The following is a 55,445-nucleotide window of genomic DNA, read 5'->3' as shown; positions in this document are numbered from 1 at the left end:
CGGTGGTGCCGGGAGCAAGCGTGCCGCTGCAGATGGCGAAGCCGACGCTGACGGCGGGCGACGCCCAGATCAAGGTCGAGCCGGCGGCCGCGCCGGGCGACGGCGGCTCGCCCATCACGTCGTACGATGCGCGGCGATCGACCGACGGGCAGAACTGGACGATCACGACGGGGATCGCCTCCGGCCAGGCGCTCGCGGGTTTGGCGAACGGCACGCCCTACCAGGTGCAGACGGCCGCTGTGAATGCGATCGGGCGCGGTCCGTGGTCGCCGAGCGAGACGGCGACACCTGCAGTGGCCTCGAACCTCGTGCCGATCGGCGCCGTCATGAACGCGACCGGCGACGGCATCGCCTCGGAGGGCAGCGCCGCCGGCCTGCGCAACATGTGGGGCGTCTTCGAACGCCGCCTCGGCCTGCGCATGCAGCCCTCGCCGGTCTCACTCATCGCGCGCTCGGGCACGACGATCGCTCGCACGATCGGCACGAACACGCCCTGGATCTATCCGCTGGCGCTCGATGCGCAGGCTGCGCAGAAGGCGGACGTTCCGTTCTTCCTCACCTGCGGCGCCAATGACGACGTGCTCTCGACCGATCCGGTGGCGAGCCCTGCCAGCCTGAACGACTGGAAGACGGCCGTCAGCTACTACGTCCAGTCAAACCCGCAGGCGCTGCGTCTGCCGATCATGATGACATGGCCGTCCGGTAAAGGCGCCGAGGCGACTTATCGGGCGACGGTCTGGAACCTTCAGCGGGACTACATCAACGCGCTGAAGGCGAGCGACCCGCGTGTTGTCCTGATCGACTGCTCGTCGATCGTCCCGGCCGAAGTGGCGAACGACGCAAACTTGGTCCACCCGCACGAGATCGGGGCGGACAAGGGCGCGCAGCTGATCATGGCGGCGATCGAACCGCATCTCGCGCCGGCGACGAAGGCGCAGGTCCTCGACATGATCTTCGCCGGCACGTACCCGAAGATGGGTGCGCAGCGAGATCCCGATCGCGACCTCGCTGTGTCCGGGTCTGGCGTCGTCACTGCGCCCGTCCAGGGCACGGTGCCGTCGAGCAAGGCCATCTCGACCACGACGGGTTCGAACGGCATTGTCGCCTCGTTGGTGGACACCACGAACGGCCGCAAGAAACAGGTCATCCGCGCTGGTGGCAGCGGCTCGGCCGCCGGCATCATCAAGTATGAGGACAAGACGGCGCTGCCGCTGGCCCTGACGCCCGGACAGTATGCGCTCGCCGGCATGGGCGCGAAGCTGCCGCCGGGGTATCTGGGTTACGGCTTCGAGCTGGGCTCGGTAGCGCAGTCCGGCAGCTATCAGGCGGCTGCCAACGCCGGCACCACCGCTCCGATCTCCTACACCCTCGACACGATCCTGATCGCGCGGCCGTCGGCGCCGGCAACGTCGGTCGGCACCGCCAAGAAGACGATCAGCTTCCGCTATGGCGCCGGCGCTCTGCCCGAAGCCGACATCGAGATCGAGCAGCCGTTCGGTTGGGCGATTAACGATCGGACCCGCCACCGCCCGGCGCATCTCGGCGCCGTCGCAACGCCGCTGGCGCTGTTCGGCGTGCTGTCGGGCGGCGCCGGCACGATCCGCGTCAACCCCGGATCGTTCGTGCCGGCGGGCCTGACAGAAACCGACTTCGCCGAGCGCCGGATCTACAAGGGCGGCGATGCCACGATCGGATCGGGAACGCTGGTGGCGACCCTGACGGGCTCGACCTGGACGTGGGCTACGAGCGGGATCGTCGCCGGCGATGCGCTGTGGGCCGAGGTCGACGCGAACAACGGCGTCGGTGCGAAATTCACGGCGCGCAGCTCGGCCGTCTACACGGCGGCATAAGAACCATGTGAGGCGTAAGAGGGCACAAACCTCTTACGCCTCTTACGAGTTCTCTTACTGTTCTCGTCGGCTTAGGCTAAGTGCTTGAAAAATATGGTGCCGCTTAGGTGACTCGAACACCTGACCCCGTCATTACGAATGACGTGCTCTACCAACTGAGCTAAAGCGGCCCGTCCCGGTTCGTCTCGATCCGGGCGATGGCGTGCTGATACCCACAAAGTGCGACGGTTTCAAGCCTCGAATGCAAGGAAGTTACGACGAGGCTGGCTTGAGGCAGGTGGTGCGGCGTCGACCCGCATCGGCCGTGGATCAACCAGCGCAGAGGCGGGCGCGGGCGGCGGCGTATTCGGTGGCGAAGCGCTCGACGAGCGCGGCGACGGGCAGGACCGCGTCGACCGCGCCGATGCCCTGGCCCGAGCCCCAGATGTCGCGCCAGGCCTTGGCGGCCGAATCGCCGCCGAAGTTCATCGTCTTTGGGTCGCCGGTCGGCAGGGCGTCGGGGTCGAGCCCGGCAGCCTCGATCGAGGCACGCAGGTAATTGCCGTGAACGCCGGTGAAGAGGCTGGTGTAGACGATGTCGGCGGCATGGCCGGCGACGATGCCCGCCTTGTAGGCCTCGCTGGCGCGGGCCTCTTCGGTGGCGATGAAAGCCGAGCCGATATAGGCGCCATCGGCACCCATCGCCTGTGCGCTCAGGATCGCGTCGCCGCTGGCGATGGCGCCCGACAGGAAGAGCGGCCCGTCGAACCAGCGCCGGATCTCGCCGACGAGCGCGAAGGGCGAGAGCGTGCCGGCATGGCCTCCGGCGCCCGCGGCGACCGCGACCAGCCCATCCGCGCCCTTCTCGATCGCCTTGTGGGCGAAACGGTCGTTGATCACGTCGTGCAGCACGATCCCGCCATAGGAGTGCACGGCGTCGTTGACCTCCGCCACGGCGCCGAGCGAGGTGATGACCAGCGGCACCTGGTGCTTCACGCAAAGCGCCAGATCCGCCTCCAGCCGCGTGTTCGACTTGTGAACGATCTGGTTCACCGCGAAGGGCGCGGCCGGGCGTTCGGGATGGCTGCGATCGTGCGCCGCCAGCGCCTCGCCGATCTCGCTCAGCCAGTCCTCGAGCTGCTCGGCCGGCCGCGCGTTGAGGGCGGGAAACGAGCCGACGATGCCGGCCTTCGCCTGTGCGATCACCAGCGGGGGATGCGAGATGATGAAGAGCGGCGCCGCGATCGCGGGGATGCGCAGCCGGTTGCGCAGGACTTCGGGCAGGGCCATCGGGTCATCCTCGATGATTGACGTAAACGTAAGTCCAGCACAGGCGTAGCCGAGCCCGGCCGGCTTGCCAAGTCGGGCCGACGGGCGGGGCGACGTGCGGGTGATCGCGACGGCTAGCGTGCGCCGCCGCTCGGTCGCGCTATCACCCGATTTGGCGGGCATGAGGGTGGCGTTCGCTGCTTCGAGGAGACCGCCCATGTCCGTCCGTTCCCGCTCGCTGGCCGTTGCCGCCGCGCTCCTGACCGGGGTCGCCGCATTCGCGTTGCAGGCCCGCGCCTCGTCGGATGAGGCCTGGGGCGAGTTTCGCGCCGGCGTCGAGACGGCGTGCCGTGCGGCCGGCGAGGGGGTGCTGGATACCACCGGGATCACCGTCGATCCCTTCGGCTCCGAGCGGTTCGGCATCGCCGTGCTGCAGGGAAGCGAGAAGGGCGGCGCGGCGCGACGCAGCGTCGTCTGCATCTACGACAAGGCGGCCCGCACCGCCGAAATCGGCGGGCTCCTCGATCTGGGTGGTGCGGAGGCGCTACCGCCGGTTCCGCCGATCGCGTCGGAGCCCGGCGATCTCGCCGCCCCTTTCGGCGGTCGCTGCGCCGAGGAATGCGAGGCGAGCCTTTCGACCCTGTCTGATGGCGACCGCGAGGGCGTGATCGATCTGCCGGCGCGCATCCGGCGTACGCTGGCCGGGCTCGGCGACGTGTCCACCGATGGCGGCACGAAGGCGGCGCTCGGCGTCGCGCGCCTCCTGGCCGACGATCCCGGCGCCGAGGGCGCGCCGCTTGCCGCCCCGATCGCAGCGCAGCCGGGCGAGACCGAATGCACCCTGCGCTGGTTCGGCTTCCTGGAGGAGGGGGCGAAGACGGTCGGCTCGCACCGTTGCCGGATTGCGAAGGCGGCGGACGGAACGGTGAGCCTCGAGAAGCTGACGGGCGAGCGCCTGCTCGTGCATCTCGTGCCGCTGACCGACCACCTCTCGCTGGCGGTCGGCCGCTCCTTCCTCGACGGCCAGCCCGAGCGCGACTACGACCTCCAGCAGCCGCTGAATGCCGGCAACGCCAACTTCGGCAATCTGGTGGGCTTGGCGACGCTGTCCGGCGGGCAGATCCACCTGATCGGCGGCGCCGAACTCGGCATGAGCCCGGCCGACCGCGACTTCTTCTCGGTGCTGACCCTCGCCGGTTCCTGAGAAGAGCAAAATTCGCTCGCGGCGGGCTGCGATCGATCGCGCCTCCGCTCAGATGCGCGCGGCATTGCGATGCAGCTTCCCGCGCCCCCGCGTCGCGCGGTCGCGTCTCTTGCATCGCGGCGCGGATCGGCCGATCTAGAACGAGATGACCGAGCTTTTTCCAGCCGCGCCTGCCGCCCCGACCCTGTTTCCCGTGGTTCCCGAAACGCTCGTTCGCGTCATCGACACGGAGACCGCGGGCCACAGGCTGGAGGACGACGCCGTCATCGAGATCGGATCGGTCGATCTCGATCTGGCGACGGGCCGCATCTTCAATCCGATGCAGACGCTGGCAAGCCCGGCCGGCATCGAGATCAACCCGCATGCGCGCCGGGTCCACAAGATCACCGACGAGATGCTGGAGGGCGCCCCGCCCTTCGCCGAGGCCGTCCAGCCCTTCGCCACGGCCCATGTCTTCGCCGCCCAGCGCGCCAGCTTCGACCGCTCGCGCCTGCGCCTGCCCGGCACGTGGCTCTGCACCTACAAGCTGGCGCTCAGGGCCTTTCCCGAAGTGAAGGCGCACGGGCTGCAGTCCCTGGTGAAATACGTGCCGCTCGACCTCAGCGAGGTCGAGCCGGATCTGGCGGGCCTCCATCCGCACCGGGCGCTGTTCGATGCGCTCTGCACCGCGGTTCTCCTGCGCCGGACGGCGGCGGAGCTGATGCCGCGCTGCGCCGACATCGCCGACTTCATGGCACGGGCGACGCGTGTCTCGAACGAACCGGCGCTGCTGGCGCGCCTGCGCTTCGGGCGGCACAAGGGCGTCGTGATGCGCGACGTGCCGACGGACTATCTCGAGTGGCTGATCCGCGAGCCCGAGATGGACGCTGATGCCGTCTACACCGCGCGCCATCACCTCAACCTTCGCGCCCAGCGCCAGATCGACGCCATCGCACGGCCGATGCCCGTCATCGCCTGACGGCTGGCGGCGCGGCGGCGCCGGCCTATCTCCAAAGGTCTCCGCCATCCCTGGCGGACCACCGGGATGGCAGACCTCTTGCAGCGCTTCGCCGAACTCCTCGACCGTCTCGTGCTGACGCCCTCGCGCAACGGCAAGCTGAAGCTAATGGCGGACTATTTCCGCGCCGTGCCCGATCCTGAGCGCGGCTACGCGCTGGCGGCGATCACCGGCGAACTCGACATCCGCTCGGTGAAGCCCGCGATGCTCCGGGCGCTGATGGTTGAGCGCATGGACGAGGTGCTGTTCGGCTATTCCTACGACTATGTCGGCGATCTCGCCGAGACGATCGCGCTCGTCTGGCCCTCGCCCCACGACGGCGAGATGCACGGGCGCAACGACATTCCGACGCTCGCCGAGGTCGTCGCCACGCTCGATGCCGCGACGCGGGCCGAGGGGCCGAAGCTCATCGAGGAATGGCTGGACCGGCTGGATTCCTCCGGCCGCTACGCGCTTCTCAAGCTCGTGACGGGATCGCTGCGCATCGGCGTCTCCTCGCGGCTCGCCAAGCAGGCACTCGCCGATTTCGGCGAGACCGACATCACCGGCATCGAGGAGCTCTGGCACGGGCTGACGCCGCCCTACGAGCCGCTCTTCGCCTGGCTGGAGGGGCGGGCGGAGAAGCCGGTCTCGGCGGCGGCCTCGCCCTTCCGGCCGGTGATGCTCTCGCAGCCGCTGGAGGAGCCGGACTACGGGCGCATCACGCCGGAGGACTATGCCGCCGAGTGGAAATGGGACGGCATCCGCGTCCAGGCGACGGTGGAGCGCGGCGTGCGGCGGCTCTACTCGCGCACCGGCGACGATATTTCCGGCGCCTTTCCCGATCTCCTCGACTTCATGACCTTCGAGGGCTCGCTCGACGGCGAACTGCTCGTGGCGCGGCCCGCCACGGCCAAGGGCACGCCGAAGGTCGAGCCGCATGCGGGCCCGCCGCGCGACGACATCGTGGTCGGCACGTTCTCCGACCTGCAGCAGCGGCTGAACCGCAAGAGCGTGTCGGCGGCGGTGATGAAGAAGCATCCGGTTTTTATGCGCACCTACGATCTCCTGCAGGACGGCCCGGAGGACCTGCGCACGCTACCCTTCGCGGAGCGCCGGTTGCGGCTGGACCGCTTCGTCGCTTCGCTGGAGCCGACGCGCTTCGACATCTCGCCCTTCGTCGGGTTCGCCGGCTTCGACGAGCTCGCCGCCTTCCGGCGCGAGCCGCCCCACCCGGTGATCGAGGGGGTGATGCTCAAGCGCTGGGACTCGGCCTATGTGCCGGGGCGCCCGAAAGGGCCGTGGTTCAAGTGGAAGCAGGATCCGCATCTGATCGACGCCGTGCTGATGTATGCCCAGCGCGGCCACGGAAAGCGGTCGAGCTTCTATTCCGACTACACGTTCGGCGTCTGGACCGGGCCGGAGGACCATCCCGAGCTGGTGCCGGTGGGCAAGGCCTATTTCGGCTTCACCGACGAGGAGCTGAAGCAGCTCGACAAGTACATTCGCGACAATACGATCGACCGGTTCGGCCCGGTCCGCTCGGTGCGGGCCGAGCCCGACCACGGGCTGGTGATCGAGGTCGCCTTCGAAGGGCTGGCCCGCTCGACGCGCCACAAATCCGGCGTCGCCATGCGCTTTCCCCGCGTCTCGCGCCTGCGCTGGGACAAGCCCGCCGCCGAGGCCGACCGGCTGGAGACCTTGCAGGCCATGCTGGCCTGACACCGGCTCCCGAGGGCTGGCCCGAGGCTGGCGCGGCATCCGTCGCGCCCTTGTGCCGGCCTCGATGCCCGCCTACCTCATCGTCCAGTGGAAGTTGAACGAGGTCGCGCATGTCCGGTCGGGTCACGAGTTTTCTGGGCGGTTCGCCCCTGTCCGTGATCGTCCGGCTGGCGGTGATCTCCCTCCTCGTCGGCGTGCTCCTCTCGTGGCTCGACATCCGTCCCTACGAGATCGTCGACTGGATCACCGGCCTGTTCGAGTGGGGCTGGTACAGCGTCTTCGGCTCGCTCAACCGGGCGGTGGACTACTTCCTGCTCGGCGCGGTGATCGTGGTGCCGATCTTCCTTCTGTCGCGGCTGATGAAGTCCTCGCGCGGCTGACCATGACGGTTGTGTGACGGCCGCCCGAGGCGCAAGACTGATGGGTCTGATGCGCTTCGGGAAGGCCCTTCATGCCGCTACAGGTCTTCGCCGCCGTGATCTTCGCGGCGCTTCTTCATGCCGTCTGGAACGCGCTTCTCAAGACCGAGACCGACAAGCACGCCGGCGCGGTGGCCGTCGCGATCGGCGGCGTGCCGCTGGCGCTCGCCTGTCTGCTCTATGCCGGTCTGCCGGCGCGGGCGTCCTGGCCGCTCGTGGCGAGTTCCGCCGTCATCCACGTCTTCTATTACCTCTGCCTCCTCAACGCCTATCGCGCCGCGGACTTCACGCAGGTCTATCCGATCGCGCGCGGTGCCGCGCCGGTGCTGACGGCGGTGTTCGGCACCGTGATCCTCGGCGAGGTGCTGTCGCCGGTGCAGTCGGCGGCGGTGCTGACGATCGCCTGCGGCGTCATGAGCCTCGTCTTCGCCGGGCGCGGAGCCAAGGCGATGACGCGGGCGGGACTCGGCTGGGCCTTTGCCACGAGCGCCGTGATCGCGACCTACTCCCTCAACGACGGAGCCGGTGCGCGGCTGGCGGGCAACAGCTTCGCCTTCTACGGCGCCTCGGCGACGCTCAACTGCGTGCTGCTCTGCCTCGTGATGCGCTTTCTGAAGCCCGGTTCGATCGGGCGGTCCCTGACGCTCGGACGCCGGGCGCTCCTCGTCGGCGGTCCCGTTTCCTTCGTTGCCTATGCGCTCGTCACCTGGGCGTTCAGCCAGGCGCCGATCGCCGCCGTCTCGGCGCTGCGCGAGGTCTCCATCGTCTTCGCCGTGCTCATCGGGACGCTCGTCCTGAAGGAGCGAATGAACTGGCGCCGGATCGTCTCGACCCTCGTGACGCTCGGCGGCGTCGTGCTCCTGCGCGCCGCGCGCTGAGCCCCATCAGACGAACTCCGCCGCCGTGCGATGCAAAATCGAGTGGCGCCTGGCTAGCGCCTCGATGTCGCGCGAGTAGCCGCCGCCGATGACGCCCGCCACCGGAATGCCGCGTTCGCGAAAGAAGCCGATGACGCGCCGGTCGCGCTCGGCAAGCCCCGCGTCGCTCATCGACAGGCGGCCGAGGCGGTCGTCTGCATGCGGGTCGACGCCGGCATTGTAGAAGACGATGTCGGGCTTGGCCTCGCGCAGCGCCCGCTCCAGAAGCGGGGGCAGGATCGCGAGATAGGCGGCGTCGACGGTGCGGTCGGGCAGGGGCACGTCGAGATCGGACCGCGCCTTCTGGGTGGGATAGTTGTTCTCGCCGTGGATCGACAATGTGAAGACGAGTGGATCATCGGCGAAGATATTGGCCGTGCCGTCGCCCTGGTGCACGTCGCAGTCGAAGACCAGCACCCGCCCGACATCGCCATCCGCCAGAAGCACGCTGGCCGCCACCGCCACGTCGTTGAACACCGAGAACCCGGCGCCTCCGTCGCGCGCGGCATGGTGGCTGCCGCCGGCCGTGTTACAGGCGAGGCCCCCATCGAGCGCCAGCCGGGCCGCGAGCAGCGTGCCGCCGGTGGCGCAGCGCGAACGCAGGGCGACGCGCTCGTCCACCTTGAAGCCGATCGCCTTCTCGGTCGCGGCATCGACCCGCTGCGTCATGACCGCTTCGACATACCGAGGGTCGTGCGCCAGTTCGAGCCAAGAGGCGAGGGCGGGCGCCGGCACGTGCCAGCCGTCCGGCACCAGCCCATCCGCAACGAGCATCTCGGCAAGGCGGGTGAACTTCGACATCGGAAAGCGATGCGCGGCGTCGAACTGCGCGTCGAAGGCGGGGTGATGGATGAGGGGAAGCACCATGTCCCGCTCGATCTAGGGCGGCCCGCGCCGGCTGGGAACGGCGCTTGATCGCGCCCATCGGCGGTGCCAGAACGAAGAGGGAACGGCGCGGGGCGATTCGACATGGCGGACGGAACGGCGGAACGGATCGCACGACCCTTCGACGTCACGCATCGCGAGATCTGGCGCATCGCGCTGCCGATGACGCTGGCCTTCCTGACGACGCCGCTTCTCGGCATCACCGACACCGCCGTGGTCGGGCGGATGGGCGAGGCGGCGGCGCTTGGCGGGCTGGTGGTCGGCGCCATCGTCTTCGACGTCGCCTTCTCGACCTTCAACTTCCTGCGCGCGGGCACCACGGGGCTCACCGCGCAGGCGCTCGGCGAGGGTAACGAGCGGGAGATCGTCGCGGTCTTCTGGCGCGCGATGGCGCTGGCGGTGGCGATCGGGCTGGCGCTCATCCTGGCGACGCCGCTCGTCACCGGCCTCGGCCTGGCCGCCATCGGCCCCGAGCCGGCCGTGGCCGATGCCGCGCGCCTCTATATCGGGGTCCGGCTCCTCGCCTCGCCCTTCGCGCTCGTCAACTATGTCGTCCTCGGTCACCTCCTCGGTCTTGGCCGATCCGGGCGCGGCCTCGCCCTTCAGGTGTGGATCAACGCCGGCAACATCGCCTTCGCCATCCTCTTCGGCCTCGAATGGGGATGGGGCGTTCGGGGCGTCGCGCTCGGCGCCGTCGCGGGAGAGGCGATCGGCGCGGCGATAGGGCTGGCGCTCGTGGCGCGTGACTTCCGCCGCCGGCCAAGCCCGACGCGGGCCGAAATCCTGCGCCGCGAGGGGTTCCGACGGATGCTGGCGCTGAACGGCGACATCATGATCCGCTCGTTCTGCCTCGTCGGCACCTACGCCCTGTTCACACGCTTCGGCGCCGGGCTCGGGTCGACGACGCTGGCGGTGAACGGCATCCTCCTCAACCTGATGATGGCGGGATCCTACTTCCTCGACGGTCTCGCCACCGCCTCGGAGCAGCTCGTCGGGCGTGCCGTCGGCGCCTTCTGGCGGCCGGCCTTCGATCGCGCGGTCAAGCTCTCGATCGGCTGGGGCGTCGCCTTCGCCGCCGCCGTGGCCGCGGCGCTGCTGGCGGGCGGTCCGGCCTTCGTCGCATTCCTCACCACCGACGAGGCGATCCGGCAGGCCGCCGCGCCCTTCGTCGCGTGGTCTGCGGTCGCCACGCTCGCGGGCGCGCTCGCCTTCGTCATGGACGGCGTCTTCATCGGCGCCACGTGGTCGCGCACCATGCGCGACATGATGCTCGCCTCGGTCGCCGTGTTCGTCGCAGCCGCCTTCGCGCTCGTGCCGCTCTACGGCAACCACGGCCTCTGGGCGGCGCTGACCCTCTTCCTCGGCGCGCGCGGCATCTTTCTCCTGGCCATGACCCCGAAACGCCGCGACCGTGAGTTTTCGGCTCCGCGGGTCTGAGGGCGAAACGTGTCTACGTGGAAGCCCGTTGGTGGCGGTAACCGCTTCGTCACGGTCTGCGCCCTCGGCCATTGGCGAAATGAGATCAGCCGCGCTGAGGAAGCTCGGTGTGTCCCGATCTCGCTCGCGAGAGCGTTACGAGCGTCGGATGGCGATCAGCGATTTCGTCAGGCCGAAGAAGGTCTCGCGGTGGATCTCGGCATCCGGAAACAGCTGCCTCATCTCGGTTTCGGTCAGAAGCGACCAATCCGGACGGTCGTCCTTGCGCGGCCAGAAGCGATTGAAGACCTTGATGATCCGCCATTGCAGGTGCGTGGGAAGGAATCCGAGCAACGGGATCCAGGAATGGACCTCGACGGGAAAGAACCGAAACGGGGTCTGGACGAAGTAGCTCTTCGAGGACCGGCGGATTTCGTCGGCGAAGCGTTGCTGATACGCGAAGGCCTGGGTGCGAAACCGCGCGCCGTCGCGTTTGAACAGCGCGACGGCATCGGCCTTCGGGCCGGTGACATGCTCGATGACCGACGAACAGAAGATGATGTCGAACTCGCCGTCGGAGAGGGGCAGCGTTTCCGTGCCATCGAGCGGCACGGTCCGATACCCGAAATGGCGCTCGGCAAAATCGAGGGCGGACGTGTCGTAATCGCCGATCCAGACATTGCGGATGGCCGCGTAGTGCTTGGCGAAATGCCGGCCCTTGCCACCCCCGAGATCGAGGACGCGCGTGTCTTCGGTGGTTGCGAAGATCGAGAAGAATAGCTCGGCACGTCGCCGGCGCGACCGGAATGCGATGGCGCCTTTCAGCCGCGCCAGCGCGCCGACCTCGCGCGTTCGAAAGCGGGCTTCATCGACCAGAGCTTCCACCGACATGCCAGCCTCCCAACCGCGTTCGATCGAAAGGTTAACTATCCTTAAGATTGATGCAATCGAAAGTTATGCACCACACGTCGAAGGTTTGAGTTGACGCCTCTACGCTCTTCGGCCCGCCGCCTTCCGCATGACAGGTCTGACCGCTTCGAAACGCCGACGTGCGGGCCCCAAACGACGAGGCGCCGCAATTCGCTTGATCCTGGCGGACACGTATTGCCGCATTAGCGTGTGTTGCCCACCCGGCGCCTCACCGCCGAGGCAGCGACGCGCCCGCCTCGGCCTTCCGGTTCGCCGGCACCGTCCCATCGCTCGCGGTGCCCGGTTTGCCGTCAGGCGCGAACGAGTTCCCACCCGAGCGGGGGCTCTCGCTCGAGGATCTCGTCCACCTTCGTGTCGCGGATCTGGCGGATCGTGTCAGCGCCGGTCTTGTCGAGATAGCGCATCATGCCGGTGAGAATGCGGATCGGCAGTTCGGGGCCGGCATAGACGAGCGCGGTGTAGAGTTGCACGAGGTCGGCGCCCGCTTCCATCTTGCCGAGGGCGGTGCGGGCGCTCTCGACGCCGCCGACGCCAATGATCGGAAAGTCCGGCCCAAGCGCACGCCGGAAGGCGGCGAGTGCGTAGGAGGAACGCGTGAAGAGCGGCCGGCCGGAGAGGCCGCCCTGCTCGTCGGAATGGCGACGGCCCTCGACGCCGTGGCGCGACAGGGTCGTGTTCGAGACGATGAGCCCGTCGACCGCGCGCCGCTTGGCGGTCTCGGAGATGGCGGCGATGTCGTCGAGCGTCAGGTCCGGCGCGACTTTGAGGAAGAGCGGCTTGCGATCCGTGGCCGCGATCGCCGCCGCGCCGTCGCGGGCCGCCACCGCGTGCTTCAGGAGATCGTCGAGATCCGAACCCTTCTGGAGGTTGCGCAGGCCCGGCGTGTTCGGCGAGGAGATGTTGATCGTCAGGTAGCTCGACAGCGCTTCGAAGCGATGAATGCCGGTGACGTAGTCGTCGACGCGGTCGCTCGCGTCCTTGTTGGCGCCGATGTTCACGCCGACGATGCCGGCCTTGCGCGCTCGCTTCTCCAGCCGTTCGGCGACCTCGGCATGGCCCTCGTTGTTGAAGCCGAGACGGTTCACCACCGCGAAGGATTCCGGCAGGCGGAAGACGCGCGGCCGCGCATTGCCCTCCTGCGGCAGCGGCGTCACCGTGCCGACCTCGACGAAGCCGAAGCCGAGGCGCAGCGCGGCGTCGGGCACCTCGCCGTTCTTGTCGTAGCCGGCGGCGAGACCGAGCGGGTTGGGAAAGGAGAGGCCGGCGACGTTCACCCGCAGCCGGGCGTCGACCGGAATGTCGCGGCGCCCGACGAGGCCGCGCTTCAGCGCCTCCACCGACAGGCGATGGGCCTTTTCGGCGTCGATCTGGAAGAGGAGCGGACGGGCGAAACGGTAGAGACGGCTCACTGGACGCTCGCGGGGAAGAGGTGGACGCCGTCCGCTCCGATCGGAACGTCTTCGGCATAAAGCACCGCGTCGAGCGGCAGCGGGCCGTAGAGATGGGGGAAGAGATCGCCGCCGCGCGAGGGCTCCCAGCGCAGGGCATCGCCTAGGATCGCTGGATCCACCGCCACCATGAGCAGCGCCGTCTCGCCGGCGAAATGGCGCCGCGCGGTCTCGCGCACCTGCGCGCCCGTTGAGAAATGGATGTAGCCGTCGGCGAGATCCACCGGCGCGCCCTCGAAGCGGCCGGCCTGCTCGGCCTCCAGCCACGCGGAACGGGGGGTCAGCTTGTAGATGGGTGCGTGCGAACTCATGTCCTTCCGCGTGCCAGAGCGGTTCTCAAAAATCAATCGCTGCGTGGGTTTCGAGACGATCCGCCGCCATCGCGTCCTGCCGCCAGCGCCTCGCTCAGGAACGCGTGCATCTCGGCGAGCGACGCATCGGCTGCGCGTGAGGCGAAGGCCTGGAAGACATGGGCGCCGTCCGGCCAGACCGAGAGGCGCGCCGAATTGCCGGCTGCCTGCCAGCGCGCCGCCATGAACAGGGTGTCGTCGAGGAGGAGGTCGCGGGTGCCGACGGTGAGCAGCGCCGGCGGCAGGCCGGCGAGATCGGCGTGGAGCGGCGAGACGTCGGCCGAGGCGGGATCGAGATCGGCCGGCACGAAGCGGTGCACGAACTCCGCGACGTCGGCGGTGTTGAGGATCAGGCGCTCCGGGCCGAAGCGGCGCACGCTGGGCGTCAACGCGAGGTCGAAGCAGCCGGCGACGAGATTGGCGGCTTGGAACGGCCGCAGCCCGTGCCGGTCGCGAAGCCGCAACAGCGTCAGCGCTGCCAGATGCGCCCCCGCCGACTCTCCGCCGATGGCCAGCCAGCCGGTCGGCAGGTCGGCGATCCCGCCGCTCGTCAAGGCCAGCGCCGCGTCCTCGCAGTCGTCGGGGCCGGCGGGGAAGGGGTGCTCCGGCGCCAGTCGGTAGTCGACCGACACGACGGCCAGCCCCGTGTCCTCGGCGAGACGGCGCAGGCGCCCGTCGTTTTCGACGGCCTCGCCGAACACCCATCCGCCGCCATGGAAATGCAGGTAAGTGCCGGCGGCGTCGCCTAGGCTCGGGCGCAGGATGCGCACCGGGATGGCGTTTCCGCCGCGTCCGGCGAGGACCACGGTCTGCGCTGCGGGATCAGACACGGGCGCCGGAAACACGCCGCGCCCTTCGCGCCGCGCCGCGCGAACGACCTCGACCGGAAAGTCCCACGGGCTCGGCCGCGCCGCCTGGAAGGCCGCGATCTCGCGGTTCTGCGCTTCGAGTTCGCTGTCGTGCCGCCGAAACGTCTCGTCATCGGGCATCGTCGGATCCATCTTCGTCGCGATAAGCCGATCGCGGTCGCTGCCGCGCCGGCTCCCTGTCTAGACGAGGCCGCGGCGCCCGCGAAGCGGAACCCGTGGTTCTCATGCAAAGGAAATCCGGATGCGCCAGACGCCGACCCATCAGTTCATCGAGACGCTGGCCGTGGACACGCGCGGTCGCGAGATGCGCGACATCACTGGCGAGATCGCGCGGACGTTGAAACGGCAGGGTGCGGCCGACGGCTTGACGACGATCTTCATCCGCCACACCTCGGCATCCCTGACGATCCAGGAAAACGCCGACCCCGACGTGCAGGCCGACCTCCTCGACGCCCTCGACCGGCTGGCCCCGGCGGACGCGCCTTACATCCACGTGATCGAGGGTCCCGACGACATGCCCGCGCATGTGAAGACGGCGCTGACCGACACCAGCCTTTCCGTGCCCGTTCAGTCTGGACGGATGATGCTCGGTATGTGGCAGGGGATCTACGTCGTCGAGCATCGCTCGCGCCGTCACCGGCGTGAAATCGTCGTGCATTACCTGGGGACGGCGATCGAGTGACGCACCGCGGCCGCGCCTTCAGGTTGCGAAGGCGGCGTCGGGCCGGCATGCTCGATTTCACGGCGTCGTCACGCCGCCGTCAACCCTGGAGAACGAGACCATGCTCAAGGAATTCCGGGAATTCGCCCTCAAGGGCAACATGGTCGATCTGGCGATCGGCATCATCATCGGCGCGGCCTTCTCGGGCCTCGTCAACTCGGTCGTGGCGGATCTCATCATGCCGATCGTCGGGCTGATCACCGGCGGCGTCGACTTCACCAACAAGTTCATCGGGCTCGGCGGCAACGTCACCGCCGCCAGCCTCGCACAGGCGCGCGAGCAGGGGCCGGTGCTGGCCTACGGCAACTTTCTCACGCTGCTGATCAACTTCCTCATCGTCGCGCTCGTGCTGTTCCTGGTGGTGAAGGGCATGAACCGTCTGAAGCGCAAGGAAGAGGCCAAGCCGGCCGAAGCCAAGGAAGTCCCGCGCGAGGAGAAGCTGCTCGAGGAGATCCGCGATCTCCTGGCCAAGGGCAGCAGTGCGCGTCCCGGTCAGGTCCCCGGCGCAGGGCTCTAGCCCCCGCCCTTTCTCGCCCGAAAATGCCGTGGCGGGGTTGACGCCACGGTTTGAAAGATCGAGTCCGGCGGGATCGCCCGCATGATCGTCAGCGGTGCGAACGATCATGTGGATTCGCCGGGCATGAGCCATCTCCATCGTCTTCGCCAGAGCGCCCTCGCAGCGCCCGAAAGCGGCATCGTTGCCGTCATCAACCACGCGCGCGGTCGCGAGGGACTGATCCCGCTCTGGGCCGGCGAAGGCGATCTGCCGACCCCCTCCTTCATCGCGGATGCGGCGGCGGCGGGCCTCAAGGCGGGCGAAACCTTCTACACCTGGCAGCGCGGCATCCCCGAGCTGCGCGAGGCCTTGGCAGGATACACCATCAAGCTTTACGGCCGCGAGACGGCGGCCGAGCGGATCTTCGTCACCGGCTCGGGCATGCACGCGATCCAGACCGTGGTCTCGGCGCTGGTGGGTGAGGGCGACGAGATCCTCTTCGTCGCGCCGCTCTGGCCGAACTTCGCGGCGGCCGCGGGGCTGACGGGCGCCCGGCCTGTGGAGGTCGCGCTCGACTTCGGCGACGACGGCTGGAGCCTCGATCTCGGCAAGCTGCGCGCCGCCATCGGCCCGCGCACCAAGGCGATCTTCGTCAACACGCCGAACAACCCGACCGGCTGGACCGCCAGCCCGGAGATGATCGCCGAGATCCTGTCTCTGGCACGCGAGCACGGCATCTTCGTCATCGCCGACGAGATCTACTCCCGCTTCTACTACGGCGGCACGCGCGCGCCCTCGTTCCACGACGCGATGCAGGACGGCGATCCGCTGATCTTCGTCAATTCCTTCTCGAAGAACTGGGCGATGACGGGTTGGCGGATCGGCTGGATCGAGGCACCCGCCACCTTCGGCAACCTCTTCGAGAACCTGATCCAGTATTCCAATTCCGGCGTCGCCGCCTTCATGCAGCGCGGCGCGGTGGCGGCGATCGAGGAGGGCGAGCCCTTCGTTGAGATGCAGATCGAGCGGGCGCACAAGGCGCGCGACATTTTCTGCAACACGCTTCTGGCCACCAACCGCGTACAGATCTCGCGGCCCGAAGGGGCGTTCTACGCCTTCTTCGCCATCGACGGGATCGAGGACGGCTATGCCGCTGCCTTCCGCATCGCCGACGAGGCGGGCGTCGGCCTCGCCCCCGGCAATGCCTTCGGGCCGGACACCGGGCGCTACCTGCGAGCCTGCTTCCATCGCCGGCTCGACGAGGTCGAGGAAGCCGCGCGTCGCATCGCGGACTGGATCGGGCGTCAGGGTTGAGGCCGGGTCTGTCCGCACTCGCGCGGCTCGGCCTGACGCTGGCGCTGGGCACCCTCGGCGGCGGGCTGGCCGCCTGGGCCGAGTTGCCGGTGGCCTGGCTTCTCGGTGCCACGATGGCGGTTGCCGTGGCCAGCCTGTCGGGCGTTCCCGTCCACATTCCCAACCGGGTGCGGGACGCCACCTTCTTCGTCCTCGGCATTCAGGCGGGGTCGGGGGTGACGCCCGAGGTCGTGAACCAGCTGGCGCTTTGGCCGCTCTCCTTTGCGATCCAGATGATCGGCGTGGCGGGCGTCGTGGTGCTGACCAACCTCTTCCTGCGGCGCGTCTTCGGCTGGGACCGCGAGACCGCGCTCTTCGCCTCGCTCCCGGGCGCCATGTCCTTCGTGCTGGCCGCCGCGAGCGAGACGCGCGCCGACATGACCCGCATCATCGTCGTCCAGTCGACGCGCCTCCTGCTGCTCATCGGCGCGCTGACGCCGCTGCTCGGCTGGCTGGAAGGCGGGGAGGCCGTCTCCACCGGGCTTCGCGGCGGCGTTATCGGATCGCCCTGGCAGTATGCGGCGCTGGTCGGCCTCTGCCTCGTCTTCGCGTTCGTCGGCGTGCGCTCGCGCGTGCCGGGCGGATTGATCCTCGGCGCGCTGCTCGGCAGCGCCCTGATGCACGGAACCGCGATCGCGCCGGTCGCCGTGCCGCAAGGCATCGCGATCCCCGCGCTCGTCGTCCTCGGCTGCACCATCGGCGGCCGGCTGCGGCGCGAGGATCGGCGGGCGATGTTCGAGCTGTTGCCGGCCTCGCTCGGCGCCTTTGCGATCGGCATTGTCGTGTCCGGACTGGCCGGTCTCGCGGCACTGGCGCTGCTCGGCATCGGCTTCGGCAAGATCGCGCTGGCCTACGCGCCGGGCGCTCTGGAGGCGCTGACGGTGCTCGCCTTCCAGTTCGACCTCGACCCGGCTTATGTCGCGGCCCATCACGTCGTGCGCTTCGTCTGCCTCGCCCTGCTCGTGCCCGTTCTGGCGCGGCGGCTGCCGCGCACGGTCAGCGGCCCCAGCATCGTGGCGCGCGAGGCGGCCCCGGCGGAAGCGGCCCGCGATACGGCCTCTGGCGACGACGAAGCCGATCGACCCTGAACGCGAAACGGCCGGGTCATGCACCCGGCCGTTCGGTCGTCGATATCAGGCGATTGGAAGAGCCTCAGCCGCCTGCCTTCGCCATGACGAGCGCGGGCGCGTGGTCCCGCCTGCCGGCACGGACCGGGCGCTGCGAGGCGAAGGGAATGCCGACCGCCTCCCAGGTCTCGACGAGCGCCGCCTTCAGCGTGTCGATCAGCGCGTCGTCGTGCAGCGGCGTCGGCGTCACGCGAAGGCGCTCGGTGCCGCGCGGCACGGTCGGGTAGTTGATCGGCTGGATGTAGATGCCGTGGACTTCGAGAAGCCGGTCGCTGGCCTTCTTGCAGAGATCGGCGTCGCCCACGAGGATCGGCACGATATGCGTGTCCGACGGCATGACCGGCAGGTCGGCGGAGGCGAACTCGCGCTTGGTGCGCGCCGCCTGCCGCTGCTGCCCCGCGCGCTCGATGCCAGAGCGCTTGAGATGGCGGATCGAGGCGGTGGCGGCCGCCGCGAGCGCCGGGGGCAGGGCGGTGGTGAAGATGAAGCCCGGCGCATAGGAGCGCACGGCGTCCACCAGCGCGCGGGAGCCCGCGATATAGCCGCCGAGAACGCCGAAGGCCTTGGCCAGCGTGCCCTCGATCACGTCGAGCCGGTCGGCGACGCCGTCGCGCTCGCTGATGCCGCCGCCGCGTGCGCCGTACATGCCGACCGCATGGACTTCGTCGATGTAGGTCATCGCGTTGTAGCGCTCGGCAAGGTCGCAGATCTCCGCGATGGGCGCCACGTCGCCGTCCATCGAATAGACGCTCTCGAAGACCACGAGCTTGGGGCGCGCCGGATCGGCGGCCTTCAGCAGCTCTTCGAGATGCGCGAGGTCGTTGTGGCGGAAGACCTGCTTGCGGCAGCCGGCCTTGCGCACGCCCTCGATCATCGAGGCGTGGTTCAGCTCGTCCGAGAGGATCAGGCAGTCCGGCAGCAGCTTGGCGATGGTCGAGATCGACGCCTCGTTGGAGACGAAGCCCGAAGTGAAGACGAGCGCGGCTTCCTTGCCGTGGAGATCGGCGAGTTCGGCCTCCAGCTCGACGAGCGGATGGCTGGTGCCGGAAATGTTGCGGGTGCCGCCGGCGCCCGAGCCCATGCCCGTCGCCGTCGCGGTCATCGCGCCGATCACGTCGGGATGCTGGCCCATGCCGAGATAGTCGTTCGAGCACCAGACGGTGATCTCGCGCGCCTGGCCCTCGTGCCGCCAGAGGGCGGTGGGGAAGCGCCCGGCAATCCGCTCGAGATCGGCGAAGACGCGGTAGCGGCGCTCTGCATGCAGGGCTTCGATCGCGGATTCGAAGTGGGAGCGATAGTCGATCATCCGGAACTCCTTCGTGAGAAGGGTTCTAAGGTTCGCCCACCGCAAAGTCCACGGACAGAATGTCCACCCTCAAAGCCAACAGCGCAAGGGCGGCATGCCCTTCGTGCATGGCGCCGGAGCGGGCTAGTCCTCGTCGGACGAGGCCGGTTCCTCGGCGCCGATGGCTCGGGCGCCATCGTCCGCGACCGGCTGAGAGCGGGCACGTGCCTGCGCCTTCCGGCGGCGAAGGTTTTCCTTCAGCGTCTCTTCGAGACGCTTCTGGCGCTGCAGCTTCATCGGGTCGATCGGGGCGTGGTCGCTCATCCCGACCAGTCTACCGGATGGCCGCCGGGCGCTTCAAGCATCCTTCAAGCCTTCCATCGTTTCGCGCAGCCCCGCTTCCACGCTCTGCGGCGGCGTCCAGCCGGTCGCCGTGCGAAAGCGGCGGTCGTCCATCACGAAGGAACCGTAGAGGCGATCGAAGGTCGCCTGCTGGCCGCTGGCGCGCGCCGCCAGCCGCAAGAGCCCGGTCGGCGGCGCGACCAGCCGGGCCGGCCGCCCCTCGACCCGCCGGGCGAAGGCGACGATGTCTCCGACGCTCCACGGCGCGCCGTCGCTGACGAGGAAGGTGCCCTCAGCCTCCGGGGAGGTCGCGGCCACCGTGAGCGCGTCGACGCCATTGCGCAGCGACAGGAAGGAGCGCCGCGCCGCGTGGCCGGCGAATGGCAGCGGCAGCGGGCTGCGGGCGAGCTTCAGCAGCGCCGCGACGCCGCCGCGCCCGCCCGGCCCGTAGACCGGCGGCAGCCGCAGGATGGTCGCACGTGTCGCGGTTCCCGCCAGCGCCTGCGCGAGCCCCGTCTCGCCGGCCAGCTTGGAGGCCGCATAGGCGTTTTGGGGGCGCAGCGGCGCGTTCTCGTCGATGGGCGTCTCGGCGGCCGCATGCACGAGATTGGTGGAGGCGAAGACGAAGCGGCGCACGCCCTCCGCGCTGGCGCGCCGGGCCAGCGCCTTCGTGCCGTTGGCGTTCGCCGCCATCAGCGCCGCGTCGTCGCGCGAGGCCGGATCGCTGCGGGCAGGGTTGAGCGCGCCGAGATGCACCACCGCCTCGATTCCCGCCGGCCATCCCGTCCAGGCATCGATCCCGGCGAGATCGGCCGGAGCGCCGTCGGGGCCGCCGCGTTTCAGGGCCATCGGCTCGTGTCCGAGCGCGGCCAGATGGGTCAGGAGCGCCCGGCCGATGAAGCCGGTCGCGCCGGAAACGAGGATGCGCATGGCGGGAAAGGTCCTTCGGTCGCTCGCCGCGCTTGCCCCGGCGGCGTTCTTGCTGCAATCGCATGGGCCATGAAGCGCGTGTTCGATATCGTGGCAAGCCTTGGCGGTCTTCTCGTCTTCGGCCTGCCCATTCTCATCCTCATCTGGCTCATCCGGCGTGACAGCGAAGGCCCCGGCCTCTTCGTGCAGCAGCGCATGGGCCGCGAGCATCGGATCTTCACCTGCTACAAGCTGCGGACCATGCGCGCCGACACGGTGCTCGCGGCCTCGCACGAGACGCCGCGCTCGGCCGTTACGCCGCTGGGCATGACCCTGCGCAAGTGGAAGCTCGACGAGCTGCCGCAGCTCTGGAACGTGCTGCGCGGCGAGATGAGCTTCGTCGGCCCGCGCCCCTGCCTGCCGATGCAGCACGAGCTGATTGCCGAGCGCGAGGCGAAGGGCATCTTCGCGCAGACGCCGGGCATCACCGGTCTGGCACAGGTCCAGCATATCGACATGTCCGATCCCCGCCGGCTCGTCGCGGTCGAGGCGCAATACCTCGCCAACCATTCCTTCGTCGGCGATCTTCTCCTCATCCTGCGCACCGTGACAGGCGGCGGCGTCGGCGATCGCGTCGCGCACTGAGGCGATGACGAACCCGGCGACGCTCACCTTCGCCAGCTGGAACATCCACGGCTTCAAGGGCGAGGGGCGTCGGCCCGATCCCGAACGCACCCTCCGGATCTTGCGCGCGATCGACGCCGACGTGGTCGCTCTCCAGGAGGTGGACGGGCGCGCCCATCTGGGCCGCCTGCCGCAGGCGTTCGAACGGCTGGCCGAAGGGCTGCCGGGCCATCGTGTCGAGGCGAGGCTCTTCGGCGCTGCGGGCCGCGAATACGGGCATCTCCTCTGGTCGCGCTGGCCGATCCTCGCCGCCACCATCCACGCCCTGCCGGGACCGGGCTTCGAACCGCGCGCCGCCATCGAAGGCGTGGTCGAAACGCCGCTCGGGCGGGTGCGGGTTCTCGCCGCGCATTTCGGGTTGAGGCCGCAGGCCCGCCGCGCGCAGGCCGCGTTCCTCGCCGGTCTCGCGGTGCCCGGCGAGGCGACGGTCGCGCTCGGCGATTTCAACGAATGGCGCGGCGAGGGCGGCGTCCACCGCCGTCTCTCGGCCGTCTTGCCGCTTACCGTGCGACGACCCTCGTGGCCGGCGCGACGCCCACTCGTGGCGCTCGATCGGCTCTACGCGAGCAGCGATCTGCGCCTCGTCGATGCCGAGGTCGTGGCCGAGGGCGCGCCAGCATCGGACCACAGGCCGCTGAAGGTGACGCTGCGAATGCGGTGACGGGTCGGGCGTCGATCGCCAGCAAATCTTGACCAAACTCGTCATGATTGTTTACGGATGCCGCGACGAATGTCGGTGGGGACCGTATGCGCATGGAACGAGCGAGGGCGAGCGAGACACGGCAGTTGGCGACGCCTGCATGAGCCGGCTCGTGGCCCATCTCGCCGTTCCGCTGGACGATCCCGCAGCCTTCCTGCGGGATCTCAAAGTCCATCTGCCCGACGATATGCCGGCCGATGCCGCCGTCGATGCCGAGACGGTGTTCGACCTCTATGGCACGCGCACCCGGCTGCGCTTCGAGGCGCAGATGCTCCGCATCGCCGTCGAGGGCGAGGAGGCCGGGGCCCATGGCATCGCCCGGGGTGCTGCCGCCTATTACGTCCAAGCCGTGCTCGGCGCGCGCTGCCCGCTTCTGCGCTGGACGGGCGATGGAGCGGATGTGCGGGACCTCGCGCATTTCCGCGAGATGCGCGTCGTCTCGGCCCATCGTTTGACGCCCCGCATGCAGCGCGTGCGGCTGGCCGGGCTCGATCTGGCCCGCTTCGCCACGGGCGGGCTGCATGTGCGTCTCGCCATTCCGCCGGAGGGCCGCATTCCCGTCTGGCCGCATGCCGGTCCGGCGGCGATGCCGGTCTGGCCGACCGGCGAGGACACGCTGGCGACGCGGGTCTACACGATCCGCCGCATCGACCCCGTGGCCGGCCATCTCGACATCGACGTGGCGCTGCACGATCCGCCGGGCGTCGGCTGCCGCTGGGCCTGCGAGGCGCGGCCGGGCGATCTCGTGGGCATGCTCGGGCCCGGCGGCGGCGACGTCTCGCCGGCCGACTGGACGCTGCTTCTGGGCGACGAAACTGCGCTGCCGGCGATCGCGCGCATCCTTGCGGAAATGCCCGCAACGGCCCGTGGGCATGCCCTCATCGAGGTGGCCGATGCCGGCGAAGAGCAGGATTTGTCGCATCCGCGCGGAATGATCGTCGAATGGCTGCACCGCGGCGAGCGTCCGGCGGGTACGACCACGCTTCTGGCCGAGGCGGCCGAGCGCGTCGCCTGGCCGGAAGAGGGCGAGGTCTTCGTCTGGGCGGCCGCCGAGTTCGAGGCGTTCAAGGCGATCCGGCGTCATTGCCGGAAGGCGGTGGGCCTGAAGAAGAGCCAGCATCTCGTGGTCGCCTACTGGCGCCGGGGTCGCCTCGCCGGCGATGCAGCGGACGACGATTGATCGCCGTCGAGCGATGAGGCGACTGGCCGGGTTCGCCGGAGCCCGCCGCATTCCTATCTGAAGGCCGACCGGTTGCGCCCGGAAGGACCCCCGCAATGAAGAACCCCTATTACGACGGCCCGGCGACGGATCATTTCGACGGTCTGCGCTTCTCAAATTATGGACAGGCGCCCGACAAGTCGTTTCGCTCGATTCTTCGCTGGCGCCTCGCCGGCAACCGCTCACTCTGGCCGGCGTCCCGCGCGGCGCTTCCGACGGATCGCCCGCCCGGGCGCTCGCAGGCGCCGCGTCTCGCCTTCGTCGGCCATGCCTCGATGCTGCTGCAGATGGCGGGGCTGAACCTTCTGTTCGATCCCGTCTGGTCCGAGCGCGTCAGCCCGTTTCGCCGCGTCGGTCCGCGCCGGATCGACGCGCCCGGCATTCGCTTCGAGGACCTGCCGCCGATCGACGCGGTGCTTCTCACCCACAATCACTACGATCACATGGATCTGGGGACACTTGCGCGGCTTCACGAACGCGACGGGCCGCGCATCGTCACGCCGCTCGGCAACGACACGCTCCTGCGCCGCGCCATTCCCGGCGTCGCGGTGGAGACCGGCGACTGGGGCGACACGGTCATCCTCGGGGCCGGTGTCGAAGCGAGCTTCACGCCCGCCAACCACTGGTCGGCCCGGGCGTTGCGCGACCGGCGGATGGCGCTCTGGAGCGGGTTCTTCGTCAGCGGCGCGGGAACCACGATCTACCACAGCGGCGACACCAGCTATGGCGATGGACGGATCTTCCGCGCCCTGCGCGAGCGCCATGGCACTCCCGACATCGCCATCCTGCCGATGGGCGCCTACGAGCCGCGCTGGTTCATGGGAGATCAGCACGTCTCGCCCGCCGACGCCGTGCGCATTCTCGAGGATATTGGTGCGGCGCGGGCTTTCGGTTTTCACTGGGGTACGTTCAACCTCTCCGACGAGGGGCTCGACCAGCCTGTCGCCGACCTCGCCGAGGCCCTGCGCGCGGCCGGTCTGGCGTCCGATCACTTTCATCCGATGCGACCCGGCGAGCATTTCGACCTTTCGACGTAAAGCCAGCGGCTCGCATGCGTGGTGATGCAGAAAAGCGCATGAAATCGCATCGATCGCTTGACGGCCTGCGCATATGGTCGCACCACTAGTCATCTGGACGGCAGAAGACGGGCGAACCCGCAGCCGCCAGCGCGATCAATCGCAGCCAGGGCTCCCAGCGGACGAAGATCCATGCGGGAGGCCATCCGAGGGAGGAACGCATGATGCGCGCAAGCGTAGGGAGCCTGCTGGGTGCGGGCCTGATCGCCCTGACGGCCGCGATGCCGGCCGCAGCACAGGACGCCAAGGGCGTCGCCGCCGTGATCAAGGGGCTCGACAACCCCTTCTTCCAATACATGCAGCGCGGCATCGACGAGACCGCGAAGGCGCTCGTTGTGCCCGTCACCGTGCAGGCGGCACAGAACATGGGCGATCAGAGCGGACAGGCCGACCGGCTCTCCGCGATGGCCCTGCAGGATTACGGCTGCTACCTGCTGAACCCGATCTCGACCACCAATCTCGTGCGGGCGCTCGTGCCGGTGGCGCAGAAGAACAAGCCGATCGTCAACATCGACAGCCAGATCGACGGCGAGCAGGCGAAGGCGGCGGGCTTCGCCGTGTCCACCTATATCGGCACCGACAATGTCGCCGCCGGGCGCCTCGCGGGCGAAGAGATGCTGAAGCTCGTGCCGGCCCGGTCGAAGGTCGCGCTCATCGCCGGCATCGTCGGCGATCTCGGCTCCAACGCCCGCATCCAGGGCTTCAAGGAAGCGACCGACGGCAAGCTCGAAGTGGCGACGCTGGTCAGCGCCGACTGGGACCGCGAAAAGGCCTTCACCGCCGCGACCGACATTCTCCAGGCCCATCCCGATGTCGCCGGCTTCTTCGCCGCCAACGACATCATGGCGCTCGGCGTGCAGCGTGCGGTGGCGGGGGCCGGCAAGACCGAGGTGAAGGTCATCGGGCTCGACGGCATCGTCGACGCGATGAAGTCGGTGGCGGAGGGCGGTATGGCCGCCACCGTCGCGCAGTACCCCTACGTCGTCGGCGCGATGGGCGTCGAGGCCTGCGCCGCCGCCATTGCCGGCAAGACGCTGCCGGCCAAGGTCGACGCGCCGGTGCTCGTGGTCAACAAGGCCAATGCCAAGGCCTCGCTCGACAACTTCCCGCGGCCGGGCGGCGACTATCCCGATCCGTTCCGCGATCTCCTCGCGAAATGAGCGGAACCGTGCCCGCCTCGCTGGCCGGGAAGGAGCGTCGCCCCTCGGGGGCGGCGCGTCTCCTCGATCCCGCCTTCTGGGCCGACTGGGCCTCGGCCGTCGGGCTGATCGCGCTCGTCATCGTCTTCGGCCTCGCCTCGCCGGTCTTCCTGACGCTCGCCAACTTCCAGGCCGTGCTGCTGGCCGCCGCCATCCTCATCGTCATCTCGGTCGGCCAGACCTTCGTGGTCGCCACCGCCGGCATCGACCTGTCGCTCGCTGCGACGATCATGCTGGGCTCAATCGTGCTCGGGCTGCTCGATGCCGCCGGGATGCCGATCTTCTTCTCGTGCCTCGCCGCGCTCGTCGTCACCAGCTTCGTCGGCTTCTGCAACGGAATGCTGATCACCCGCGGCAAGATCCCCGATTTCGTGGTGACGCTGGGCTCGCTCTCGGCGATCACCGGCCTCGGCCTGATCCTTTCGGGCGGCGTGCCGACGACGGTCGGTTCGATCTTTCTTCTGCGCCTCGCCTCGGGCTCGGTCGGGCCGTTCGGCTATCCCGTCCTCGTCGCCTTCGCGGTGGCGGGTCTGGCCCATGTCGCGCTCTATCACACGCGCTTCGGCGTCCATCTTCTCGCCACCGGCGGCCAGCAGGAAGCCGCCCGTTCGCTCGGCATCCGCACCGATGCGGTCCGCGTCGCCGCCTACACGATCTCGGGCGTCTGCGCCGGCATCGCGGCGATCCTGCTCGTCGCCCGCATCGGCTCGGCCGAGCCGACGATCAACACCAACCTGCTTTTGAACTCGGTCGCCGCCGTGGTGCTCGGCGGCGTTTCGCTCTTCGGCGGGCGCGGCAGCATTCTCGGCCCGGTGCTCGGCGCGCTGATGCTCACCTGCCTCGTCAACGGGCTGACGCTGCTCGGCGTCTCTCCCTTCTATCAACCGCTGGCGGTCGGCATAATCGTCGTGCTCGCGGCCCTCGTGATGCGGTATCAGCGATGACGGCGGTTCCCCATGCGATCCCCGGCGACGCCGTCCTCTCCTGCCAAGGGCTCGGCAAGACCTTCGGCGCCGTACGCGCACTCCACGACGTGTCGTTCTTCGCCCGGCCCGGCGAGGTCACGGCACTGATCGGCGACAACGGAGCGGGCAAGTCGACGCTGGTCCGCTGCCTCGTCGGCGTCCACCAGCCCGACGAGGGCGCGATCCGCTTCAATGGGCGCGACAAGCCCTATGCCGACCCCGACGGCGCCCGCAAGGCCGGCATCGAGACGGTGCACCAGAACCTCGCGCTGGTGGACGAACTCACGGTGGCGCAGAACCTCTTCCTCAACCGCGAGATCGTCCGGCGGGTGGGTCCGTTCCGCTTTCTCGACCGGCGCGCCATGCGGCGCGAGGCGGCGCGCATGCTCTCGCATCTGTCGATCAACGTGCCCTCGGTGGACCAGCGCGTGCGCCGGCTGTCGGGCGGCCAGCGGCAGGCGATCTCGATCTGCCGCGCGGTCGGGGCGGGGGCCAAGCTCGTCGTCATGGACGAGCCGACCGCGGCCCTCGGCGTGCAGGAGACGGGCAATGTCGAGACGCTCATCCGCCGGCTGAAGGCCGAGCATGTCAGCGTCGTTCTCGTCAGCCACAATTTCGATCAGGTGCGCCGCCTCGCCGATCAGGTCTGGGTGATGCGGGCCGGTCGCATGGCGGCCAGCGTGCGCGCCGCCGAGGTCAGCGGCAACGATCTCGTGGCGCTCGTCACCGGCACGCGCTGACGCCCATCCTTTCGCATTTCGAGGAGTTCGAACCTTGCCCATCCTGCGCGTCGGCCTCATCGGCCTCGGCGAAGTCGCCCAGTCCATCCACCTGCCGGTGCTGCGCGACCAGCGCGATCTCTGGCGCGTCGCCGGGCTCTTCGACGTCTCCAGGAGCCTTCTCGATCTGGCGGCCGGCGAGAACCCGGGCGCCGTCGCCTTCGCGTCGGCCGAGGCGCTCATCGCCTCGCCGGACATCGACGTCGTCTTCGTGCTCTCGTCGGACGATACCCACCAGCGCTTCGTTAAACTGGCGGTGGAGGCCAAGAAGCACATCCTTTTGGAAAAGCCTGCCTGCCTCACCGTGCGCGAGGTCGACGAGCTTCTGGCGCTGACGCAGGGCTACGAGAAGACGATCTTCGTCGGCTACATGCGCCGCTACGCCACCGCCTACACCGAGGGCCTGAAGGCGCTGCCGGCCTTCGAGGAGATCACCCATGCGCGGATCTACGACCTGATCTCCGAAGGGCGGCATTTCCTGCAGAAGAGCCAGGCCGTCCTGTACCCCACCGACATCGACCCCGACTTGCTGAAGCGTGGGGCCGCCGACCGCGAGGCGCTGATCCGCGAAGTGGTGGGGCAGGATGCGCCGGCCGATCTCGTGCGCGCCTATCGCGGGCTCACGGCCCTGTCGTCGCACCACATCTCGGCGATGCGCGGACTGCTCGGTGATCCCAAAGGGGTCGTCTCCGCCCATCGCACCAATGGCGGCGCCAACACCACGGTCATGTTCGACTACGGCCATTTCGTCTGCAATTACGACGCCGTGGTCGACGATCTCGGCCTCTTCGACGCGATGATCGAGGTGCGCTCCAACACGAAGCGCGTGCGCATCATCTACGACACGCCCTACATTCGCTCGCTGCCGACGCGACTGGAAGTGACGGAGGCGGGACCGGACGGGCCGGTAACGCGCACGCTGGCGCCGATCTACTCGGATGCCTTCTCCAACGAGCTGCGGGTCTTCCATCGCCACATCCAGGACGGCACCACGCCCGCGACGGACCTTGCGGACTCGCGCCGCGACCTCGCCCTCATGGCCGAGGCGATCGCGAAGATGCGCGAAGCCAGGCCCTTCTGAACGAAGGGCGGCTTGTCGCGGGACGCTTTGCATCTTAAGCGGGTGGCCAGCGGCTGGCGACGGGGCGAGCCACGGGACGACAGCGACATGGACGACGGCGAGACGAGACGCGAGACGAGCGAGCGGACCGCCGCGCTTCCGGCCATGCGCCAGAACCGCCTCATCCACCTTCTCAACGAGCGCGGGCAGGTGACGGTCGCCGAACTCGTCGCGCTGTTCGACGTCTCGCGCGACACGATCCGCCGGGATCTCGACGTTCTCGAAGAGCGCGAGCTGCTGGTGCGCACCCATGGCGGCGCCGTGCGCAACGACCGGATGGTGCGCGTCGACACGACGCTCGGCCAGCGCATGGACGAGCATTCCGATGCCAAGCTGCGCATCGCGCGGGCCGGGGCGCGGCTGGTGCGCGACGGCGAGACGCTGATCCTCAACGGCGGCTCGACCACATGCTACTTTGCCGGCGAGCTCGGCGGGCACCGCGATCTGACGCTGGTGACCAACAACATGCGCATTCCCCCCGTCGTGTCGGATGCCAGCGTGCGGGCGCTGCAGATTCTCGGCGGGGCCTACTGGTCGGTGTCGCAGGTGACGATCGGCGCGATCGGCTTCCCGAGCGTCGCCGGCATCCGCGCCGATACGGCGGTGATCGGTGCGGCCGCGCTCTCGGCCGCCGGGCCTTCGGTCGGCCGGCTGGAGGAGGCGGTGGGAACGGCGGCGATGATCGACATCGCCGACCGCACGGTGCTCCTCATCGACAGCTCGAAGTTCGACGCGGAAGCCTTTGCCCGCATTGCGCCGCTCGACCGGATCCAGCATCTGGTGACCGACGCCGAGCCCGACGGCGTGCTGCGCGAGGCGCTCGACGCGGCCGACGTGCAGATCACGGTGTGCTGACCATCCGCAGCGATGGTTTCAACCCGCCTGGAGGGCCGCCGCCTCGGCTTCACCGAGCGCGGCCGGGCGCACGTCGCCGGCGGGCGCTATGTCCACGGGCGTTCCGGTCTCGCCGGCCGTCAGTACCGATTCCATGATCTCCAGCACGTGCAATGCGAGATCGCCCGAGGCGCGGGGTTTGCGCCCCGTGCGCAGCGCCTCGGCGAGATCGGCGACGCCGAGCATCCGGTAGTTGGCGCGGTCGGGCGCGGCGAAGGGCCAGTTGATTGCGCCGTGGAGGCTGCCCGCCGTCGAGCGCTCGTCCCAGCCCGTGCCGCGGGCATTGAGCGCCACTGTGCCGCCGAACGTGTCGGGGTCGGGCAGGCGCAGAGAGCCCTCCGTGCCATGCAGTTCGATCGGATGGTTGCCGTGAGCGAAGACGTCCCAGCTCATCAACAGCGTCACCGCCGCGCCCGACTGGAATTCCAGCAGCGCCATCACGGTCGTCGGCGTTCCCACCGCGAAACTCGTGCCCTGGAACGGGCCCTCGGCGGTGATCGTGCGCTCCTTCTGCCCCTTGCGGGAGACCGCCGAGACCCGCGCCACCGGCCCGAGCAGGCTGACGAGCATCGTGATGTAATACGGCCCCATGTCGAGCACCGGCCCGCCGCCCGGCTGGTAGTAGAATTGCGGATTGGGGTGCCAGTGCTCCATGCCGCGCCCCATCATGAAGGCGGTGCCGGTGACGGGGGTGCCGATCGCGCCCTCGTCCATTAGTCGGCGGGCGAGCCGACCGGCCGCGCCGAGGAACGTGTCGGGCGCCGAGCCGACGAGGAGGCCGCGCGCCCCCGCTTCCGCGACGATGCGCCGGCCCTCCGCGGCGGTGACGCCGAGCGGCTTCTCGGTGAAGACATGCTTGCCGCTGGCGAGCGCGCGCATCGAGACGTCGAAATGCGCGGTCGGGATCGTCAGGTTGAGGACGAGATCGATGTCGGGCGAGGCGATCAGTTCGTCCACGCCCATCGCAGGCACGCTGTATTCGCGCGAGCGCAGCGCCGCCATCTCGGGCGAGAGATCGGCGCAGGCCGCAAGGCGAACGCCGGGAAACAGCGCGGCATTGCGCATGTAGGTCATCGCGATGTTGCCGCAGCCGACGACGCCGATCCGCAAGGGTTTCATCCCATCCTCCATTCGCCGTCTTCTCGAATTCCCGGGACGGCTCCCGTCGTTGATGCGCCAGCATGCGGCATTTCTCAAGCCGTGTTTGCGAGTATCGTGCGCTTTTGTGCGTGATTCTGCTTGACTGCCAGCGAGATCAGCGCAGACTGCAGGACAATCAAAAGCGATCCGCGGACAACGAGCCGCCGGGCACTGGGAGAGAACGATGTCCAAGTTTGAAACCGACATGCCTGTCGGCGCGCCGACGCGTCACGACGCCGCAACGCCCGCCTGCGAGGCGGCGCCTGCGGCTGCGTCCGCCGTCAACGCCCCGACCGACCGCCGCCGCTTCCTGCAGGGTGCGGGCCTGATGGCCGGCGCGGCGGTCTTCGGCGGCCTGTCCGGCGGCGCGATGATGGCGGGTTTCCCGAGTGTGGCGCGGGCGCAATCGCGCACCGAGATCACCTTCGCCAGCGCCCGGTTCTTCGGCAAGCAGACGATCGCGGAGATCGTCGACATGTACAATCAGTCCCAGTCGAAGGTTCAGGTCAAATACATTGAGCTGCCGCCGCCGTCCTCATCGACCGAGGTGCATCAGGCGCTGGTGCAGCAGCTGGCCCGCCGCTCCGGCACGCCCGACGTGTTCACGCAGGACGTCGTCTGGATCGCCGAGTTCGCCGGCGCCGGCTGGGCCCTGCCGCTCGACGAATACTTCCCGGCGGCGGAGCGCTCGAACTTCTTCCCCGGCCTGATCGAGGCCTGCACCTACGAGGGCAAGCTGACCGCGCTGCCCTGGTTCGTCGACAGCGGCATGCTCTACTACCGCAAGGATCTGCTCGAGGCGGCCGGCGCCAAGGTGCCGGAGACCTGGGACGAGATGGCCGGGATCGCTGCCGAGATGCAGAAGTCCGGCAAGGTCGATTTCGGCTATCTCTGGCAGGGCAAGCAGGCCGAGGTCCTGGTCTGCGACGTGGTCGAAGCCATCGCTTCGAACGGCGGGTCGATTCTCGGGGCCGACGGCAAGTCTGCGGCGATCAACAGCGACAAGGCGGTGCAGGCCGTCCAGTTCCTCCACGACACGATCAACAAGACGAAGATCTCGCCCTCCGACGTCCTTTCGTGGGACGAGGAGCCCTCGCGTCTGCCCTTCACCGGCGGCCGCGCGGCGTTCCTGCGCAACTGGTCCTACGTCTACCCGATCGCGCAGGATCCGAGCGGCTCATCGGTGGTGGACAAGGTCGGTGTCGCACCACTCCCGCACTTTGCCGGTGGCAAGAGCGCGGCCTGCCTCGGCGGCTACCAGTACGGCATCAACGCCAACACCAAGAACCGCGAGGCGGCGGTCGACTTCCTGACCTGGATGGCCTCGCCCGACACGCAGCTTCACACGGCACTGCAGCTCGGCCTCGCGCCGACCCGCCCGGCCGTGTTCGACAGCGCCAAGCTCGGCGCGGAGCAGCCGTTCATGCAGACGCTGAAGCCCGTCTTCACCGGCGCGACGCCGCGCCCGGTCACCGCGAAATACGCGCAGGTGACACTCGCCGTGCAGTCCGGCGTCTCCCGCGCGCTCGTTTCGGGCGACATCCAGAAGGAGCTCGACGCCGCCGCCCAGCGCATCACCACCATCGTCGCCTGATGGCTGCCGCCTTCGCCGACGCGGCCCTGATGTCCGGTCCCCGAAAGGGGGCCGGACTGTTCGCCCGGCGGCAGATGTCGCCCTGGCTGCTGCTGCTGCCCGCCTTCGTCTCGCTTGGCGCCGTCTCGGTCTATCCCATTCTCAACGGGCTCTGGCTGTCGCTGACCAACACCTCGCTGGTGACGCAGGAGAACGACTTCGTCGGACTCGCGAACTATGTGCTGCTCTGGAACGACACGCTGTTCTGGAACGCCTGGTGGCACACGCTGACCTTCACGCTCGTCTCGACGCTGGCCGAGACGGTGCTGGGCCTTGCCATGGCGCTGCTCCTCTACGAGCCGTTTCGCGGCCGCGCCATCGTGCGCGCGGCGATGCTCGTGCCCTGGGCGATGCCGACGGTGGTGACCTCGAAGATGTTCGGCTGGCTCTTCGACGGGCAGCACGGTCTCGTCAACTACCTGCTGCTGCAGGCCGGCTTCATCGACGCCAACGTCAACTGGTACGGCTCCGTCGACAACGCGCTCGGCACCATCATCTTCGCCGACGTCTGGAAGACGACGCCCTTCATGGCGCTCCTGCTGCTCGCCGGCCTCCACACCATTCCCAAATCGCTGATCGAGGCGGCGCGCATGGACGGCGCCAAGAGCTGGGCGAGCTTCTGGAACGTGCGTCTGCCGCTGCTCTGGCCGACGCTCCTCATCGCCGGCCTGTTCCGCGCGCTCGATGCCTTCCGCGTCTTCGACCTCGTCTACGTGCTGACCGGCGGCGGCCCCGCCGATTCCACCGAGACGCTCTCGACGCTTTCCTACAAGATCCTCTTCTCGACCCTGCAGTTCGGCTACGGCTCGACCATCTCGACGGCGATGTTCGTCACCGAGGCGATCATCGCCGTCGGCTTCGGTATCTTCGTGGTGCGCCAAATGCGGAGGGCGGGATGAACGAGACCCGGCCGTTCCTGCACAGCTTCGTCCTCTATCTCGGCGGGGCGCTCATCCTTCTCTGGTCGGGCGGGCCCTTCGTCTGGCAACTCTCAACCTCGTTCCAGCTCGACCGCGAGCTGACGGCGGGGACGCCGACCTTCTTCCCCGATCCGTTCACGTGGGAGCACTACCGCAACATCTTCGTCGAGAAGCAGTTTCAGGACTACGTGATCAATTCGGTGATCGTCGCCGGCCTCACCACGATCGTCTGCCTCTTCATTGGGGCGCTCGCGGCCTTCGCCCTGTCGCGGCTCGACGTGAAGGGCCGGTTCGGGGTTCTCGGACTGATCCTGTCGATCTCGATGTTCCCGCAGATCGCGCTCGTCGGCCCGCTCTATCTCGTGGCCGCCAACCTTGGCCTCCTCGACACGTTCGCCGGCCTCGTCATCACCTACGTGGCGCTCGGCCTGCCGCTCGTGACCTGGGTGCTCTTCGGTTATTTCGAGACCCTGCCGCGCGAGATCGACGAGGCCGCGCGCATGGACGGCGTCTCGACGCTGGGCCTCCTGTTCCGCATTATCCTGCCGATGTCGCTGCCGAGCCTCGTCACCACCGGGCTTCTGGCCTTCATCGCGGCGTGGAACGAGTTCATGTTCGCGCTCGCCTTCACCTCCACCATCGAGCACCAGACGATCCCGGTCGGCATCGCCAACTTCACCAACCTCTACTACGTGCCCTGGGGCGACATCGCGGCCGCGTCCGTTGTCGTCACCGTACCGCTCATCGCTCTCGTCCTTGTGTTCCAGCGCCACATCATCGAGGGGCTGACGCAGGGCGGCGTCAAGGAATGACCGACATGACCACGACGGACCTCAAGGTCGGATGCCAGACCTTCACCTGGGAAATGCTGGGCGACGACTTCCGCGGCGGCCCCGACGACCTTCTCGAAGCCATTGCCGGGGCCGGCTACGCCGGCATCGAGATCACCGACACGATGATCGGCCACTATGCCGGCAAGCCGGGCGAATTCGGCCGCTCGCTTAGCGATCACGGCCTCGAACTCGTCTCCTTCGCGATGGGTTCGAAGAGCGGCTTCACCGAGGCCGACGAGGTGGAGAACGACCTGGAGGCGGTGAAGCGCTGGCTCGATTTCGCCGGACGCTTTCCCGGCGCGCTCGTCTCGATGGGCTCGGCGACGGTGATGTCGGACGGCCCGCGCGAGGACAAGTTTCGCGTCGCCGCCGAGGTCTACAACCGCGCCGGCGCGCTGGGCCGCACGGCGGGTGTCCAGGTCGCCGTCCATCCGAGCTCGCATCATGACACGCTGCTCTTTGATCGCGGCGACTACGACACGCTCTTCGCGCTGCTCGATCCCGTGCTCGTCGGCTGGGTGCCCGACACCGGTCACATCCTGCGCGGCCACGCCGACATCCTCGACACGCTGCGCACCCACAAGGAGCGCATCCGCTACCTGCATCTCAAGGATGTCGACGCGACCGGCACCTGGGCGATGCTGGGGAAGGGCGCCTGCGACACCGGGGCGGTGATCGAGATCGTGCGCTCGGCGCCGCATTTCAACGGCTGGCTGGTGCTGGAGGAGGAGTCGGCCGAGGCCGCCGCCGATCCCACTGCTGCCGTGACGACCAACCGCGAAACCATGCGGCGCTACGGCGCCTGAGGACGAGTTCGATGCTGAAGAAGGACGATCGCCGGCTGCGCGTCGGCGTGCTCGGATGCGGGCCCATCGCTCAGTTCGCGCATCTGGAATCCTGCGTGAAGGCGCGCAACGCCGACCTCTACGCCATCTGCGATGCCGCGCCCGATCTTCTGGCGCGCATGGCCGCGACCTACGAGCCAACCAAAAGCTACGCCGATTACGACGCGATGCTCGCCGACCCCGCGCTCGACGCGGTGATCGTCGCGACGTCGGATGCCTATCACGTGCCAATGACGCTGAAGGCGCTGGAGGCCGGCAAGCACGTGCTCTGCGAGAAGCCGGTCGGCGTCTCGGTGGCCGAGGGCGAGGCGCTGGCGGCCACCGTCGCCCGTTCGGGGCGCACGTACCAGGTCGGGCACATGAAGCGCTTCGACCCGGCGCTGGAGGCGGCGCGCGACTTCGTGCGGGACGAGATGGGCGAGGTGCTGGCGCTGAAGGCCTGGTATTGCGACTCGACCCACCGCTACACCAACACCGACGCCGTGCAACCGCTGCCCGTCACCTCGAAGCTGGCGCGGAAGCCCGGCGGCAATCCGAAGGCGGACCTCCGGCAGTATTTTATGCTGGCGCACGGCTCGCATCTCGTCGATACCGCGCGCTTCCTCTGCGGCGAGATCGTCGCCGTGCGCGCACGGCTGCGCGAGAAGTTCGGCGCCTATTGCTGGTTCGTCGAGACGGAATTCGCCTCCGGTGCACTCGGCCATCTCGACCTGACGGTGGCCGTGCGAATGGACTGGTTCGAGGGCTTCCAGCTCTACGGCGAGAACGGCTCGGTGCTCGCCAAGACCTTCAACCCTTGGTACTTCCGCGCCTCCGAGGTCGAGATCTTCCATGAGAAGACCGCGACGACGCACAAGCCGCTCGGCGCCGACGGGCACTTCTTCCGTCGCCAGCTCGAAGGCTTCGCCGACACGATCCTCGACGGTGCGCCGATGCGAGGGGCTGATGCCGCGGACGGCGTGGCCTCGATCCGCGCCATGGTCGCCATCGCTCGTTCGGTCGAGACCGGCGCGCGCGTCGAACTCGCCTCCGTGACGGGAGCGGTGTGATGCGGCTCGGCATCTTCGCCAAGACCTTTCCCGGCACCGACCCGGCGTCCGTCCTCACGGCGGTGGCGGCAACCGGCTACGAGACCACGCAGTTCAACCTCGCCTGCGCCGGCCTCGCCTCGATGCCCGACGAGGTGCCGCCGGAGGCGATCGCGGCCATCTGCGCGGCGTCGGCATCGAGCGGCGTCTCCCTCGCGGCGTTGTCGGGCACCTACAACATGGCGCACACCGACCCCGTGGTTCGCAGTGACGGCCTGCGCCGTCTCACTGTGATCATCGAGACGGCGCAGGCGCTCGCCATCCCGCTGGTGACGCTCTGCACCGGCACCCGGCACCCGACCGACCAGTGGGCCCATCATCCTGCGAATGCCGACCCCTCGGCCTGGGCCGACATGGCCGCCGAGATGGCCACGGCGCTGGATCTGGCGGAGCGCCACGGCATCGATCTCGGCATCGAGCCCGAACAGGCCAATATCGTGACCTCGACCGCCGATGCCGCGCGCCTCGCCGCCGAGATGGGCTCGCCGCGCCTTCGCGTCGTGCTCGACCCCGCCAACCTCTTCGAGGCCGGGAGCCCGGACGAGGCCCGGCAGATCGTCGCGCGCTCGGTGGACGAGGCAGCACCGCTCATCGCCATGGCCCACGCCAAGGACCGCTACCCCGACGGGCGCTTCGCCACCGCGGGCCAGGGCGTCGTCGACTTTCCCGACTTCCTCCGCCGGCTTCGCGCCGCCGGGTTCGACGGCCCGCTCGTCACCCACGGGCTGGCCGCCGAAGACGCCGCCGACGTCGCGGCGTTCCTGCGCGGCGCGCTGCCATGAACGAGCGTTGGATCACGCGAGGCGGCGCGCGGCTGCGGCTGGTGGAAGCAGGCGAGGGGCGTAGTGCGCTCTTCCAGCACGGCCTCGGCGGCGATGCCACGCAGGCCGAAGGCAATTTCCCGGATGAAGCCGGCTGGCGCCGGCTGACGCTGGAATGCCGGGCGCAGGGCCAATCCGAGCCGGGCGCGACGCGGCCCTTCTCGATCGCGATGTTCGCGGAGGATGCGGTGGCTGCGGCCGAGGCCGTGGGCCTGCAGCGCTTCGTGGCCGGCGGCGTGTCGATGGGTGCGGCGATCGCGCTGCGGCTGGCGGTGACGCGGCCGGACCTTGTCTCGGCGCTCGTTCTCGTGCGCCCCGCTTGGGCAGCGGAGGCCGCGCCGGCCAACATGCGCCCCTATGCGGCGGCGGCGGCGGCGATGCGACGGCATCCCGGCGACCCGGCGGCGGCGCGTGCGGCCTTCGTGGATTCCGCGCAAGCCCGGCGGTTGGCCGAACTCTCGCCCGACAATCACGCCTCGCTCACCGGCTTCTTCGACCGGCCCGACCTCGCCTCGACAGCCGATCTGTTGGATGACGTCGCCTCCGATGGACCCGGCGTCTCGCGAGCCGAGATCGCGGCGCTGAGGCTCCCCGTGCTCGTCGTCGGCAATGGCGAGGACGACGTGCATCCGCTGGCGCTGGCGCGCGAACTCGCCGACCTCATCCCCGACGCCCGCCTCATTGAAGTGCCGGCGAAGGCCGCGGACAAGGGCGTGCATCAGGCCGCCGTGCGGTACGCCATTTCCAGTTTTCTCGCGGCGCTGCCGCTCGCCCCGTCCGAAGGGATCCCCCGATGACCGACCGTTTCTCGCTCGCCTCGCTGCCGCGCGACCGCCTTCTCGGCGAATTCTCGCTCTGGTCGGCCGACCTCGCCAATCTCGAGGCCGACCTCAAGCGCACGCACGACCATGTCGATCTCTACCATATCGACGTCGCCGATGGTCGCTTCGCGCCGACTTTCCTCTTCTTCCCCGATCAGGTGGCCCGCATCGCCAAGCTGACCGACCGCCCGCTGCATGTGCACCTGATGGTCGAGGCCGACATCGTGGAGGCGCAGGCGATGCAGTTCGCCGAGGCCGGGGCGCATCTGATCAGCGTCCACGCCGAAAATGGCGAGGCCGGGCTGCGGGCGTTGCGCGCGGTGGCCAGGATGGGCGTCGCCGGCGGTGTCGTGCTGCGGCTGGAAACGCCGGTCGCCGCCATCGAGCCCTTCGTCGGCGAGGTGTCCTTCGTTACCCTTCTCGGCACCGCGATCGGCGTGAAGGGGCAGGGCCTGTCGGACACGGCCTGCCCGCGTCTGGAAGAAGCCCGCGCGATCCTGCGCCGTCATGGGCGTGAGGGTGACATCGTGCTCGCCGCCGATGGCGGTATCCGGCAGGAGACCGTGCCGCGCCTTCGCGGAGCCGGAGCCGAGACCGTGGTGCTGGGCTCGCTGGCCTTCGGCGACCCCGATCTCGCCGACCGCATGCGCTGGCTGCATGACTTGAAGATCGCCGCCTGATGCCCGAGCCGCTCGCCCTCGCGGTCGATCTCGGCGGCACGGAACTGCGTGCGGCCGCGGTGGCGCCGGGCGGGCGCATCCTTACGGAAGCGGGGACGCCGACCGATGCGATGGCCGGGCCGGAACGCGTGATCGACCAGATCGTCGCTCTCCTCGCCGATGCGCGATCGCGCGTTCCCGACCTCGAAATCCTCGGCCTCGGCATCGGCGCGCCCGGGCCGCTCGACCCCATCGCCGGCATCTCCATCGCGCCGCCGACGCTGCGCGGCTGGCACGACGTGCCGCTGGCTGCGATCCTGCGTGATCGTCTCGGCCTGCCCGTTCGTTTGGAGAACGACGCCAACGCCGCGGCGCTCGGCGAATGGCGCTACGGCGCCGGCCGGGGCTTGGCGTCGATCGTCTTCGTCACCGTCTCCACCGGCATCGGCGGCGGCGTGGTGGCCGACGGGCGCATCCTGCACGGGCGCCGGGGGTTGGCGGCCGAGATCGGCCACATGACGATCACCGAGAGCGGCGGGCGCTGCTTCTGCGGCGCGGTCGGCTGCTTCGAGGCGGTGGCGTCCGGCTCGGCGCTCGGCTGGAGCGCCACCAAGGCAACCAGCCCCGGCGACGGATCGCGCCTGCGGGCACTCTCGGCAGACGGCGCGGTCACCGCGCGCCACGTGGCGGACGCGGCGCGCGAGGGTGATCGCCAAGCGCTGGCACTGCTGGCGGAGGAAGCCCGCTGGCTCGGCATCGGCTTCACCAATCTCCTCCACCTCTATTCGCCCGAAGCGATCGTCGTCGGCGGCGGGCTCTCGGTGGCGCTCGACCTGATGGCAGCTGACATCGCCCGCACGATCACCGAGCGCGCGATGCCCGCCTATCGCGACGTGCCGGTTGTCGCGGCCGGGCTCGGCCGCCATGCCGGCCTCGTCGGCGCGGCGAGCCTCGTGCTCGAAGCCAACTGACGGCCCTTCACGAAGATCCAGGATCGGGAACCCCAGCCATGTCCACCCTCACGCTCCACGACGTCCGCAAGCGCTACGGCTCCTTCGAGGCCATAAAGGGCGTCGATCTCGAGGTCGCCGACCGTGAATTCGTGGTGTTCGTGGGGCCGTCCGGATGCGGCAAGTCCACGCTGCTGCGGATGATCGCCGGGCTGGAGGGCATCACGGGCGGCGAGATCCGCATCGACGGCGCGCGCGTCAACGAGATCGGCCCGGCCGACCGGGGTTTGGCGATGGTGTTCCAGTCCTACGCCCTCTATCCGCACATGACGGTGGCCGAGAACATGGCCTTCGCGCTGAAGCTCGCGGGCCTCAGCCGTACCGAGCGCGAGGCCAAGGTACGCGCGGCGGGCGAGGTGCTGCAGCTTGGCGCGCTTCTGGAACGCCGCCCGCGCGAGCTGTCGGGCGGCCAGCGCCAGCGCGTCGCCATCGGCCGCGCCATCGTGCGCGATCCCAAGATCTTCCTGTTCGACGAGCCGCTGTCCAACCTCGACGCGGCGCTGCGCGTGCAGATGCGGCTCGAACTCATGCGCCTGCACGAACGGCTGGCGGCGACGATGATCTACGTCACGCACGACCAGACCGAGGCGATGACCATGGCCGACAAGATCGTCGTCCTCAGCGCCGGCCGCATCGAGCAGGTCGGCAGCCCGCTCGATCTCTACCACCACCCGAAAAACCTCTTCGTCGCCGGCTTCATCGGCTCGCCGAAGATGAACACCCTGTCGGCGCGCGTCGTCTCGAATGAGCGCTCCGGCATCCGGCTGGCGGTGGCCGGCGGCGTCGAACTCGACGTTCCCGTCGAGGGCGCGAGCGTGAAGCCGGGCGAGACCGTGACATTCGGCATCCGGCCGGAACACTTGTCGCTGGACGATTCCGGGGAGCTCGCGGGCCGGACGCTCGTCGCCGAACGGCTCGGCAACGTCACCGTGCTCTATGTCGATCTGGCGGAGGGCGGCACGGTGGTGGTGCAGGTCGACGGCAACGACCCGACCCCGGCGCATGCCCCCGTGCGCCTGCGCGTCCATGCCGCCGCCGGCCACGTGTTTCGCGCCGACGGCGAGGCGCTGCCGCGCATCGAGCGCCATCCGCTGGCCTGAGCGCCGGCAGCCGAAGCAGATCCGGCGCGGATCAGCGCGCCCGGAAGCCGCGCCACGCGGCGGCCGCGTTGCGGATGGCCTCGCGCGATTGCGGGATATGGCGGCCCATCGACACGAAGCCGTGGATGAGGCCCGGCCAGTGCTCCACCGCGACCGGCACCCCGGCGGCGGCGAGGCGGTCGGCATAGGCAATGCCCTCGTCGGAGAGGATGTCGGCTTCGGCGATGGCGACGTAGGCCGGCGGGGCACCGGAGAGATCGGGCGCGCGCAGCGGCGAGAGGCGCCAGTCGGCGATGTCGTCGGCGTTGCGGATCGTTAGATCCCTGAACCAGCGCATGGTGGCGGCGGTCAACCCGTAGCCCTCGGCGAAGCGCCGGACGCTGCCGAAATCCTGTCCGGCGTCGGTGTTGGGATAGAACAGGAGCTGCGCGACCAGCGGCGGCCCGCCGTCCGCACGGCTGCCGAGCGCCGTCACTGCCGCGAGATTGCCGCCGGCGCTGTCGCCGCCGACCGCAATCCCCTCAGGGTCGACTCCGAGCGAGACCGCCTCGCGGCGCAGCCAGGCGAGCGTGTCGGCGGCGTCTTCCACGGCGGCGGGAAAACGATGTTCGGGAGCGAGGCGATAGTCGGGACAGAGCACCACGGCACCGGCCTCGTTGGCCAGAAGCCGGCAGACCTCGTCATGCGAGTCGAGGTTGCCGAGCACCCAGCCCCCGCCATGGAGATAGAGGAGCGCGGGCGCGGCTTCGGCTGTTGCGCCGATCCCGCGATAGAGCCTGCCGGAAATCGAGCCCGCGCTCGTGGCGATCTCGACGTCGCGGACCGAGCCGACCTCCACCCGTTCGCCCTGCACGGCGGGACGCCCGGCACCGTAGGCGGCGCGCGCCATGGCAGGCGTTCCCGTCTCGAACGGGGCCACCGAAGGGTCCGCCAGAGCCAGCACCGCCCGCGCGCCGTCCGTCAGGTTCACGCTCATCGCCGTCTCGCCTCCCGAACCGTCGTGCATGCCGTCGTTCAGGCCGGATCGGGCAGCAAGCCGTAGCTGCCGAAGCCGCGCAGCGTCTCGTCGATCTCGGCGTCGGACAGGATCGCCGGGCCGCCGGGCAGCTGCAGGCTGTAATAATACTGCTTGGCCAGCGTCTCCAATTCAACGGCGCGCCACATCGCCTTGTCCAGCGTCTCGCCCATGGCGATCATGCCGTGATTGGCGAGAAGGCAGGCGGTGCGACCCTCCAGCGCTTCGAGCGCCAGGACCGAGAGTTCGGCCGTGCCGTAGCGGGCATAACCGGAGCACTTCACGTCGTTGCCGCCGAAGGCCGCCACCATGTAGTGGCAGGCCGGAATGGCGCGGCGGGTGATGGCAATCACCGTGCAGAAGGTCGCGTGGGCATGGACCACGGCGTTCATGTCGGGCCGCCGCAGCAAAATCTCGCGGTGGAAGCGCCATTCGACGGACGGGGCGATCGGGCCCTCCCAGTGCGACCCGTCGCCGGCGAGCGGCATCGAGACGATCATCTCCGGCGTCAATTGCTCATAGGGCGTCGCGGTCGGCGTGATGAGCATGCGCTCGCCATGGCGGAAGGAGATGTTGCCCGACGTGCCCTGGTTGAGCCCGTTGGCGTTCATCTCCAGGCAGAGATCGATGATCGTCTGCCGGATCCCGCGCTCCTGATCGTCCATCGTCCCATCCTCCCCGGCAAAGCATTGCCGCGAGCTTTAGGCCGCCGAAGACCAGCCCGCAATCACCGCCGTGCCCATCACGCCGCCGTCAGAACCACCTTGACGCTCTGGCTGCGATCGAGCGCCAGCCGGAAGGCGTCCGGCGCTTCGGCAAGCGGGCGGCGAGCAGTGACGATGGCGAGAACGTCGATCGCGCCGGAGACGATGAGATCCACGGCTTCCGCAAATTCACGGTCGAAGCGGAAGGTGCCGCGAAGGTCGAGTTCCTTGGCCATGACGGCGTTCATCGGCGCGGGGATCGCGCCGCCTGGTAGGTTGCCGACCTGCACCACGATGCCGCCTCGGCGCACGAGCGCGATGGACGAGGCGAGGCCCGCCGGGGTGCCGGACACCTCGAACACCACGTCCGGCGCCGCGATGCGCTTCAGCGCGTCCGGGTCAGCGGACACATCGATCGCATGGGTGGCGCCGAGCCGGGTGGCGAAGGCGAGCGGAGCGGCGGCGACATCCACCACCGTGGTCTCCGCGGCGCCGCACAGCCGCGCGCAGAGGAGCGTCAGAAGGCCGATCGGCCCGGCCCCGACGATGGCCACCGAGCGACCCGCTAGGTCGCCGGCGCGGGCCACCGCATGGAGGCAGACCGCGAGCGGTTCGGCGAGCGCCGCCGCCTCGATCGGCAGCGTATCGGGCACCGGGACGCACTGCGCCGGCGCAGCGTCGAAGAGGCTGGCGAACCCGCCCTGCATGTGCGGATCCTTCGAGGCAGAGCCCATGAAGAAGACGTTCTCGCAGAGGTTGGCGCGCCCCTCGCGGCAGCGCGGACAATGGCCGCAGGCCCGCGAGGGGTTCACCGCGACGCGCGTCCCGACCGTGAGGCCGGTCACGTCGCGGCCCACCGCTTCCACCGTTCCCGCCACCTCGTGGCCGAGCACGAGCGGCTCCTTGACCACGAAGTCGCCGGTGCGGCCATGGCGGAAGTAGTGCATGTCCGAGCCGCAGATGCCGCCGGCGCCGAAGCGGATCCGCACCCGGTCGGGGGCGAGCTCCCCGAGCGGTCGGTCGACGACGCGAAGGTCTTCGGCCGCGAAGATCGTGGCAGCGTGCGCGAGGGTTCCCGTCATCGGATCAGTCCCATCTGGGTCGGCAGCCACAGGGTCACCTGGGGCACGAATGTGATGACGATGAGAGCGATGAAGAGCGGCACCAGCCAGGGCAGGATGGCCATCGTCGTTCGCTCCACCGACAGTTTGGCGACGCGCGACAGGACGAAGAGGACCATGCCGAGCGGCGGGTGAAGAAGCCCGATCATCAGGTTGAGCGTGATGATGAGACCGAAATGCACGGGGTCGATGCCGAGCCGCAACGCGATCGGCAGGAGGATCGGCACGATGATGGTGATCGCGGCGATCGTGTCGAGGAAGCAGCCGACCACGAGGACGAGGATGTTGACGAGAAGCAGGAAGACCCACGGGTTGTCGGTCACCGCGAGAATGGCGTCCGACAGGAGCTGCGCGGCCTGGCTCACCGTCAGCAGCCAGGCGAAGACCGAGGCGGCGGTGACGATGAAGAGCACCGAGGCGGTGGTCTCGATCGTGTCGAAGCTCGCCTTGGCGAGACCCCGGAAGGTCATCGAGCGGTAGCGCACGAGGCCGAGGAAGAGCGACCAGATGACGGCCGCCACGGCCGCTTCCGTGGGCGTGAACCAGCCCATCGTCATGCCGCCGATGAGGATCACCGGCGTCATCAGCGCCATCACGGCCGAGAAGTCGAAGTACCAGTCGACCGCGATGAGGGCGAGGAGTGCGATGCCGACCGAGAGGTTGAGCGACAGGCCGGTCAGCGTCAGCAGCCAGATCGTCAGCGGTACGGCGAGCACGACGACGATCTCGAGCGAGGCGGCAAAGAGCTTGCGGACCTCGAAGGGCGCGTCGGAGCCCCATCCCTTGCGATAGGCCATGATCGCGACGGTGATCATCATCAAGAGCGTCATCACGACGCCGGGGATGATGCCGGCCATGAACAGCGCGCCGATCGAGACGTTGGCCATCATGCCGTAGATCACGAAGGGCAGCGAGGGCGGGAAGATCGGCCCGAGCGTCGCCGACGCTGCGGTGACGCCGACGGCTGCCTCCACGGGATAGCCGTGGTCTTTCATGGCCTTGATCTCGATCGTGCCGATGCCGGCGGCATCGGCCAGCGCGGTGCCGGACATGCCGGAGAAGATCACCGAGCCGATGATGTTCACCTGCGCGAGACCGCCCTTCATCCAGCCGACGAGCGCGACGGCGAAGGAGTAGATGCGTCCGGTCACGCCGGCGATGTTCATCAGGTTGCCGGCGAGGATGAAGAAGGGCACGGCGAGGAGCGGGAAGCTCTCGACGCCGGCGATCATCCGCTGCGCGATGATGATGTCGGGCGCGATGCCGTAGACGAGGAGATAGAGGCCCGAGGCCACGAACATGGCGATGGCGACGGGAACGCCGATCACCATGAAGCCGAGGAACGTTCCGATGAGGAGCAGCATGCGCGTTATTCTCCCATGCCGTCGAACGCGCCGGGGCGTTCGAGCACCGAGTAGCCACGGCGCCAGTTGCCCCAGGCCACCTGCAGGGCGCGCAGGAGCATGAGCACGAAGGCGGCGAAGACCGTGTAGAAGATGATGGAGCGCGGCAGGTCGATCGTGACCATGCGTTCGCGCGAGACGATGCCGACATAACGCCAGAGGAGCTTCACGGCGTAGGCGAAGAAGGCGATGCGCACGACGTCGACCGTGATCGAGAGAACGCGGGCGAGGCGCGGGGAGATGTAGTGGTAGAGCACGTCGACCTGGATGTGCCGGGACATGCGCACGCACATGACGGCGCCGCCGAAGACCACCACCACGAGGCAGTTGATCGCGATCTCCTCGGTCCAGGCGAGGCTGTTGTTCATCACGTAACGGGTGAAGAACTGGAGGAAGACGCAGAGCGCCATGCCCCAGAAGACCGCCAGCGTGATCCAGTCCTCGACCGAATAGGGCGAGAGATCGGCCGGGCCGGTGTCCTCCTCGAACGCCTGTGCGATGTCCTCGGTGGTGACCTGCGTGTGATGCTCTTGTGCCATGGCGGTCGTCCTTCCGGGCGCAGGGCGGCGCACGCCGCCGGCAGTCGACACGACGCAAAGGTCGGCCGGCGCAGCGTCGGGCGGTGGTGAGTTACGGGGGATGACGGAAACCGGCTCCGGGCGCGATGGCCCGAAGCCGGATCGGGTTGGGCTTACTGAACGGCGCGAATCGCGTCGTAGTCGGCCTGGCGATAGCCGTAGGTCTCGAGCGGCGCCTTTTCGCGCACGGTCTTCTCGAAGTCCGCCTTGTCGACTTCGCCGACATTGATGCCGCGATCCTTGAAGCTTTGGACGAGCGCGGTCTCGCGCTCCTGCACGATCTTCGTGGCGCGAGCGGCGGCCTCCAGCATCACCTCCGTGAAGATCGCCTTGTCGGCATCCGAAAGCGAGGCCCAGCGGGTCTGCGAGACCACGGTGTTGAGGTGATCGACAATGTGGCCGGTCAGCGCGATGTACTTCTGGACCTCGAAGAACTTCTTGGCCTCGATCGTCGTCAGCGGGTTTTCCTGCGCCTCGACCGTGCCGTTCTGCAGCGCGAGGTAGACTTCGGCGAATGCGATCGGCGCGGTGTTGGCGCCGCAGGCGCGGGGCATGGCGAGGTAGGCCGGCACGTCGGGCACCCGCATTTTCACGCCGGCGAGATCGGCGCACGTCTTGATCTCCTTGTTCGCCGTCGTGTGCCGCGTGCCATAGTAGGTGACGGCCGCGATGTGGTGGCCGGAGGCCTCCTCGTAGCCGGCGGCGAGCGTCTTGAAGATGTCGCTCTTCGTATAGGCGAGGAGATGCTCCGGCCCGCGGAAGATATAGGGATAGTAGGTCACACCGATCGGCGGAAACTCGCGCGCGGCGAAGGACGAGCCGGAGATGATGATATCGGCGGTGCCGAGCGTCAGGCCCTGGTTGAGGTCGGCTTCCTTGCCGAGCTGCGAGGCCGGATAGACGGTGACCTCGTAGCGGCCCTCGGTGCGCTTCTTGATCTCCTCGGCGGCCCAGACCGACTCGGTATGGAACGGCTCGGTGACCTCGTAGACATGCGCCCAGGTCAGCTTCGTCTGGGCCAGCGCTCCGCCTGCCGGCATCAGGGCGAGGGCGGCGAGGGCCCCCAGCATCAGTTTCGACTTCATCATGTCACGTCCTCCCGGTTGTGGTTCGTTTCGGCCGGCTGGGCCGGCTTGTCTTGGCTGTCGCGGCGCCCGGCGTCCTCCCGCCGGGCGTCTCGTTGGCGGCCGTCTCGCCGAAGCCGCGCTGGAAGCGCAGCTGCGACTTCTTGAGATGGCTGCGCATGGTGGCCTCGGCGCCGGCCGCATCGCCCGCGGCGATGGCATTGCGCACGAGGCGGTGCTCGGCATGGGCGAGGCGCCAACTTTCGCCGGTCTCGAAATACTCGGACAGGCGCTCGAAATAGGGGGTCATGCGCTGGTCGAAGAGCTCGCCGATGAAGCGAGTGAGCACGGCATTGTCGAGGATGCCGGCGACCGTCACGTGGAAGCGCCGATCGATCGCGATCGTCTCAGGGGAGGGATGGCTCCCATCCTCCATCAGCGCCAGGATCGCGTCGAGCGCCTCGATGTCGGCCGGCGTCGCGCAGGCCGCCGCCTCCTTCGATACCGCGCTTTCCACCAGTTCGCGTGCCCGCAGCAGCTCGAACGGGCCGTCGAGTTCGGCCGGCACCGGCACGGGCACCAAGGTCGGCGGCGCGGTGACGTAGATGCCGGAGCCGACGCGGATGCGGATGCGGCCCTCGACTTCCAGCGCGATGAGCGCCTCGCGCACGGTCGGCCGCGAAATGCCGAGGCTCTCGGACAGTTCGCGCTCGGTCGGCAGGCGGTCGCCCACCCCATACTCGCCGCTGTCGATGAGACTGCGGAGCTGGTCGGCGACCTGGCGATAGAGGCGGCGGGGTTCGATGGCGGCGATGGGCATGATGTCGCTGCGCCCCTCCCAAAGCCTCACGACTGGCCAATTGATCTGACCAATTGCCAAAACTTATGCGGACAGATCGGATGGCGCGTCAAGCGGGTTTCGCTCCCGCAATCAATCGCTTGCGTGGTGCAGCGCAGCATGACCCTTGGCTTGGGTGGCGAGCGGCGGGGCAACGAAGCGTTTGAGGCACCGGCAAAACGGCGCTATCTCCGGCGGTGTCCGGCAGCGTGCTGCGGGCGAATCGGGGAGGACCGCATGACAGACCGGCCGCTGGTGATCGTCGCGCCGCATCCGCGCACGCTCGAGATGATCTTCACGCCCGATGCGCTGGCCGCCTTTCGCGAGCGCTACGAGCTTTGGGAGACGTCGGGCGACGAGATCGCCGCGCTGCCGCCGGAGCGGCTGGCCGAGGCGCGTTACCTCGTCGGCCAGCCCGATCTGTCGGCGGACCTTCTTGGTGCGATGACCGGCCTTCGCGCGATCGTCAATGTCGAGGGCAATTTCACCGACAACATGCCCTATACCGCCTGCTTCGAGCGGGGCATCCACGTGCTGATCGCCAGCGCCGTCTTCGCCGAGCCGGTGGCCGAGATGGGGCTCGGCATGGCGCTCGCGCTGCATCGCTCGATCGCCTCGGCGGACGCGGACTTTCGCGCAGGGCGCGAGGTCTGGGGGCTGGACGGCAACGGCTCGGCGCGGCTGCTATCGGGCTCGCGGATCGGCATTGTCGGCTTCGGCGATCTCGGGCGCGCCGTGAACCGGCTGCTCGCGGGCTTCCGCGCCGAGGTTTTGGCCTTCGATCCCTGGCTGCCGGCGTCGGTGCTGCGCGACCACGGCGTGGCGCCGGCCTCGCTCGACGAGATCCTGCGGACCTGCGACACCGTCTTCGTCACCGCAGCGATCACCGCCGAGAACGGCCATCTCTTCGACGCCGCCGCCTTTGCCAGAATGCAGCCGGGCGCGGCCTTCATCCTTCTCAGCCGCGCCGGGATCGTCGACTTTCCGGCGATGCTCGAGGCGGCTAGGCGCGGCCGGATCAAGGTCGCGACCGACGTCTTTCCCGAGGAGCCGCCGACCGCCGACGACCCTGCGCGGTCGACGCCGAACACGCTGCTCTCGGCCCATCGTGCCGGCGCGCTCGACGTCGCGTTCCAGCGCATGGGCGACATGCTGCTCGACGATCTCACGCTGATGGATGCCGGCCTGCCGCCGGCGCGCCTGCGCCGGGCCGAGCGCGAGACCGTCGGCCGCATGCGCTCCAAACCCGTTTCCAAGAGCTGAAGGACCCGTCCATGCTCAAGACCATCTCGCCGCTGATCTCCGCCGACCTCCTCTCCATCCTCGCCGAGATGGGGCACGGCGACGACCTCGTGCTCGTCGATCGCAACTACCCGGCGGAATCGACCGCCGCCGAAACCGTTACCGGCGTCTGCCTGCAGATGGCCGGCGTCGGCACCACGGAGGCGGCGCGCGCCATCCTCTCGCTGCTGCCGCTCGACAGCTATGTCGACGCGCCCGTGCGCCTGATGCAGGTGGTCGGCGATCCCACGGCCGTGCCGGACGTTCACCGCGAGATGCAGGAGGTGGTGGATGCCGCCGAGGGCCGGACGGTGACGATCGAGGGCGTCGATCGCTTCGCCTTCTACGAGGCCGCCAAGACTGCCTATGCCGTGGTGCGCACGAGCGAGGCCCGGCCGCACGGTTGCTTCATCTTCAAGAAGGGCGTCATCTTCGACTGAGCGCGGAAGGATCCGAGGCGGTCGGCGGCTGCATCTCACACACCGAGAGAAGCCAATGGCATCCGCCGCGCAAACTTGATAAGGCGTCTCAAGTATAGCGCGGCGGACAGTGTGGCTGCGGGTGTGAGCATGCAGTCCTGCCGCTCGCGTGCGCCCCGGGACCGTCCGCGCCGCGCCGCTGGTCCGTCCCGCCGGGCCCGATCCGAGGACCGATCCGCCATGCTCGCCCGCTTCTTTTCCTATTATGCGCCCTGGCGCACGCTCTTCCTCGTCGACTTCTCGTGCGCCGTCATCGCCGGTCTTCTCGAACTCGGCTTCCCGATCGCGGTGAAGGTCTTCGTCGACGACTTGCTGCCCAGCGGCTCGTGGAACCTCATCCTCGCGGCGTCCGCCGGGCTGCTGGCGATCTACATCCTCAACACCGGGCTGATGGCCGTGGTGACCTATTGGGGGCACATGCTCGGGATCAACATCGAGACCGAGATGCGCCGCAAGGCGTTCGACCACCTCCAGACCCTGTCCTTCGGCTTCTTCGACAACCAGAAGACCGGTCATCTCGTCGGCCGGCTGACGAAGGATCTGGAAGAGATCGGCGAGGTCGCCCATCACGGGCCGGAAGACCTGTTCATCGCCGTCATGACCTTCCTCGGCGCCTTCGCGCTGATGCTGACGATCCATGTCGAGCTGGCTCTGATCACCGCGATCGTCGTGCCCGTCGGCACCTGGGCGACGACCCGCTACGGTTCGCGCATGACCAAGACCTGGCAGGCGATCTACGGCTCTGTCGGCGACTTCAACGCCCGGATCGAGGAGAATGTCGGCGGCATCCGCGTCGTGAAGTCCTTCGCCAACGAGGATCACGAGCGCGCGCTCTTTGCCGTCAACAATGCCGGCTACCGCGCGCGCAAGCTCGACGCCTACCGCATCATGGCCACCAGCCAGTCGCTGAACTACCTGACGATGCGCCTGACGCAGGTCATCGTCATGGTGGCCGGCACCTGGTTCGTGATATCAGGCGACCTGTCGAACGGCGGCTTCATCGGCTTCCTGCTTCTCGTCGGCGTGTTCTTCCGCCCGGTGGAGAAGATTGCAGCGGTGCTGGAATCCTATCCGAAGGGCATCGCCGGCTTCCGGCGCTATTGCGAGTTTCTCGACACCGAGACCGAGATCGCCGATGCGCCGGGCGCCGTCGAGATCTCCGGCACGGCGGGCGCGATCAGCCTGCGCGGCGTCGAGTTCGCCTACGCCTCCGGGCGGCAGGTCCTGGCGGGCATCGATCTCGAGGTGAAGCCGGGCGAGACGATTGCCTTCGTCGGGCCGTCGGGCGCCGGCAAGACGACGCTCTGCTCGCTCGTGCCGCGGTTCTACGACGTCAGCGCCGGCGCCATCCTGATTGACGGCATCGACGTGCGCTCCATGACGCTCGCCTCGCTGCGCCGGCATATCGGCGTCGTCAGCCAGGACGTGTTCCTCTTCGGCGGCACGATCCGCGAGAACATCGCTTATGGCCGGCTCGACGCCTCGGAGGCCGACATCCTGACCGCGATGGAGCGGGCCCACCTGACGCAGACGATCGCCGCCCTGCCGAACGGGCTCGACACGGTGGTCGGCGAACGCGGCGTCAAGCTCTCGGGCGGCCAGAAGCAGCGCCTTTCGATCGCCCGCATGTTCCTCAAGGATCCCGCGGTCCTGATCCTCGACGAGGCGACCTCGGCGCTCGACACCGAGACCGAGCGCGCGATCCAGGCCTCGCTTGCCGAACTGGCGGCCGGTCGCACGACGCTCGTGATCGCCCATCGGCTGTCGACCATCCGCCATGCCGACCGCATCGTGGTGGTGGATGGCGGTCGCATCGTCGAGACCGGCAGCCACGAGGCGCTGATCGCGCGCGGCGGCGCCTATCGCCGGCTGACGGACGTGCAGGACACCGTCTTCTCCACGGAGCGCCCGGGAACGAGAACGGCGGCCGAATAGGCCGCCGTCGGGTTCGATCGAGCGAAAGCGAACCGCTCGCGAGAGCGGTCCGCTTCCGCGTGCTCAGAAGTCTCGCTGGAAGCGCAGGAAGCCGGCGACCTGATCGGTCTGGCCGACGGCTTCGAAGTCGACGTTCTTGTAGGAGACTTCCGCCAGCGTCGCGAAATTGTCGGTGATGGCGTAGCCGACGTTGAGGACGCCGGCATAGTAGTCGGCCGAGGACTCGATGTAGCCCACGGTCCCGTTCGGCAGGCGGGTCAGGAAGGCGGTGTCGAAGGTCTCGCCGTACTGGCCGGCCACCGCGACGCCGAGCTTGCCGAAGGCCTGTGCGTAGCCCGCGCCCGCGGCCCATTCGAGGAAGATCGGCAGGGCGCCGGGCGTCGGGTTCAGGATGTTGGCGTCGTTGGCCGAGAGCGAAGCGACCGTCGCGATGCCGGGAATGGAGGCGTAGACGGTCGGATCGAACGCATAGTGGCCCTCGAACTTCAGCGTCGAGTCCGCGAAGATCAGGTCCTTCAGCGAGAGGCCAGCCTTTAGCGCGAAGGCGCCGTTATTGCCGTCTTCCAGCAGCGTCGGCGTTCCCGTCAGGAAGACCGGGCGGAACGACACGTTGTCCAGGAGCAGCGGGTCGAGACCGAACGCGGCGTCGATATCCTCGGCGCTGAAGGTCTCGTCGTAGACGCCCGACAGGAAGGCGCTGCCCCAGGCGCCAGAATAGACCAGCTTGCCGTGAATGTCCGGCACCACGTCGCCCGTGCCGTCGTCCTCGATGCCCAGGGTGGCCGAAAAGCCGTTGGCGGCGAAGGTGTAGGAGGCCTGGTTGGTGTTGAAGTCGCCGACCACGAGGTCGGTGTCGGTCAGCAGGCCGTCCTCGATGCCGCCGATGTCCGACGACCACATCGAATCGCGATAGCCGACGAGGAGGCCACCGAGCTGGGCGAAGGCCTGGTCGATCTGGACCCCGTTGTCGGTGCCGGACGTGTTCGTCGTCTGCAAGCGAACGAAGGAGCGAAGGGTGCCGAGTTCGGTTTCCTCGCGCGCGTCGAAGTTCATGCGCAGGCGGTAGCTCGAACCGGCCTGATAGTCGTCGCCCTCGAGATTGACGGCGGGGTCGCCTGCGAACGTCGTGTCGTAGCGCAGGTAGCCGCCGATGCCGAAGCAGGTCTGCGTGCCGGGAATGTAGTAGAACCCCTTGCCGTAGACGTCGCAGACGCGGACGTAGTCCGCTGGCTCGGGCTCGGGCATGACGACGGCATCCGCCGCGCGGGCCCCCGATACCGCCACGAGTGCCGCTGCGGACCCCAGAAGAAGACCTTTGATGCTCATGCGCGATTGCCCCCGCTATCGCGGCCCGGTCGTACCGGAGCCTTACTAAAACGCGGGATCAGTAGAACCGGAGAGTGTGAGGAGCGGCAACATCAAAAATGGCTGTCGACGGCATCGCGCCGCCGCCTGTTGCCCCTCGATCACAGCGTGTACCGAGACCCTTTTCGCGCGCGGAAACCCGGATCGCCATCACGGCGGATCCGGGTTTCAAACGAGCCTCGGGCTTCGCGCGCCGTCGTGCGCGAGGCGTCGCTCAGAACTTCACATGCGCCTTCAGGAGACCGGAACGCCCTTCCGCATAACCGCAGGTCAGGACACCCTGGCAACCCGCGACGTAGCGCTTGTCGAAGACGTTGTTGACGTTCAGCGAGACGCCCCAGTCGTCCTTCTGGTACGCGATGCGCGCATCGAAGACCGTGGCGCTCGGCACCTTCAGCGTGTTCTCGTTGTCGGCATAGGACGAGCCGATGTAGCGGATGCCGCCGCCTAGCTCGACGCCGTCGAGCGGACCGGTGGGCACCTCGTAGTTCAGCCACAGCGAGGCCAGCACTTCGGGGACGAGGAAGGGCTGGTTGCCGACGATCGCCGCGTTGGCGTCCTCGCGGATCTCGAGATCGTAGGCGGTGAAGGAGCCCACCATGTTCCAGTCGTCGGTGAGGTTGGCCTTGGCCTCCAGCTCGAGGCCGCGCGAGCGGATCTCGCCGACGGCGCGGGGCACGAAATTCGCGTCCGACTGCAGCGTGTTGCGGCGGGTGAGGTCGAAGAGCGAGGCGGTGAAGACCGCGTCGATGCCGACCGGCGCATACTTCACGCCGACCTCGACCTGCTCGCCTTCCTGCGGCTTCACGGCGTTGCCGTCCGCATCCGTGCCGATCTGCGGGTTGAAGAAACGGGAGACGCTGACATAGGGCACGATGCCGCTGGCGAACTCGTAGCCGAGGCCCGCACGACCGCTGAAGGCGCCGTCGTCGCCGTCATAGTCGTTGTCGCCGGAGGAGCGGTCGTCGCGGTCGATCCACACCGAATCGCGGCGTCCGTTCAACGTGACGATCCAACCGTCGCCGAACTTCACCTGATCCTGCGCATAGAGGCCGAGCTGATTCAGCGTCAGCTTCTCGTCGAGATAGGGGTCGAAGAGCGGCGCGAGCTCGTTCGTGTAGCTGGGGTTCAGGATGTCGAGCGGCGCGGCGGAGCCCACCGCCTGGACCTGCGAGATCCGGTAGTTCTTGTAGTCGATGCCGGCGAGCAGCGTGTGCTGCAGCGGGCCGGTGTCGAGATGGATCTCGGCCTGGTTGTCGGTGGTGAAGAGGCCGGCCTGCGTGTCGTGGAAGAAGTTGAGGCGATTGAGCGCCGCCAGCCCGTCCACCGGCGAGGCCGCGCCGCCGAACCCGGTGGCGGCGTTGTAGTAGCCGAACGTGTAGGGGCCGTATTCGGTGCGCGTGATGTCGGCGTAGCGGGTGTTGGAGCGCAGCGTCAGGGTCTCGTCGACGCGGTGTTCGAGATCGTAGCCGACCGTCGCCTGACGCGCCTTGAACTGGTCGAGTTCGGGCTCGTTGTAGTAAAGCGAGCGCGGGATGCGACCGAACGAGGCCTCGGTTACGGTTCCCTCATAGGGAAAGAAGCCGTTGGTGTGGCGCTGCTCGTCGGCCTGATAGGTGGCGTAGATGTCGAGCTTCGTGTCGGCATCGGGCTGGAAGCTGAGCGAGGGCGCGATGACGCCGCGCAGGTTGTCGGCATAGTCGACCTGCGTCTCGCCGCCCTTCACGCGGCCGACGACGCGGTAGCTCCACGGGCTGTCGGCGTCGAAGCGATTGCCGAGATCGACGCCCGCATAGCCGTTGGGATCGTCGGTCACGGCGCCTTCGACATAAGCGTGGCGCTCGCCGTCGGCGCGCTTCGAGATCGAGTTGACGATGCCGCCGGCATTCGAGCCGCCGTAGAGCACGGAGGCGGGACCGCGCAGCACCTCGATCCGCTCCAGCAGGAACGGATCGACGATGAAGCCGGCGAAGGCGTACTGATAGAGCGGCAGGCCGTCGAGGAAGATGCCGTTCTGCGTGGCGTCGAAGCCGCGGATATAGAGCCAGTCCGTGTCGGTATCGGCGCCGAACGGGGCGCTGAGAACGCCGGGCGTGTAGCGAAGGGCCTCGTCCAGCTTCTGCGCGCCGCGATCGTCGATCTCGTCGCGACCGATCACCGAGACCGCCTGCGGCACCTCGACGAGCGGCGTTTCCGTCTTCGAACCCGTCGCCGTGCGCTTGGCGACGTAGCCGTTCACCGGCCCCGTGGCGCGCTCGGTGCCGCCGGTCCCGTCACCGGTTCCATCGGCGTCGACCGTCACGGTGTCGAGGACGATCGACTCCTGCGCGCCGGCGACCGGCGCGAAGCCGGGCAGGGCCGTGCTGGCCAGAAGGAGAGCGAGAAACGGAAGGGACGGGCGTGACATCGGGAACTCCAGACAGGACCGCTGCCTTCATATCGCCCGTAAGGTGAGCATGACAGTCATGTTTCGCGCGAGCGATCGAAACGTGGCGGAAACGTGGCCCTTGGGACACAGGGGGCGCGCGATGAGTCTGCCTTGAACTCACCGCCGAGAGCGGGCAGGGAGGGCGGCAAGGCCGACCGCATCCAGGCTCCCTTCCGCAACGAGGCACGACATCCGCATGAAGACGGCCGGACGCGTCGACCTGAAGCCCCTGACATCGCTGCGCGGCATCGCGGCGGCGATGGTCGTGGTCTACCACTATACAGGCGGCTTCCTGCCGGCGATCGACATCGGGCCGTCGACCGGGCTGGTGGCGCGGGGCTACCTCTTCGTCGATCTCTTCTTCGTCCTCAGCGGCTTCGTCATGGCCCATGCCTACAGCGCCGCGTTCGACCGCCGCGTCGGGCTCGCCGCTTGGGGCGGCTTCGTGCGGGCGCGCCTCGCCCGGGTCTATCCGCTGCACGTGGTGATCCTCTTCGGCTTCCTGGGGCTGGAGACGGCCAAATGGCTGGCGACGCACGTTGGATACTCGGTCGGCACGCCGTTCAACGAGGCCTCGACCGCCGGCCAGTTCGCACTCAACCTTCTCCTGCTGCAGACAAGCGGGCTCCTCGCCTTTCCGACCTGGAACGGACCGGCCTGGTCGATCGGGGCGGAGTTTCTCGTCTATCTCGCCTTTCCCTTCGTTTCGGTCGCGATCCTGCGATCGGGCCGGATCCTGCGCGCAGGCATCGCCGTCGCCGCCGTGGCGCTGCTGCTGGCGATTTCCGAGGGCGGCGCCAACCTCGACCAGACCGCGCGGCTCGGCGCGCTGCGCTGCTTGGCCGAGTTCACGCTGGGTATGCTGGCCTATCGCCTCTACGCCGAAACGGCGGTGGCGCGCTTCGCCGGGACGCCGGCGGTCGTCGGCGCTGCGGCCGCGACGCTCCTCGCGTTGCATTTCGAAGCGCCCGACATCCTCGTGCCGCTCGGCTTCACCGCGGTGATCCTGCTCGTCGCGGCCAATCGGGGCGCGGCGGCCCGGCTTCTCTCGGCGCCCTGGCTGGTGACGCTCGGCCTTGTCTCCTACTCGGTCTACATGGTGCACTACCTGCTGCTCGAAATCGTCGATCTCGCCAGCCGCATCCTGACCGGCGGTCGAGTCGGCGATGGGCTCGGCGTCGCGCCATCGCTTCTGGTGTTCGCGGCGATGGTCGCCGCCGTGCTGGCGATCTCGGTCCAGTTGCATCGGCGGGTGGAGGAG

General features: G+C 68.7%; 53 protein-coding genes and 1 tRNA gene (1 of these 54 running past the window's edge). 34 read left to right on the top strand and 20 right to left on the bottom strand.

All coding sequences use genetic code 11. The features are described from left to right. On the top strand, positions 1-1,850 hold the 3' portion of the coding sequence (locus AUL33_RS02945; protein WP_062203460.1) for a fibronectin type III domain-containing protein. It extends 265 nt beyond the left edge of the window; the window shows 1,850 of its 2,115 coding nt (coding positions 266-2,115); its start codon lies beyond the left edge, outside the window; its stop codon occupies positions 1,848-1,850. A gap of 94 nt (positions 1,851-1,944) precedes the next feature. On the opposite strand, the gene AUL33_RS02940 is transcribed toward AUL33_RS02945, so the two are convergent. Next, positions 1,945-2,020, bottom strand: a tRNA-Thr gene (locus tag AUL33_RS02940). Between the two features lie 139 nt (positions 2,021-2,159). Continuing rightward, positions 2,160-3,119 (bottom strand): nitronate monooxygenase family protein, encoded by a 960-nt coding sequence (locus AUL33_RS02935; protein ID WP_062203458.1) that lies wholly within the window; start codon positions 3,117-3,119, stop codon positions 2,160-2,162. Between the two features lie 196 nt (positions 3,120-3,315). Between AUL33_RS02935 and AUL33_RS02930 the strand changes: the two genes are divergently transcribed. The 5 genes from AUL33_RS02930 to AUL33_RS02910 all read left to right on the top strand — a co-directional run bounded on the left by AUL33_RS02930 (position 3,316) and on the right by AUL33_RS02910 (position 8,297). After that, complete coding sequence (locus tag AUL33_RS02930) at positions 3,316-4,302, top strand: hypothetical protein (RefSeq protein ID WP_062203455.1); 987 nt, start codon at positions 3,316-3,318, stop codon at positions 4,300-4,302. A gap of 145 nt (positions 4,303-4,447) precedes the next feature. Beyond that, positions 4,448-5,260, top strand: coding sequence for an exonuclease domain-containing protein (locus AUL33_RS02925; protein ID WP_062203453.1), 813 nt, complete (start codon positions 4,448-4,450; stop codon positions 5,258-5,260). Between the two features lie 78 nt (positions 5,261-5,338). Beyond that, a complete protein-coding gene (locus AUL33_RS02920) occupies positions 5,339-7,000 on the top strand; it encodes a cisplatin damage response ATP-dependent DNA ligase (protein WP_062203570.1) in 1,662 nt (553 codons plus the stop codon). Between the two features lie 110 nt (positions 7,001-7,110). Beyond that, positions 7,111-7,380: a DUF6460 domain-containing protein gene (locus tag AUL33_RS02915; RefSeq protein WP_062203451.1), complete on the top strand. Its 270-nt coding sequence runs from the start codon at positions 7,111-7,113 to the stop codon at positions 7,378-7,380. 71 nt (positions 7,381-7,451) lie between these two features. Beyond that, positions 7,452-8,297, top strand: a complete 846-nt coding sequence (locus AUL33_RS02910) for an EamA family transporter (protein ID WP_062203448.1) — start codon at positions 7,452-7,454, stop codon at positions 8,295-8,297. A gap of 6 nt (positions 8,298-8,303) precedes the next feature. Here AUL33_RS02910 and AUL33_RS02905 read toward each other — a convergent pair whose 3' ends face one another. Continuing rightward, a complete protein-coding gene (locus AUL33_RS02905; protein ID WP_062203446.1) occupies positions 8,304-9,203 on the bottom strand; it encodes a histone deacetylase in 900 nt (299 codons plus the stop codon). A gap of 102 nt (positions 9,204-9,305) precedes the next feature. On the opposite strand from AUL33_RS02905, the gene AUL33_RS02900 reads away from it, so the two are divergent. Further along, positions 9,306-10,658: an MATE family efflux transporter gene (locus AUL33_RS02900; RefSeq protein ID WP_062203444.1), complete on the top strand. Its 1,353-nt coding sequence runs from the start codon at positions 9,306-9,308 to the stop codon at positions 10,656-10,658. Positions 10,659-10,793: 135 nt separating this feature from the next. On the opposite strand, the gene AUL33_RS02895 is transcribed toward AUL33_RS02900, so the two are convergent. The 4 genes from AUL33_RS02895 to AUL33_RS02880 form a co-directional block, all read right to left on the bottom strand. Then, complete coding sequence (locus tag AUL33_RS02895; protein WP_062203442.1) at positions 10,794-11,528, bottom strand: bifunctional 2-polyprenyl-6-hydroxyphenol methylase/3-demethylubiquinol 3-O-methyltransferase UbiG; 735 nt, start codon at positions 11,526-11,528, stop codon at positions 10,794-10,796. A 329-nt stretch (positions 11,529-11,857) separates the two neighbouring features. After that, the gene (locus tag AUL33_RS02890) at positions 11,858-12,976 is read right to left on the bottom strand and encodes a quinone-dependent dihydroorotate dehydrogenase (RefSeq protein WP_062203441.1); all 1,119 of its coding nucleotides are present in this window, start codon (positions 12,974-12,976) and stop codon (positions 11,858-11,860) included. After that, positions 12,973-13,326 (bottom strand): DUF952 domain-containing protein, encoded by a 354-nt coding sequence (locus tag AUL33_RS02885; protein ID WP_062203440.1) that lies wholly within the window; start codon positions 13,324-13,326, stop codon positions 12,973-12,975. Before AUL33_RS02885 ends, AUL33_RS02890 begins: the two co-directional genes overlap by 4 nt. Before the next feature lie 32 nt (positions 13,327-13,358). After that, on the bottom strand, positions 13,359-14,354 hold the full coding sequence (locus AUL33_RS02880; protein WP_062203568.1) for an alpha/beta hydrolase: 996 nt from the start codon (positions 14,352-14,354) through the stop codon (positions 13,359-13,361). A 121-nt stretch (positions 14,355-14,475) separates the two neighbouring features. On the opposite strand from AUL33_RS02880, the gene AUL33_RS02875 reads away from it, so the two are divergent. From AUL33_RS02875 to AUL33_RS02860, 4 genes are all read left to right on the top strand, one after another. Further along, on the top strand, positions 14,476-14,916 hold the full coding sequence (locus AUL33_RS02875; protein ID WP_062203439.1) for a secondary thiamine-phosphate synthase enzyme YjbQ: 441 nt from the start codon (positions 14,476-14,478) through the stop codon (positions 14,914-14,916). Positions 14,917-15,016: 100 nt separating this feature from the next. Beyond that, entirely contained in the window at positions 15,017-15,472 is a 456-nt protein-coding gene (mscL, locus tag AUL33_RS02870; RefSeq protein ID WP_062203438.1) for a large conductance mechanosensitive channel protein MscL, read from the top strand. Positions 15,473-15,595: 123 nt separating this feature from the next. Beyond that, positions 15,596-16,765 (top strand): pyridoxal phosphate-dependent aminotransferase, encoded by a 1,170-nt coding sequence (locus AUL33_RS02865; protein WP_062203566.1) that lies wholly within the window; start codon positions 15,596-15,598, stop codon positions 16,763-16,765. After that, positions 16,762-17,892, top strand: a complete 1,131-nt coding sequence (locus AUL33_RS02860) for an AbrB family transcriptional regulator (protein ID WP_062203437.1) — start codon at positions 16,762-16,764, stop codon at positions 17,890-17,892. Before AUL33_RS02865 ends, AUL33_RS02860 begins: the two co-directional genes overlap by 4 nt. Before the next feature lie 64 nt (positions 17,893-17,956). Here the strand turns inward: AUL33_RS02860 and hemA are convergent, their stop codons facing one another. The 3 genes from hemA to AUL33_RS02845 all read right to left on the bottom strand — a co-directional run bounded on the left by hemA (position 17,957) and on the right by AUL33_RS02845 (position 20,488). Continuing rightward, positions 17,957-19,234 carry a 5-aminolevulinate synthase gene (gene hemA / locus AUL33_RS02855; protein ID WP_062203564.1) on the bottom strand — a complete coding sequence of 426 codons (1,278 nt, stop codon included), beginning with the start codon at positions 19,232-19,234 and terminating at the stop codon, positions 17,957-17,959. A gap of 126 nt (positions 19,235-19,360) precedes the next feature. After that, a complete protein-coding gene (locus AUL33_RS02850) occupies positions 19,361-19,540 on the bottom strand; it encodes a hypothetical protein (RefSeq protein ID WP_062203436.1) in 180 nt (59 codons plus the stop codon). A 33-nt stretch (positions 19,541-19,573) separates the two neighbouring features. After that, positions 19,574-20,488: an NAD-dependent epimerase/dehydratase family protein gene (locus AUL33_RS02845; RefSeq protein WP_062203434.1), complete on the bottom strand. Its 915-nt coding sequence runs from the start codon at positions 20,486-20,488 to the stop codon at positions 19,574-19,576. Between the two features lie 69 nt (positions 20,489-20,557). Here AUL33_RS02845 and AUL33_RS02840 point away from each other — a divergent pair, with 69 nt between their 5' ends. From AUL33_RS02840 to AUL33_RS02800, 9 genes are all read left to right on the top strand, one after another. Further along, positions 20,558-21,112, top strand: coding sequence for a sugar transferase (locus tag AUL33_RS02840; protein ID WP_062203432.1), 555 nt, complete (start codon positions 20,558-20,560; stop codon positions 21,110-21,112). Positions 21,113-21,116: 4 nt separating this feature from the next. After that, positions 21,117-21,812, top strand: coding sequence for an endonuclease/exonuclease/phosphatase family protein (locus AUL33_RS02835; protein WP_062203431.1), 696 nt, complete (start codon positions 21,117-21,119; stop codon positions 21,810-21,812). Between the two features lie 139 nt (positions 21,813-21,951). Further along, positions 21,952-23,031 (top strand): siderophore-interacting protein, encoded by a 1,080-nt coding sequence (locus tag AUL33_RS02830; RefSeq protein WP_062203430.1) that lies wholly within the window; start codon positions 21,952-21,954, stop codon positions 23,029-23,031. 95 nt (positions 23,032-23,126) lie between these two features. Next, the gene (locus AUL33_RS02825) at positions 23,127-24,107 is read left to right on the top strand and encodes an MBL fold metallo-hydrolase (RefSeq protein WP_062203429.1); all 981 of its coding nucleotides are present in this window, start codon (positions 23,127-23,129) and stop codon (positions 24,105-24,107) included. A gap of 200 nt (positions 24,108-24,307) precedes the next feature. Continuing rightward, on the top strand, positions 24,308-25,306 hold the full coding sequence (locus AUL33_RS02820) for a substrate-binding domain-containing protein (RefSeq protein ID WP_244491917.1): 999 nt from the start codon (positions 24,308-24,310) through the stop codon (positions 25,304-25,306). After that, on the top strand, positions 25,303-26,289 hold the full coding sequence (locus AUL33_RS02815) for an ABC transporter permease (RefSeq protein ID WP_062203428.1): 987 nt from the start codon (positions 25,303-25,305) through the stop codon (positions 26,287-26,289). The genes AUL33_RS02820 and AUL33_RS02815 overlap by 4 nt, the downstream gene beginning before the upstream one ends. Then, positions 26,286-27,050: an ATP-binding cassette domain-containing protein gene (locus tag AUL33_RS02810; protein WP_062203427.1), complete on the top strand. Its 765-nt coding sequence runs from the start codon at positions 26,286-26,288 to the stop codon at positions 27,048-27,050. Before AUL33_RS02815 ends, AUL33_RS02810 begins: the two co-directional genes overlap by 4 nt. Before the next feature lie 34 nt (positions 27,051-27,084). Further along, positions 27,085-28,170, top strand: coding sequence for a Gfo/Idh/MocA family protein (locus tag AUL33_RS02805; RefSeq protein ID WP_062203426.1), 1,086 nt, complete (start codon positions 27,085-27,087; stop codon positions 28,168-28,170). 87 nt (positions 28,171-28,257) lie between these two features. Next, entirely contained in the window at positions 28,258-29,064 is an 807-nt protein-coding gene (locus AUL33_RS02800; protein WP_082652270.1) for a DeoR/GlpR family DNA-binding transcription regulator, read from the top strand. An 18-nt stretch (positions 29,065-29,082) separates the two neighbouring features. Here the strand turns inward: AUL33_RS02800 and AUL33_RS02795 are convergent, their stop codons facing one another. Then, positions 29,083-30,222, bottom strand: coding sequence for a Gfo/Idh/MocA family protein (locus tag AUL33_RS02795; RefSeq protein ID WP_082652278.1), 1,140 nt, complete (start codon positions 30,220-30,222; stop codon positions 29,083-29,085). 205 nt (positions 30,223-30,427) lie between these two features. On the opposite strand from AUL33_RS02795, the gene AUL33_RS02790 reads away from it, so the two are divergent. From AUL33_RS02790 to AUL33_RS02745, 10 genes are read left to right on the top strand one after another with little or no spacing between them, the layout of a single operon-like run. Continuing rightward, the gene (locus AUL33_RS02790; RefSeq protein ID WP_244491915.1) at positions 30,428-31,837 is read left to right on the top strand and encodes an ABC transporter substrate-binding protein; all 1,410 of its coding nucleotides are present in this window, start codon (positions 30,428-30,430) and stop codon (positions 31,835-31,837) included. Positions 31,838-31,866: 29 nt separating this feature from the next. Next, positions 31,867-32,775 carry a carbohydrate ABC transporter permease gene (locus AUL33_RS02785; RefSeq protein ID WP_062203556.1) on the top strand — a complete coding sequence of 303 codons (909 nt, stop codon included), beginning with the start codon at positions 31,867-31,869 and terminating at the stop codon, positions 32,773-32,775. Continuing rightward, on the top strand, positions 32,772-33,608 hold the full coding sequence (locus AUL33_RS02780; protein WP_062203424.1) for a carbohydrate ABC transporter permease: 837 nt from the start codon (positions 32,772-32,774) through the stop codon (positions 33,606-33,608). The genes AUL33_RS02785 and AUL33_RS02780 overlap by 4 nt, the downstream gene beginning before the upstream one ends. A 5-nt stretch (positions 33,609-33,613) precedes the next feature. Then, the gene (locus AUL33_RS02775) at positions 33,614-34,435 is read left to right on the top strand and encodes a sugar phosphate isomerase/epimerase (RefSeq protein ID WP_062203554.1); all 822 of its coding nucleotides are present in this window, start codon (positions 33,614-33,616) and stop codon (positions 34,433-34,435) included. Positions 34,436-34,446: 11 nt separating this feature from the next. Continuing rightward, positions 34,447-35,523, top strand: coding sequence for a Gfo/Idh/MocA family protein (locus tag AUL33_RS02770; protein ID WP_062203421.1), 1,077 nt, complete (start codon positions 34,447-34,449; stop codon positions 35,521-35,523). After that, a complete protein-coding gene (locus AUL33_RS02765; RefSeq protein WP_062203420.1) occupies positions 35,523-36,344 on the top strand; it encodes a sugar phosphate isomerase/epimerase in 822 nt (273 codons plus the stop codon). The genes AUL33_RS02770 and AUL33_RS02765 overlap by 1 nt, the downstream gene beginning before the upstream one ends. Continuing rightward, positions 36,341-37,180, top strand: a complete 840-nt coding sequence (locus AUL33_RS02760) for an alpha/beta fold hydrolase (RefSeq protein ID WP_062203418.1) — start codon at positions 36,341-36,343, stop codon at positions 37,178-37,180. The genes AUL33_RS02765 and AUL33_RS02760 overlap by 4 nt, the downstream gene beginning before the upstream one ends. Beyond that, positions 37,177-37,884: a ribulose-phosphate 3-epimerase gene (locus AUL33_RS02755; RefSeq protein WP_062203415.1), complete on the top strand. Its 708-nt coding sequence runs from the start codon at positions 37,177-37,179 to the stop codon at positions 37,882-37,884. Before AUL33_RS02760 ends, AUL33_RS02755 begins: the two co-directional genes overlap by 4 nt. Next, the gene (locus AUL33_RS02750) at positions 37,884-38,834 is read left to right on the top strand and encodes an ROK family protein (RefSeq protein ID WP_062203413.1); all 951 of its coding nucleotides are present in this window, start codon (positions 37,884-37,886) and stop codon (positions 38,832-38,834) included. The genes AUL33_RS02755 and AUL33_RS02750 overlap by 1 nt, the downstream gene beginning before the upstream one ends. A gap of 38 nt (positions 38,835-38,872) precedes the next feature. Next, on the top strand, positions 38,873-39,973 hold the full coding sequence (locus AUL33_RS02745) for an ABC transporter ATP-binding protein (protein WP_062203411.1): 1,101 nt from the start codon (positions 38,873-38,875) through the stop codon (positions 39,971-39,973). Between the two features lie 31 nt (positions 39,974-40,004). Here AUL33_RS02745 and AUL33_RS02740 read toward each other — a convergent pair whose 3' ends face one another. The 7 genes from AUL33_RS02740 to AUL33_RS02710 form a co-directional block, all read right to left on the bottom strand. Continuing rightward, positions 40,005-40,979: an alpha/beta hydrolase gene (locus AUL33_RS02740; RefSeq protein WP_244491913.1), complete on the bottom strand. Its 975-nt coding sequence runs from the start codon at positions 40,977-40,979 to the stop codon at positions 40,005-40,007. A gap of 8 nt (positions 40,980-40,987) precedes the next feature. Beyond that, a complete protein-coding gene (locus AUL33_RS02735) occupies positions 40,988-41,653 on the bottom strand; it encodes a class II aldolase/adducin family protein (RefSeq protein WP_062203408.1) in 666 nt (221 codons plus the stop codon). Positions 41,654-41,730: 77 nt separating this feature from the next. Beyond that, positions 41,731-42,774: an L-idonate 5-dehydrogenase gene (locus AUL33_RS02730; protein WP_062203407.1), complete on the bottom strand. Its 1,044-nt coding sequence runs from the start codon at positions 42,772-42,774 to the stop codon at positions 41,731-41,733. Then, positions 42,771-44,177 (bottom strand): TRAP transporter large permease, encoded by a 1,407-nt coding sequence (locus tag AUL33_RS02725; RefSeq protein WP_062203406.1) that lies wholly within the window; start codon positions 44,175-44,177, stop codon positions 42,771-42,773. Before AUL33_RS02725 ends, AUL33_RS02730 begins: the two co-directional genes overlap by 4 nt. 5 nt (positions 44,178-44,182) lie before the next feature. After that, entirely contained in the window at positions 44,183-44,755 is a 573-nt protein-coding gene (locus tag AUL33_RS02720; RefSeq protein ID WP_062203404.1) for a TRAP transporter small permease, read from the bottom strand. A gap of 152 nt (positions 44,756-44,907) precedes the next feature. Further along, positions 44,908-45,882 (bottom strand): sialic acid TRAP transporter substrate-binding protein SiaP, encoded by a 975-nt coding sequence (locus AUL33_RS02715; RefSeq protein ID WP_374754399.1) that lies wholly within the window; start codon positions 45,880-45,882, stop codon positions 44,908-44,910. Between the two features lies 1 nt (position 45,883). After that, positions 45,884-46,678: a FadR/GntR family transcriptional regulator gene (locus tag AUL33_RS02710; protein WP_062203403.1), complete on the bottom strand. Its 795-nt coding sequence runs from the start codon at positions 46,676-46,678 to the stop codon at positions 45,884-45,886. 255 nt (positions 46,679-46,933) lie between these two features. On the opposite strand from AUL33_RS02710, the gene AUL33_RS02705 reads away from it, so the two are divergent. From AUL33_RS02705 to AUL33_RS02695, 3 genes are all read left to right on the top strand, one after another. Next, entirely contained in the window at positions 46,934-47,959 is a 1,026-nt protein-coding gene (locus AUL33_RS02705; RefSeq protein WP_062203402.1) for a hydroxyacid dehydrogenase, read from the top strand. A gap of 11 nt (positions 47,960-47,970) precedes the next feature. After that, positions 47,971-48,417, top strand: coding sequence for an RbsD/FucU family protein (locus AUL33_RS02700; RefSeq protein WP_062203401.1), 447 nt, complete (start codon positions 47,971-47,973; stop codon positions 48,415-48,417). Between the two features lie 219 nt (positions 48,418-48,636). After that, positions 48,637-50,391: an ABC transporter ATP-binding protein gene (locus AUL33_RS02695; RefSeq protein WP_062203399.1), complete on the top strand. Its 1,755-nt coding sequence runs from the start codon at positions 48,637-48,639 to the stop codon at positions 50,389-50,391. A gap of 63 nt (positions 50,392-50,454) precedes the next feature. Here the strand turns inward: AUL33_RS02695 and AUL33_RS02690 are convergent, their stop codons facing one another. Both AUL33_RS02690 and AUL33_RS02685 read right to left on the bottom strand, forming a co-directional pair. Further along, a complete protein-coding gene (locus tag AUL33_RS02690; RefSeq protein ID WP_062203398.1) occupies positions 50,455-51,717 on the bottom strand; it encodes a porin in 1,263 nt (420 codons plus the stop codon). Between the two features lie 253 nt (positions 51,718-51,970). Then, entirely contained in the window at positions 51,971-54,163 is a 2,193-nt protein-coding gene (locus AUL33_RS02685) for a TonB-dependent siderophore receptor (protein WP_062203397.1), read from the bottom strand. Positions 54,164-54,380: 217 nt separating this feature from the next. Here AUL33_RS02685 and AUL33_RS02680 point away from each other — a divergent pair. Then, positions 54,381-55,445, top strand: a 1,065-nt coding sequence (locus AUL33_RS02680; RefSeq protein WP_062203396.1) for an acyltransferase, incomplete at its 3' end; no start/stop codon positions are given.

This window comes from Aureimonas sp. AU12, from assembly GCF_001463705.1.
Classification (GTDB): Bacteria; Pseudomonadota; Alphaproteobacteria; order Rhizobiales; family Rhizobiaceae; genus Aureimonas.
The sequence above is the reverse complement of the archived record's forward strand: the minus strand, read 5'-3'. Positions and strand labels throughout refer to the sequence as shown.

Excerpts from the sequence above, each read along its gene's own strand:
- AUL33_RS02935 (WP_062203458.1), bottom strand. The coding sequence starts at position 3,119 with ATGGCCCTGCCCGAAGTCCTGCGCAACCGGCTGCGCATCCCCGCGATC.
- AUL33_RS02930 (WP_062203455.1), top strand. The coding sequence starts at position 3,316 with ATGTCCGTCCGTTCCCGCTCGCTGGCCGTTGCCGCCGCGCTCCTGACC.
- AUL33_RS02925 (WP_062203453.1), top strand. The coding sequence starts at position 4,448 with ATGACCGAGCTTTTTCCAGCCGCGCCTGCCGCCCCGACCCTGTTTCCC.
- AUL33_RS02915 (WP_062203451.1), top strand. The coding sequence starts at position 7,111 with ATGTCCGGTCGGGTCACGAGTTTTCTGGGCGGTTCGCCCCTGTCCGTG.
- AUL33_RS02910 (WP_062203448.1), top strand. The coding sequence starts at position 7,452 with ATGCCGCTACAGGTCTTCGCCGCCGTGATCTTCGCGGCGCTTCTTCAT.
- AUL33_RS02905 (WP_062203446.1), bottom strand. The coding sequence starts at position 9,203 with ATGGTGCTTCCCCTCATCCATCACCCCGCCTTCGACGCGCAGTTCGAC.
- AUL33_RS02900 (WP_062203444.1), top strand. The coding sequence starts at position 9,306 with ATGGCGGACGGAACGGCGGAACGGATCGCACGACCCTTCGACGTCACG.
- AUL33_RS02895 (WP_062203442.1), bottom strand. The coding sequence starts at position 11,528 with ATGTCGGTGGAAGCTCTGGTCGATGAAGCCCGCTTTCGAACGCGCGAG.
- AUL33_RS02885 (WP_062203440.1), bottom strand. The coding sequence starts at position 13,326 with ATGAGTTCGCACGCACCCATCTACAAGCTGACCCCCCGTTCCGCGTGG.
- AUL33_RS02880 (WP_062203568.1), bottom strand. The coding sequence starts at position 14,354 with ATGCCCGATGACGAGACGTTTCGGCGGCACGACAGCGAACTCGAAGCG.
- AUL33_RS02875 (WP_062203439.1), top strand. The coding sequence starts at position 14,476 with ATGCGCCAGACGCCGACCCATCAGTTCATCGAGACGCTGGCCGTGGAC.
- mscL (WP_062203438.1), top strand. The coding sequence starts at position 15,017 with ATGCTCAAGGAATTCCGGGAATTCGCCCTCAAGGGCAACATGGTCGAT.
- AUL33_RS02865 (WP_062203566.1), top strand. The coding sequence starts at position 15,596 with ATGAGCCATCTCCATCGTCTTCGCCAGAGCGCCCTCGCAGCGCCCGAA.
- AUL33_RS02850 (WP_062203436.1), bottom strand. The coding sequence starts at position 19,540 with ATGAGCGACCACGCCCCGATCGACCCGATGAAGCTGCAGCGCCAGAAG.
- AUL33_RS02845 (WP_062203434.1), bottom strand. The coding sequence starts at position 20,488 with ATGCGCATCCTCGTTTCCGGCGCGACCGGCTTCATCGGCCGGGCGCTC.
- AUL33_RS02840 (WP_062203432.1), top strand. The coding sequence starts at position 20,558 with ATGAAGCGCGTGTTCGATATCGTGGCAAGCCTTGGCGGTCTTCTCGTC.
- AUL33_RS02835 (WP_062203431.1), top strand. The coding sequence starts at position 21,117 with ATGACGAACCCGGCGACGCTCACCTTCGCCAGCTGGAACATCCACGGC.
- AUL33_RS02830 (WP_062203430.1), top strand. The coding sequence starts at position 21,952 with ATGAGCCGGCTCGTGGCCCATCTCGCCGTTCCGCTGGACGATCCCGCA.
- AUL33_RS02825 (WP_062203429.1), top strand. The coding sequence starts at position 23,127 with ATGAAGAACCCCTATTACGACGGCCCGGCGACGGATCATTTCGACGGT.
- AUL33_RS02820 (WP_244491917.1), top strand. The coding sequence starts at position 24,308 with ATGATGCGCGCAAGCGTAGGGAGCCTGCTGGGTGCGGGCCTGATCGCC.
- AUL33_RS02815 (WP_062203428.1), top strand. The coding sequence starts at position 25,303 with ATGAGCGGAACCGTGCCCGCCTCGCTGGCCGGGAAGGAGCGTCGCCCC.
- AUL33_RS02810 (WP_062203427.1), top strand. The coding sequence starts at position 26,286 with ATGACGGCGGTTCCCCATGCGATCCCCGGCGACGCCGTCCTCTCCTGC.
- AUL33_RS02800 (WP_082652270.1), top strand. The coding sequence starts at position 28,258 with ATGGACGACGGCGAGACGAGACGCGAGACGAGCGAGCGGACCGCCGCG.
- AUL33_RS02795 (WP_082652278.1), bottom strand. The coding sequence starts at position 30,222 with ATGAAACCCTTGCGGATCGGCGTCGTCGGCTGCGGCAACATCGCGATG.
- AUL33_RS02790 (WP_244491915.1), top strand. The coding sequence starts at position 30,428 with ATGTCCAAGTTTGAAACCGACATGCCTGTCGGCGCGCCGACGCGTCAC.
- AUL33_RS02785 (WP_062203556.1), top strand. The coding sequence starts at position 31,867 with ATGTCCGGTCCCCGAAAGGGGGCCGGACTGTTCGCCCGGCGGCAGATG.
- AUL33_RS02780 (WP_062203424.1), top strand. The coding sequence starts at position 32,772 with ATGAACGAGACCCGGCCGTTCCTGCACAGCTTCGTCCTCTATCTCGGC.
- AUL33_RS02775 (WP_062203554.1), top strand. The coding sequence starts at position 33,614 with ATGACCACGACGGACCTCAAGGTCGGATGCCAGACCTTCACCTGGGAA.
- AUL33_RS02770 (WP_062203421.1), top strand. The coding sequence starts at position 34,447 with ATGCTGAAGAAGGACGATCGCCGGCTGCGCGTCGGCGTGCTCGGATGC.
- AUL33_RS02765 (WP_062203420.1), top strand. The coding sequence starts at position 35,523 with ATGCGGCTCGGCATCTTCGCCAAGACCTTTCCCGGCACCGACCCGGCG.
- AUL33_RS02760 (WP_062203418.1), top strand. The coding sequence starts at position 36,341 with ATGAACGAGCGTTGGATCACGCGAGGCGGCGCGCGGCTGCGGCTGGTG.
- AUL33_RS02755 (WP_062203415.1), top strand. The coding sequence starts at position 37,177 with ATGACCGACCGTTTCTCGCTCGCCTCGCTGCCGCGCGACCGCCTTCTC.
- AUL33_RS02750 (WP_062203413.1), top strand. The coding sequence starts at position 37,884 with ATGCCCGAGCCGCTCGCCCTCGCGGTCGATCTCGGCGGCACGGAACTG.
- AUL33_RS02745 (WP_062203411.1), top strand. The coding sequence starts at position 38,873 with ATGTCCACCCTCACGCTCCACGACGTCCGCAAGCGCTACGGCTCCTTC.
- AUL33_RS02740 (WP_244491913.1), bottom strand. The coding sequence starts at position 40,979 with ATGCACGACGGTTCGGGAGGCGAGACGGCGATGAGCGTGAACCTGACG.
- AUL33_RS02735 (WP_062203408.1), bottom strand. The coding sequence starts at position 41,653 with ATGGACGATCAGGAGCGCGGGATCCGGCAGACGATCATCGATCTCTGC.
- AUL33_RS02730 (WP_062203407.1), bottom strand. The coding sequence starts at position 42,774 with ATGACGGGAACCCTCGCGCACGCTGCCACGATCTTCGCGGCCGAAGAC.
- AUL33_RS02725 (WP_062203406.1), bottom strand. The coding sequence starts at position 44,177 with ATGCTGCTCCTCATCGGAACGTTCCTCGGCTTCATGGTGATCGGCGTT.
- AUL33_RS02720 (WP_062203404.1), bottom strand. The coding sequence starts at position 44,755 with ATGGCACAAGAGCATCACACGCAGGTCACCACCGAGGACATCGCACAG.
- AUL33_RS02715 (WP_374754399.1), bottom strand. The coding sequence starts at position 45,882 with ATGATGAAGTCGAAACTGATGCTGGGGGCCCTCGCCGCCCTCGCCCTG.
- AUL33_RS02710 (WP_062203403.1), bottom strand. The coding sequence starts at position 46,678 with ATGCCCATCGCCGCCATCGAACCCCGCCGCCTCTATCGCCAGGTCGCC.
- AUL33_RS02705 (WP_062203402.1), top strand. The coding sequence starts at position 46,934 with ATGACAGACCGGCCGCTGGTGATCGTCGCGCCGCATCCGCGCACGCTC.
- AUL33_RS02700 (WP_062203401.1), top strand. The coding sequence starts at position 47,971 with ATGCTCAAGACCATCTCGCCGCTGATCTCCGCCGACCTCCTCTCCATC.
- AUL33_RS02695 (WP_062203399.1), top strand. The coding sequence starts at position 48,637 with ATGCTCGCCCGCTTCTTTTCCTATTATGCGCCCTGGCGCACGCTCTTC.
- AUL33_RS02690 (WP_062203398.1), bottom strand. The coding sequence starts at position 51,717 with ATGAGCATCAAAGGTCTTCTTCTGGGGTCCGCAGCGGCACTCGTGGCG.
- AUL33_RS02685 (WP_062203397.1), bottom strand. The coding sequence starts at position 54,163 with ATGTCACGCCCGTCCCTTCCGTTTCTCGCTCTCCTTCTGGCCAGCACG.